This is a genomic window from Aminivibrio pyruvatiphilus (assembly GCF_004366815.1).
In the GTDB taxonomy this organism is placed as follows: Bacteria; Synergistota; Synergistia; order Synergistales; family Aminobacteriaceae; genus Aminivibrio; species Aminivibrio pyruvatiphilus.
This window is the reverse complement of sequence record NZ_SORI01000008.1, coordinates 1-57,127: the sequence shown is the minus strand read 5'-3', so window position 1 is coordinate 57,127 and position 57,127 is coordinate 1. Positions and strand designations below refer to the sequence as shown.

The 57,127-nt window shown below is 58.4% G+C and carries 51 protein-coding genes and 9 tRNA genes (1 of these 60 cut by a window edge); 57 read left to right on the top strand and 3 right to left on the bottom strand.

The window, feature by feature from the left end:
* The 25 genes from C8D99_RS07600 to C8D99_RS07480 form a co-directional block, all read left to right on the top strand.
* Positions 1-1,607 carry the 3' portion of a V-type ATP synthase subunit A gene (locus C8D99_RS07600; protein WP_133957537.1) on the top strand. It extends 154 nt beyond the left edge of the window, so only the last 1,607 of its 1,761 coding nucleotides appear in the window; its start codon lies off the left edge, out of view; it ends in the stop codon at positions 1,605-1,607.
* Positions 1,604-3,001 carry a V-type ATP synthase subunit B gene (locus C8D99_RS07595; RefSeq protein ID WP_133957536.1) on the top strand — a complete coding sequence of 466 codons (1,398 nt, stop codon included), beginning with the start codon at positions 1,604-1,606 and terminating at the stop codon, positions 2,999-3,001. The genes C8D99_RS07600 and C8D99_RS07595 overlap by 4 nt, the downstream gene beginning before the upstream one ends.
* Positions 2,998-3,690 carry a V-type ATP synthase subunit D gene (locus tag C8D99_RS07590; protein WP_133957535.1) on the top strand — a complete coding sequence of 231 codons (693 nt, stop codon included), beginning with the start codon at positions 2,998-3,000 and terminating at the stop codon, positions 3,688-3,690. The genes C8D99_RS07595 and C8D99_RS07590 overlap by 4 nt, the downstream gene beginning before the upstream one ends.
* Positions 3,671-4,132, top strand: a complete 462-nt coding sequence (locus C8D99_RS07585) for a 23S rRNA (pseudouridine(1915)-N(3))-methyltransferase RlmH (protein ID WP_133957534.1) — start codon at positions 3,671-3,673, stop codon at positions 4,130-4,132. Before C8D99_RS07590 ends, C8D99_RS07585 begins: the two co-directional genes overlap by 20 nt.
* A 30-nt stretch (positions 4,133-4,162) precedes the next feature.
* The gene (locus C8D99_RS07580; protein ID WP_133957533.1) at positions 4,163-4,471 is read left to right on the top strand and encodes a YbaB/EbfC family nucleoid-associated protein; all 309 of its coding nucleotides are present in this window, start codon (positions 4,163-4,165) and stop codon (positions 4,469-4,471) included.
* Between the two features lie 9 nt (positions 4,472-4,480).
* Positions 4,481-5,089: a recombination mediator RecR gene (gene recR, locus C8D99_RS07575; protein ID WP_133957532.1), complete on the top strand. Its 609-nt coding sequence runs from the start codon at positions 4,481-4,483 to the stop codon at positions 5,087-5,089.
* 91 nt (positions 5,090-5,180) lie between these two features.
* A complete protein-coding gene (locus C8D99_RS07570; RefSeq protein ID WP_133957531.1) occupies positions 5,181-6,368 on the top strand; it encodes a PIN/TRAM domain-containing protein in 1,188 nt (395 codons plus the stop codon).
* Positions 6,368-7,546 carry a 2-C-methyl-D-erythritol 2,4-cyclodiphosphate synthase gene (gene ispF / locus C8D99_RS07565; RefSeq protein WP_133957530.1) on the top strand — a complete coding sequence of 393 codons (1,179 nt, stop codon included), beginning with the start codon at positions 6,368-6,370 and terminating at the stop codon, positions 7,544-7,546. The genes C8D99_RS07570 and ispF overlap by 1 nt, the downstream gene beginning before the upstream one ends.
* Positions 7,547-7,714: 168 nt before the next feature.
* Positions 7,715-9,190 (top strand): IMP dehydrogenase, encoded by a 1,476-nt coding sequence (gene guaB / locus C8D99_RS07560; protein WP_133957529.1) that lies wholly within the window; start codon positions 7,715-7,717, stop codon positions 9,188-9,190.
* A 29-nt stretch (positions 9,191-9,219) separates the two neighbouring features.
* Positions 9,220-9,408, top strand: a complete 189-nt coding sequence (locus C8D99_RS07555) for a hypothetical protein (protein WP_133957528.1) — start codon at positions 9,220-9,222, stop codon at positions 9,406-9,408.
* A gap of 128 nt (positions 9,409-9,536) precedes the next feature.
* Positions 9,537-10,052 (top strand): ribosome maturation factor RimP, encoded by a 516-nt coding sequence (locus C8D99_RS07550; RefSeq protein ID WP_133957527.1) that lies wholly within the window; start codon positions 9,537-9,539, stop codon positions 10,050-10,052.
* Positions 10,053-11,156: a transcription termination factor NusA gene (gene nusA, locus C8D99_RS07545; RefSeq protein ID WP_133957526.1), complete on the top strand. Its 1,104-nt coding sequence runs from the start codon at positions 10,053-10,055 to the stop codon at positions 11,154-11,156.
* A gap of 10 nt (positions 11,157-11,166) precedes the next feature.
* Positions 11,167-11,451: an RNase P modulator RnpM gene (gene rnpM, locus C8D99_RS07540; protein WP_133957525.1), complete on the top strand. Its 285-nt coding sequence runs from the start codon at positions 11,167-11,169 to the stop codon at positions 11,449-11,451.
* Positions 11,448-11,786 (top strand): hypothetical protein, encoded by a 339-nt coding sequence (locus C8D99_RS07535; RefSeq protein WP_133957524.1) that lies wholly within the window; start codon positions 11,448-11,450, stop codon positions 11,784-11,786. The genes rnpM and C8D99_RS07535 overlap by 4 nt, the downstream gene beginning before the upstream one ends.
* Complete coding sequence (gene infB / locus C8D99_RS07530; protein WP_133957523.1) at positions 11,779-13,767, top strand: translation initiation factor IF-2; 1,989 nt, start codon at positions 11,779-11,781, stop codon at positions 13,765-13,767. Before C8D99_RS07535 ends, infB begins: the two co-directional genes overlap by 8 nt.
* Positions 13,768-13,795: 28 nt before the next feature.
* Positions 13,796-14,158, top strand: a complete 363-nt coding sequence (locus C8D99_RS15195; protein ID WP_208321125.1) for a DUF503 domain-containing protein — start codon at positions 13,796-13,798, stop codon at positions 14,156-14,158.
* Positions 14,076-14,477 carry a 30S ribosome-binding factor RbfA gene (gene rbfA, locus C8D99_RS07520; protein WP_133957521.1) on the top strand — a complete coding sequence of 134 codons (402 nt, stop codon included), beginning with the start codon at positions 14,076-14,078 and terminating at the stop codon, positions 14,475-14,477. The genes C8D99_RS15195 and rbfA overlap by 83 nt, the downstream gene beginning before the upstream one ends.
* Positions 14,474-15,499: a DHH family phosphoesterase gene (locus tag C8D99_RS07515; RefSeq protein WP_133957520.1), complete on the top strand. Its 1,026-nt coding sequence runs from the start codon at positions 14,474-14,476 to the stop codon at positions 15,497-15,499. Before rbfA ends, C8D99_RS07515 begins: the two co-directional genes overlap by 4 nt.
* A complete protein-coding gene (truB, locus tag C8D99_RS07510; RefSeq protein ID WP_133957519.1) occupies positions 15,468-16,385 on the top strand; it encodes a tRNA pseudouridine(55) synthase TruB in 918 nt (305 codons plus the stop codon). The genes C8D99_RS07515 and truB overlap by 32 nt, the downstream gene beginning before the upstream one ends.
* Positions 16,382-17,326, top strand: coding sequence for a riboflavin biosynthesis protein RibF (gene ribF, locus C8D99_RS07505; protein ID WP_133957518.1), 945 nt, complete (start codon positions 16,382-16,384; stop codon positions 17,324-17,326). The genes truB and ribF overlap by 4 nt, the downstream gene beginning before the upstream one ends.
* Positions 17,327-17,391: 65 nt before the next feature.
* Complete coding sequence (locus tag C8D99_RS07500) at positions 17,392-17,751, top strand: DUF488 domain-containing protein (RefSeq protein ID WP_133957517.1); 360 nt, start codon at positions 17,392-17,394, stop codon at positions 17,749-17,751.
* A 117-nt stretch (positions 17,752-17,868) separates the two neighbouring features.
* Positions 17,869-17,944 (top strand) — tRNA-Arg (locus tag C8D99_RS07495).
* Between the two features lie 43 nt (positions 17,945-17,987).
* On the top strand, positions 17,988-18,491 hold the full coding sequence (locus C8D99_RS07490; RefSeq protein ID WP_133957516.1) for a DUF1850 domain-containing protein: 504 nt from the start codon (positions 17,988-17,990) through the stop codon (positions 18,489-18,491).
* A gap of 170 nt (positions 18,492-18,661) precedes the next feature.
* Complete coding sequence (gene ileS / locus C8D99_RS07485) at positions 18,662-21,445, top strand: isoleucine--tRNA ligase (protein ID WP_133957515.1); 2,784 nt, start codon at positions 18,662-18,664, stop codon at positions 21,443-21,445.
* Between the two features lie 109 nt (positions 21,446-21,554).
* The gene (locus C8D99_RS07480) at positions 21,555-22,472 is read left to right on the top strand and encodes an RluA family pseudouridine synthase (protein ID WP_133957605.1); all 918 of its coding nucleotides are present in this window, start codon (positions 21,555-21,557) and stop codon (positions 22,470-22,472) included.
* On the opposite strand, the gene C8D99_RS07475 is transcribed toward C8D99_RS07480, so the two are convergent.
* Positions 22,405-24,093: an Rqc2 family fibronectin-binding protein gene (locus C8D99_RS07475; RefSeq protein ID WP_133957514.1), complete on the bottom strand. Its 1,689-nt coding sequence runs from the start codon at positions 24,091-24,093 to the stop codon at positions 22,405-22,407. The two genes, C8D99_RS07480 and C8D99_RS07475, sit on opposite strands and share 68 nt — an antisense overlap.
* Before the next feature lie 109 nt (positions 24,094-24,202).
* On the opposite strand from C8D99_RS07475, the gene C8D99_RS07470 reads away from it, so the two are divergent.
* From C8D99_RS07470 to C8D99_RS07440, 7 genes are all read left to right on the top strand, one after another.
* Positions 24,203-24,277: transfer RNA gene (locus C8D99_RS07470), tRNA-Ala, on the top strand.
* Between the two features lie 41 nt (positions 24,278-24,318).
* A tRNA-Pro gene (locus C8D99_RS07465) sits at positions 24,319-24,396 on the top strand.
* Between the two features lie 12 nt (positions 24,397-24,408).
* Positions 24,409-24,485, top strand: a tRNA-Gly gene (locus C8D99_RS07460).
* 8 nt (positions 24,486-24,493) lie between these two features.
* Positions 24,494-24,570, top strand: a tRNA-Arg gene (locus C8D99_RS07455).
* A gap of 11 nt (positions 24,571-24,581) precedes the next feature.
* Positions 24,582-24,658 (top strand) — tRNA-His (locus C8D99_RS07450).
* 11 nt (positions 24,659-24,669) lie between these two features.
* A tRNA-Arg gene (locus tag C8D99_RS07445) sits at positions 24,670-24,745 on the top strand.
* Positions 24,746-24,771: 26 nt separating this feature from the next.
* A tRNA-Lys gene (locus C8D99_RS07440) sits at positions 24,772-24,847 on the top strand.
* A gap of 74 nt (positions 24,848-24,921) precedes the next feature.
* Here the strand turns inward: C8D99_RS07440 and cls are convergent.
* Positions 24,922-26,568, bottom strand: coding sequence for a cardiolipin synthase (gene cls, locus C8D99_RS07435; RefSeq protein WP_133957513.1), 1,647 nt, complete (start codon positions 26,566-26,568; stop codon positions 24,922-24,924).
* A 73-nt stretch (positions 26,569-26,641) separates the two neighbouring features.
* Here cls and C8D99_RS07430 point away from each other — a divergent pair.
* Positions 26,642-26,725: transfer RNA gene (locus C8D99_RS07430), tRNA-Leu, on the top strand.
* Here C8D99_RS07430 and C8D99_RS07425 read toward each other — a convergent pair.
* Positions 26,726-27,289, bottom strand: coding sequence for a nitroreductase family protein (locus C8D99_RS07425; protein ID WP_243833860.1), 564 nt, complete (start codon positions 27,287-27,289; stop codon positions 26,726-26,728).
* 267 nt (positions 27,290-27,556) lie between these two features.
* On the opposite strand from C8D99_RS07425, the gene C8D99_RS07420 reads away from it, so the two are divergent.
* The 24 genes from C8D99_RS07420 to meaB all read left to right on the top strand — a co-directional run bounded on the left by C8D99_RS07420 (position 27,557) and on the right by meaB (position 57,052).
* The gene (locus C8D99_RS07420; protein ID WP_166670074.1) at positions 27,557-28,045 is read left to right on the top strand and encodes a transglycosylase SLT domain-containing protein; all 489 of its coding nucleotides are present in this window, start codon (positions 27,557-27,559) and stop codon (positions 28,043-28,045) included.
* A 9-nt stretch (positions 28,046-28,054) separates the two neighbouring features.
* The gene (locus tag C8D99_RS07415; protein ID WP_133957510.1) at positions 28,055-29,176 is read left to right on the top strand and encodes a DVU_1551 family NTP transferase; all 1,122 of its coding nucleotides are present in this window, start codon (positions 28,055-28,057) and stop codon (positions 29,174-29,176) included.
* Positions 29,177-29,268: 92 nt separating this feature from the next.
* Positions 29,269-30,096 carry an FAD binding domain-containing protein gene (locus C8D99_RS07410; protein WP_133957509.1) on the top strand — a complete coding sequence of 276 codons (828 nt, stop codon included), beginning with the start codon at positions 29,269-29,271 and terminating at the stop codon, positions 30,094-30,096.
* Positions 30,093-30,560: a (2Fe-2S)-binding protein gene (locus tag C8D99_RS07405; RefSeq protein ID WP_133957508.1), complete on the top strand. Its 468-nt coding sequence runs from the start codon at positions 30,093-30,095 to the stop codon at positions 30,558-30,560. The genes C8D99_RS07410 and C8D99_RS07405 overlap by 4 nt, the downstream gene beginning before the upstream one ends.
* The gene (locus tag C8D99_RS07400; protein WP_133957507.1) at positions 30,553-32,874 is read left to right on the top strand and encodes a xanthine dehydrogenase family protein molybdopterin-binding subunit; all 2,322 of its coding nucleotides are present in this window, start codon (positions 30,553-30,555) and stop codon (positions 32,872-32,874) included. The genes C8D99_RS07405 and C8D99_RS07400 overlap by 8 nt, the downstream gene beginning before the upstream one ends.
* Positions 32,871-34,184 carry an amidohydrolase family protein gene (locus C8D99_RS07395; RefSeq protein WP_133957506.1) on the top strand — a complete coding sequence of 438 codons (1,314 nt, stop codon included), beginning with the start codon at positions 32,871-32,873 and terminating at the stop codon, positions 34,182-34,184. The genes C8D99_RS07400 and C8D99_RS07395 overlap by 4 nt, the downstream gene beginning before the upstream one ends.
* Positions 34,185-34,209: 25 nt before the next feature.
* Positions 34,210-35,133 (top strand): dihydroorotate dehydrogenase, encoded by a 924-nt coding sequence (locus C8D99_RS07390; protein WP_133957505.1) that lies wholly within the window; start codon positions 34,210-34,212, stop codon positions 35,131-35,133.
* Between the two features lie 16 nt (positions 35,134-35,149).
* Positions 35,150-37,459, top strand: a complete 2,310-nt coding sequence (locus C8D99_RS07385) for a xanthine dehydrogenase family protein molybdopterin-binding subunit (RefSeq protein WP_133957504.1) — start codon at positions 35,150-35,152, stop codon at positions 37,457-37,459.
* Complete coding sequence (locus tag C8D99_RS07380; protein WP_133957503.1) at positions 37,456-38,832, top strand: FAD binding domain-containing protein; 1,377 nt, start codon at positions 37,456-37,458, stop codon at positions 38,830-38,832. Before C8D99_RS07385 ends, C8D99_RS07380 begins: the two co-directional genes overlap by 4 nt.
* A gap of 120 nt (positions 38,833-38,952) precedes the next feature.
* Entirely contained in the window at positions 38,953-39,156 is a 204-nt protein-coding gene (locus tag C8D99_RS07375; protein ID WP_133957502.1) for a cold-shock protein, read from the top strand.
* Positions 39,157-39,396: 240 nt separating this feature from the next.
* Positions 39,397-40,743 (top strand): trigger factor, encoded by a 1,347-nt coding sequence (tig, locus tag C8D99_RS07370; RefSeq protein WP_133957501.1) that lies wholly within the window; start codon positions 39,397-39,399, stop codon positions 40,741-40,743.
* A 22-nt stretch (positions 40,744-40,765) separates the two neighbouring features.
* Entirely contained in the window at positions 40,766-41,344 is a 579-nt protein-coding gene (gene clpP, locus C8D99_RS07365; RefSeq protein WP_133957500.1) for an ATP-dependent Clp endopeptidase proteolytic subunit ClpP, read from the top strand.
* Positions 41,345-41,448: 104 nt separating this feature from the next.
* On the top strand, positions 41,449-42,735 hold the full coding sequence (gene clpX, locus C8D99_RS07360; protein WP_133957499.1) for an ATP-dependent Clp protease ATP-binding subunit ClpX: 1,287 nt from the start codon (positions 41,449-41,451) through the stop codon (positions 42,733-42,735).
* A 3-nt stretch (positions 42,736-42,738) separates the two neighbouring features.
* Positions 42,739-45,069 carry an endopeptidase La gene (gene lon, locus C8D99_RS07355; protein ID WP_133957498.1) on the top strand — a complete coding sequence of 777 codons (2,331 nt, stop codon included), beginning with the start codon at positions 42,739-42,741 and terminating at the stop codon, positions 45,067-45,069.
* Positions 45,066-45,695: a ribosome biogenesis GTP-binding protein YihA/YsxC gene (gene yihA / locus C8D99_RS07350; protein ID WP_133957497.1), complete on the top strand. Its 630-nt coding sequence runs from the start codon at positions 45,066-45,068 to the stop codon at positions 45,693-45,695. The genes lon and yihA overlap by 4 nt, the downstream gene beginning before the upstream one ends.
* A gap of 26 nt (positions 45,696-45,721) precedes the next feature.
* A complete protein-coding gene (locus C8D99_RS07345) occupies positions 45,722-48,391 on the top strand; it encodes a valine--tRNA ligase (RefSeq protein WP_133957496.1) in 2,670 nt (889 codons plus the stop codon).
* A gap of 7 nt (positions 48,392-48,398) precedes the next feature.
* Entirely contained in the window at positions 48,399-49,727 is a 1,329-nt protein-coding gene (locus C8D99_RS07340; RefSeq protein WP_133957495.1) for a bifunctional folylpolyglutamate synthase/dihydrofolate synthase, read from the top strand.
* A 38-nt stretch (positions 49,728-49,765) separates the two neighbouring features.
* On the top strand, positions 49,766-50,485 hold the full coding sequence (locus C8D99_RS07335; RefSeq protein ID WP_208321124.1) for a purine nucleoside phosphorylase YfiH/LACC1 family protein: 720 nt from the start codon (positions 49,766-49,768) through the stop codon (positions 50,483-50,485).
* An 89-nt stretch (positions 50,486-50,574) separates the two neighbouring features.
* The gene (locus tag C8D99_RS07330; protein ID WP_133957493.1) at positions 50,575-51,552 is read left to right on the top strand and encodes a Gfo/Idh/MocA family protein; all 978 of its coding nucleotides are present in this window, start codon (positions 50,575-50,577) and stop codon (positions 51,550-51,552) included.
* Positions 51,553-51,765: 213 nt separating this feature from the next.
* The gene (locus tag C8D99_RS07325; protein WP_133957492.1) at positions 51,766-51,984 is read left to right on the top strand and encodes a flagellar biosynthesis protein FliR; all 219 of its coding nucleotides are present in this window, start codon (positions 51,766-51,768) and stop codon (positions 51,982-51,984) included.
* Positions 51,985-52,019: 35 nt separating this feature from the next.
* Positions 52,020-53,873 (top strand): tetratricopeptide repeat protein, encoded by a 1,854-nt coding sequence (locus tag C8D99_RS07320; RefSeq protein WP_133957491.1) that lies wholly within the window; start codon positions 52,020-52,022, stop codon positions 53,871-53,873.
* A 46-nt stretch (positions 53,874-53,919) separates the two neighbouring features.
* Positions 53,920-55,587, top strand: a complete 1,668-nt coding sequence (locus C8D99_RS07315; RefSeq protein WP_133957490.1) for an acyl-CoA mutase large subunit family protein — start codon at positions 53,920-53,922, stop codon at positions 55,585-55,587.
* Positions 55,588-55,634: 47 nt separating this feature from the next.
* Positions 55,635-56,051, top strand: coding sequence for a cobalamin B12-binding domain-containing protein (locus tag C8D99_RS07310; protein ID WP_133957489.1), 417 nt, complete (start codon positions 55,635-55,637; stop codon positions 56,049-56,051).
* Positions 56,052-56,056: 5 nt separating this feature from the next.
* Entirely contained in the window at positions 56,057-57,052 is a 996-nt protein-coding gene (gene meaB, locus C8D99_RS07305; RefSeq protein WP_133957488.1) for a methylmalonyl Co-A mutase-associated GTPase MeaB, read from the top strand.
* Positions 57,053-57,127 lie beyond the last annotated feature (75 nt).

The following is a 57,127-nucleotide window of genomic DNA, read 5'->3' as shown; positions in this document are numbered from 1 at the left end:
TATACGAGGATACGGACGGCATAGCCTCTGGGGCGCCCGTGGTGTTCGAGGACGACCTTCTTTCGGTGGATCTCGGGCCTGGGCTCCTGGGCGGCGTTTTCGACGGCATCGGCCGTCCCCTTGACGTCCTGGGAGAGGCAGGCATCTTTCTTCCCAGGGGCGCGAATCCCGGCCGGCGGAACACGGCCGGCAAATATGCCTTTGAACCTGCGGCTGCCCCGGGCGACACCCTCTCGGCAGGGGATCTTCTGGGCACAGCCCGGGAAAATCCGACCTTTCTCCATTCCGTGATGGTTCCCTCCGACCAGCCGCCGGGCAGGGCCGCCTGGATCGCCCCGGCGGGCGGGTACGCTCCGGACGAACCGCTTGCGCGGCTCGAGGACGGGCGGGAGTACACCATGATTCAGAAATGGCGGGTCAGGGTGCCCCGGCCGGTGAAGCGGCGCCTTCCCTTTGAAATTCCCCTGCTGACCGGGCAGAGGATTCTCGACACCCTCTTCCCCGTGCCCCTGGGCGGTGCGGCGGTTCTGCCCGGAGGGTTCGGCACGGGCAAGACGGTAACGCAGCAGTCCCTGGCGAAGTGGAGTTCCGCCGACATCATCATCTATATCGGGTGCGGCGAGCGGGGAAACGAGATGACCGAGGTCCTGGAGGAATTCCCGGGACTTGTGGATCCCGTGACCGGCGGCCCTCTCATGGACCGGACGATCCTCGTGGCCAACACTTCCAATATGCCCGTGGCTGCCAGGGAGGCGAGCATCTACCTCGGAATGACCATGGGAGAGTATTTCCGTGACATGGGCTATAACGTGGCCATCATGGCCGATTCCACGTCCCGCTGGGCGGAGGCCCTCAGGGAGATCGGCGGCCGCCTCGAGGAGATGCCCGGGGAAGAGGGATATCCCGCCTATCTCGGCTCGAGGCTCGCCCAGTATTACGAACGGGCGGGGAGGGCGGAAGCCCTGGGATCGCCGTCAAGAAAGGGTTCCATCACGGTGGTGAACGCCGTTTCCCCCGCCGGGGGAGATTTCTCGGAACCGGTGACCCAGGCGAGCCTCCGCATGTCCGGCGCATTCTGGGCACTGGACAAAGGGCTGGCCCAGCAGCGCCATTTTCCCGCCATCAACTGGCGCCAGAGCTATACCCTCTACGAGGGAATGCTCGCCCCGTGGTTCCGGGAGAACCTCGGGGAGGAATGGTTCACCCTCAGGGAGTACCTCAGGGACCTGCTGGAAAAAGAACAGTCCCTTCTCGACCTTGTCCAGCTGGTGGGCAGGGACGGTCTCTCCGAGGAGGACAAGTGGACCCTCTTCATGGCTGAACTTGCCAGGGTGCTGTTCTTGCAGCAGAACGCCTTTGCCCCTGAGGACGCCTCTTTCGCCCCTGAACTGCAGAAGGTCTACCTCCTCCAGTTGAGGGAATGCGACCGGACCGTCCGGTCAGCCCTCTCGCGGGGGATCATCTTTGACCAGGCGGCCGCGCTGCCTCTCCGGTCGGAACTCCTGGCGCTGAGGGTTCTCGGAAAGGAAGAAATGGCGGCACGCGGGGAGAAATGGAGGAGCCGCCTGGCGGCGGAGCTCGAAAAAATCGAGGTGATGCCCCAATGACGGCCCTGTACCGGGAAGGATTCAGGAGGGTTGAGGGCATAAGCGGTCCCCTTCTTTTCGTGAGGGGAATCGCCGGGCCCGCCTGCGGCGAACTTGTCGCAGTGGAGTCGGGTTCGGAAAGACGAACGGGACGGATCCTCCAGATCGACGGGGACCTTTCGGTCATCCAGGTGTTCGAGGGGACCATGGGGCTTGCCCCCGGGAGCGTCACCGTGTGGCTTGAGCGGGACGTCCTCAGGATTCCCGCCGGAGACGGACTGATAGGCCGTGTATTCGACGGGAGGGGAAACCCCCTGGACGGTCTGTCCGCCGGCTTCGCCGATGAATTTCTCGCTGTGGGAGGCTCTCCCATCAACCCGGTGCGGAGGAGCAGCCCGGATATTTTCGTGGAAACGGGGGTATCCGCCCTGGACCTCATGAACACCCTCGTCCGGGGGCAGAAACTGCCCGTGTTTTCCGGGGCGGGCCTGCCCGCCAACGAGCTGGCCGTCCAGATCGTGAGCGGGGCAAGGATTCCGGGCTCGGAAGAGCCCTTCCTCGTGGTCTTCGCCGCTCTGGGCATTACCCGGAGAGAAGCCCAGTTTTTTATGGATTCCTTCCGGAAGTCGGGCGCCCTGCGGAACGGCGTGTTCTTTCTGAACCTCGCCGGCGACTCGACGGTGGAGCGTCTGCTCACGCCCAGGGTCGCCCTTGCGGCGGCGGAATACTTCGCCTTTTCGAGGGGCTACAATGTCCTCGTGGTGATGACCGACATGCTGGCCTACTGCGACGCCCTGAGGGAAGTGGCGGCCGCCAGGGAGGAAGTGCCGGGGAGAAGGGGCTACCCCGGCTACATGTATTCCGATCTGGCCGAGCTGTACGAGCGGGCGGGCTGCATTGCTGGAGCGCCGGGAAGCGTCACCCAGATTCCCATCATCACCATGCCGGACGATGACATGACCCACCCGGTGGTGGACCTCTCGGGCTACATTACCGAGGGGCAGATCGTGCTCGACAGGAGAATCCAGGAACGGGGGGTCTACCCTCCCGTCGACGTTCTTCCCTGCCTGAGCAGGCTGATGAACAAGGGAATAGGAAGGGGAAAGACCTTCCCGGAGCACAGGGCCCTCGCGGATCAGCTCTACGCCTCGTATGCCAGGGCCAGGGAAGTGGAACGGATGCGGCTCATCGTGGGCGATGACGGGCTCACCGCCGTGGAAAAACAGTATCTCGGGTTCGCCGCGGCGTTCGAAAAAACATTCCTCGGTCAGGGAGGCGCACGAAGAACCCTGGCGGAATCTGAGCGATCCGCATGGAAATGCCTTGAAACCCTTCCCAGGAGCGAGCTCTTCAAGCTGCCTGAGAGCTACGTGGCGGAAAACCTGGGCTATTCGGCCCTTCCCCGGGAGCCATGAACGGCAGGTCGTCCGGTCCCCCCACGAGGGAGCACCTTCTGTCCACCCGGCGGCGCATAATTGCCGTGAGCCATGGAAAGAGGCTCCTCGAAAGGAAACGGGACGCCCTGGTCCGGGCAGTGGACGAGGAGCGGCGGCTCTTCCGGGAGACAGAAAAAGCCTTTTTTCTCGCCGCGGGGAGGATCACCTTCCTGTATTCCCTGGTGAGGCTCTTCGAGGGCGACGGCGCCGTCCGCTATCTTTCCGCCGGAAACGATCCCCTTCCGGTCCGGGTGGAAAAGAAATCCGTCATGGGATGCCGGTATTCCTCTTTTTCCCCTTCGCCGGAGGACAGGGATCGTCTTTCATGGAAGCTTCCCTTCGACCCCGCCGTGACCTCCCTCTCGGTGGAGGATCTCCTGAAAGCCCTGGGAGAAAGCGAAGACTGCGTCTGGAGGTACATCAACCTCAAGACGAAGATCAGTGCCATAGAACGGGAACTTTCCAGGACCACCCTGAAGATAAATACGCTTGAGCATGTGGTCCTTCCCTCCCTGGGGAAAGAGGTGAAACGGATAGAGGATCTTCTTGCCGAGAGGGAACGGCAGGAAAAGTTCGTGGCAAAGAGAGTGGGGAAGAAGAAACGGTCGGCCCCGGCGGGAAATAGGGAAAATATACTGGACACACACTATGAAAATCATTATTCTTAGTGTCGGAAAAGCAAAGGACGGCCATTGTGCCGCCCTGGCGGATCGTTATTTCCAGCGGACCGCTCCTTTCCTTAAAGTGGGCCTCGAATCCGCACCGGAGTCGAAGGACGGCAATGCCGCCCGGAAGGTGGAGCGGGAGGGAAAGGAAATACTGAAGAAGATCCGGGAACGGGATTACGTGGTGATCCTGGACGAGGGGGGCGGGGAAACGGACAGCCTCTCTTTTGCCCGGTGGCTTTCGGCAAGGCTCGATGATTCGGAGGGAAGGATCGTGTTCGTCATCGGAGGGGCATTCGGACTGGCCGGGGAAGTAAGGGACAGGGCGGATCATTCCCTCTCGCTCTCGAAGATGACCATGCCCCACGAGCTCTGCCTCGTATTTCTCGCGGAACAGATATACAGGGCATGTACAATCCTCAGAGGAGTGGACTACCACCACTGAGACTTTTATCCGGAAAAAGGAGTGGTTTGCTTGAACATGGACAAGATCATGAAACAGGCGCAGAAGATGCAGGCCCAGATGGCAAAGGTCCAGGAGGAGCTTGCGGGAGAAAAGGTGGAAGGAAGCGCCGGGGGCGGAATGGTCACCGTGACGGCGAACGGCCAGGGAGACGTGGTAGGAGTTCGTATCGATCCGGAGGTCATGAAGGGCGACGACGTGGAAATGCTCGAGGACCTGGTGCTTGCGGCGGTGAATGAAGCGCTTCGGCGCAGCAAGGAGCTTGCCGCCGAGAGAATGGGGCGGATTACCGGCGGCCTCGGTTCCATGGGGCTGTTCTAGGAGCGGTCCGTGTCGCTGCCTGATTCCTTCGAAAGGCTCACCGTTCTTTTTCGCAAGCTCCCGGGCGTCGGGGCGAAAACGGCCCGGCGTATGGCCTTTTTCGTCCTCCAGCAGCCTGTTTCCTACGCCGAGGAGCTTGCCGCATGTCTTTCAGGGCTGAAAGACCGCATCTTCACCTGTTCACGGTGCGGCAACATCACCGACAGGGAGCCCTGTGCCGTCTGCAGCGACCTTCTGCGGGACAGGTCGACCCTCTGCGTCGTTGAAACGGTGGAGGATCTTATCAGCATTGAACAGGCCGGAGTCTATTCCGGACTGTACCATGTTCTCGGGGGGAGGGTATCTCCCCTCGACGGTGAGGATCTCGACGAGGAATGCCTTGCCGGGCTTGTGCGCCGCATCGGCGAAGACCGCATAAGGGAGGTGATTATCGCCACGAATCCGAGGATCGAAGGAGACCTGACCTTCCATGCCATAGTGGACCGGCTTGGAGAGACCGACGTTTCCGTCTCGCGGCTGGCCTACGGCCTCCCCGTGGGAGGGAGCATAGAGTTTGCCGACAGGACGACCCTTCTCGCCTCCCTCGAGTCCAGGGTAACGGTAAAGCGGAAAGAATGAATCGTTTCTCCTGAGCAACAAGAGCGCTCCATTTCTTTACGTCCCTTCCCCGGCGGGAAGGAGAATGACCGACTGCAAGAGAGGTGAAACTATGACGGAGGGTTTTGGGAAGATTGTCAGGATGATCTTCTCCGGGCTGGTACTTCTGCTGGGTGGCATGATTGGTGCCCAGGTGGCCCAGCTTCTGTTTCCCCTTGTTCCTGAAGAATGGTTCATGGCGGGGAAATCATGGCTGCCCCTGTGGCTTCCGGGTAAAATTTTCCTTACGGTTCTTTCAGTGGTTTTATTCGCCTTTCTCGGCTTGATCCTTTCCCCCGTTTTTTTGCGGCTGCTTGGTCTTATGGGAACATTTTTTGAAACACACCTGAAGAACACCAGCTGGTCAGAGATTACCGCCGCCACCGTCGGCATGATTGTCGGCCTCATCATCGCGAATCTTGTGGCGCTGCCCTTTTCCGACCTCCTGTTCGGGAGCTATCTCGCCCTGATCCTGAACATTGTGCTGGGGTACCTCGGAGCGAGGATACTGCTGAAACGCCAGAGCGACCTGCTCCATGTCCTGGGTCCCATACAGGGGCTGAAGGAAAAAATCTCCATGATCAGGGGACAGCGGGAGCGGCACGATGAGGGCGGGATGCGTCTTTCCGCTGAAGAGCAGCAGTGGTGTGCGGGCCGGAAGATCCTCGACACGAGCGTCATCATTGACGGCAGGATCCTCGACGTCGCCAGGACTGGCTTTCTCGAGGGAGTGATCATCATCCCCCAGTTCGTTCTCCTGGAGCTTCAGGCGGTGGCCGACTCCACCGATCCGGCGAGAAGAACGAGGGGCCGGAGGGGCCTTGACGTGGTGAACGAACTCCAGAGACTGGGCGACCTCCAGGTCGAAATAGCCGACACGACCCTGAAGACCCTCAGGGCCGAGTCGGTGGACAGCGGCCTCGTGGCTCTCGCGGACAGGCTCGGAGGCCAGATTCTCACCACTGACTACAACCTGAACAAGCTCGCCCAGATTCAGGGCATCCGGGTGCTCAACGTGAACGATCTTGCAAACGCGCTGAAACCCATGCTCCTTCCGGGGGAAACCATCATCATCGATGTCATAAGGGAAGGAAAGGAACCCCACCAGGGCGTGGGATACCTTGACGACGGAACCATGTTCGTCGTCGAGGACGGAGAGAACTTCATCGGCAAACGTGTGGAGGTGGTGGTCACCTCCATGCTCCAGACCTCCGCCGGAAGAATGGTCTTCGGCCGGGTCAGGAAGGAAGTCCGGTCCTAATGGAAGGATTTTCCATGGTGGTGGTGGCCGCAGGCAGGGGAGAGCGGGCCGGGGGAGACTCTCCCAAGCAGTACCGCGGGCTTGGAGGGCGGATGATGTGGGAATGGAGCGCCCTTCTCGCCGAAAAACTCTTTGCGTCAGGCGCCGTCAGGGAGGCTGTTTTCGTCGTCCCGGCGGGGGATGAGTCTTTTTTTTCGGGAAGGCTTTTGGGGTACGCCTTCCCCTTTTCGGTGACTGCGGGGGGGGCGGAAAGAAACGACTCGGTGCTGAACGGCCTGCGGTGTGCGAAGGGAGACTATGTCCTCGTCCACGACGGGGCGCGCCCTTTCGCGGACGAGGCTCTCTGCCGGAGGGTTATGGCATCGGTGACGGAGAAGAAGGGAATTGTTCCCCTTCTTCCCGTGTCCGACGCCCTGAAGAAAGAAGAAGAGGGAATCCTTCGGCCCTTCCCCCGGGAAGGGCTTTTCCTCACCCAGACCCCCCAGGGGTTCCCCAGGGAGAAGCTGGAACAGGCTCTTCGCTCCCACGGAAAAGGGGCCAGGGATGAGGGAGAGGCCTGGATACTGGCAGGCTATGAACTTGGATCGGTAGAGGGGGACAGGCGGAACATGAAAATCACCTGGCCCGGGGATTTTGACCTCGGAGAAAGCCGGTTTCAGAAGTCCTTCAGAACGGGGATCGGATATGATATCCACCCCCTCGTTCCGGGAAGGCGGTTCATTCTTGGAGGAGTTTTTTTTCCGGACTTTCCCCTGGGTTTTCTGGGACATTCCGACGGCGACCCCCTGGTACATGCGCTCTGCGACGCCATCCTCGGCGGGGCAGGGCTTGGGGATATCGGAACCCTGTACCCCGCGTCGGATATGAAATACAAGGGCATTTCGAGCCTTGTGCTCCTTGAGGATTCAGCCCGGAGAGCTTCTTCGGAAGGCTGGTTCCTCGAGTGGGCCGACTGCGTGGTGATCGCCCAGGAGCCCCGGCTTTCCTCCCGCCTTCAGGAGATGGTGAAGACAATGGGTAACGTTCTGCCTTCAGGATGGAAGAACAGGGTTCACCTGAAGGCGAAATCGGGCGAAGGCGAGGGAGCGGCCGGAAACTGCTGCTCCGTCATATGCCATGCCGCTGCCACTCTTTCCATCCGGGAGTTGAAGCGGGATGAATTGCAGGACGAGGACTGACATTCCCTTCCCGGCAAAGAAAGAGGGCTCCGGCGGCTGAAATGTGCGCCGGAGCCCCTTTCTGCCTGAAATTCCCTTTGTATTTCCGGGGGGGTTGTTTCTTTTCCGGCTTCGGCCTACAATTTCCCAAAGTCTTTTCGCCCCCCCGAAGGGCAAGGAGGTTCCCCCATGAAATTTGAGGAAAAATTTGTTTCCTATGAAGGCTTTACCTTTGATGATGTCCTTCTTGAACCCGGCTACAGCGAAGTTCTTCCCTCCGAGGTCTCCATCAGGACCAGGCTCGCGAAAGGCATTGCCCTCAACATTCCCCTCTGCAGCTCCGCCATGGACACAGTGACCGAATCCCGCCTGGCCATAGCCGTCGCCAGGGAAGGGGGAATAGGAATCATTCACCGGAACATGACCATCGAGAAGCAGGCCAGGGAAGTGGACGTGGTGAAGCGGTCCGAGTCCGGAGTCATCGTCGATCCCTTCTTCCTTCACCCCGACGACAGGGTGAGTGAGGCCATCGGACTGATGGAGCATTTTCATATTTCCGGTGTCCCCATCGTGGACGGCAACAAAAAACTCGTGGGTATCATCACCAACAGGGACCTTCGTTTCGTCACCGACTTCGAACAGCCCATTTCCAGGGTGATGACCAAAGAAAACCTGATCATCGCCCCGGAAGGGACCACCCTGGCGGATGCCCAGTCCATCCTCATGAAATACAAGGTGGAAAAGCTCCCCATCGTGGACGGGAACGGCACGCTGAAAGGCCTTATCACCATCAAGGATATCCAGAAAGCGAAGGATTTCCCCAGCGCGGCAAAAGACGAAGGGGGAAGGCTCCGGGTCGGCGCGGCCGTCGGCGTGGGCTCCGACCTGGCTGAAAGAGCGGCCGCCCTTGTGAAGAGCGGGGTAGACGTCATCGTCGTCGATACGGCCCACGGTCATTCGAAAAAAGTCCTCGATTCCGTCAGGCTGCTCCGGACCTCCTATCCGGATCTTGTGCTCATCGGAGGAAACATTGCCACGGCAGAGGCCGCTGAAGCTCTCATCGATGCGGGAGCCGACGCCGTCAAGGTCGGCGTCGGCCCCGGAAGTATCTGCACCACCAGGATTATCGCCGGTATCGGCGTTCCCCAGCTTGCGGCCATTTACAACGTCGCCCAGGCAGCCCACAGGAAGGGAAAGACGGTGATCGCCGACGGCGGGATCCGTTTTTCCGGCGACATCGTCAAGGCGCTCGCGGCGGGAGCCGACTCGGTCATGATCGGTTCCCTGTTTGCGGGTACCGAGGAAAGCCCGGGAGAACTGATCATTTACAGGGGCCGATCCTACAAGAGCTACAGGGGAATGGGCTCCCTCGGGGCAATGAAGGACGGCTGCAGCAAGGACAGGTATTTCCAGGAAGGGGCGGGAAATGATAAACTTGTTCCTGAAGGGATCGAGGGTCTCGCCGCCCACAAGGGAGCCCTGTCCGGAGTAGTCTTCCAGCTTGCCGGCGGTCTCCGGTCGGGAATGGGCTACGTCGGGGCGAAGGATATCCCCGATCTTCAGGAAAAGGCGCAGTTCGTACGGATTACCGCAGCCTCGGTCAAGGAGAATCACCCCCATGACGTGGTGGTGACCAAGGAAGCGCCGAACTACTGGGTTGAGTAAACCTGCGGCCGGAAAGGAGGGGTCCTTCCGTGCAGGGAGCGAAGGTTTTTGAACGGAACACCTTCCAGGACGAGTTTGCGTGGATGGGAGTGCTTGATCTTCCGGGTCTCGTCGAAGAATCTATTGCGGAGGAAACTTTTACGGCGGACGACCCCATGGATTTCGAGGCGAACCTGGACGAGTGGTGGCCGGAGTTCATCTCGGATTTTTGCCTGTAATAAAGGGAAGTTGTATTTATTCCCAATAATGTGCTATACTCCAATGTGGTGTTTCTTCGGAGAGTTTTTTTCAAAGAGTGGGTTCCCCCACTCTTTGTTTTTTAATAGGCCTGCAGGGAGAGATCAGCATGGGCGAAGACAGGGGAAAAGATAATTTCAGCGCCCTCCGGAAAATTGTGGAGGGTCTCGGTTACGAATGTGTCGGCATTACCCTCGGAAACGAAGAGAAGCGGGCAATCCTGAGGGTCTATATCGATTCTCTCGGAGGCATTCTTGTCAAGGACTGCGAGACGGTCTCCAGGTCGCTCAACCGCTTTCTGGACGAAAACGGGGAGTATATCCGCGGCCAGTTCTACCTTGAGGTGAGTTCCCCGGGGATCGAGCGGCCTCTTTTTTCGCCGGAGGATTACCGGAAGTTCAGGGGGAAGAAGATCAAGCTCAAGACCCGGCAGGAAATAAGCGGACAGAAACGGTTTACGGGCCTTCTCCTGGACGTGGGGGAGGACGGGGCGGTTCTTCTGCAGCTTGAGACCGGCAGAGGTACGGAAGAGGATGAAACGGTCCATATCCCCTTTGAAATAATTACAAAAGGCAACCTTGTATATGAGGAACAGGAAAAGCAGGACAAAAGGAGGAGTTCATAAATGCAGCTTGGGCGTGATTTCGTCCGCGCTTTGGCCCAGATCACGAAAGAGAGGGGACTGTCCCAGGAAGTTATCGCTTCCAGCCTTGAGGCGGCCCTTATCTCGGCATATAAAAAATACCAGGGCGGGAACCAGGATGTGGAGGTCCATATCGATACGGAAAACGGCGATATCTCCATCTGCGAAGTGAAGCACATCGTGGCGGATGTCGTGTCGCCGGACACGGAAATCTCCCTTGCCGATGCCCAGGCCCAGGGGTTCGTGGACGTCACCGAGGGGGATTTTATCCGCATAGAGAAAAATCCCGAGAATTTCGGCAGGATTGCTGCCCAGACGGCCAGGCAGGTCATCATCCAGAGGCTGAAGGATGCCGAGCGGCAGATCATTTTCGAGGAGTTCTCCGACCGGGTGGGGGACCTCGTTACCGGCGTCGTCTTCAAATCGGAGAACGACCAGGTGCTCATCCGCCTCAACGACCGCACTGAAGCAATCCTCCCCAGGGAAGAGCGCATCGTGAACGAAAAGTACATTCCCGGCGAAAGGCTCAAGTTTTACCTCCTTGACGTCCGTCAGACAACACGGGGACCGAGAATCGTCGTTTCCCGGACCCATCCCGGCCTGCTGCGAAAGCTTCTTGAACTCGAGGTTCCCGAGATCCAGGAAGGGGTCATCGAGATCAAGAACATCGTCCGCGAGTCCGGGGCGAGAGCCAAGGTGGCGGTCCAGACCCTCGACATGAACGTGGATCCGGTGGGAGCCTGCGTGGGGAACAACGGGGCCCGGATCAAGTCCATAAGCAAGGAGCTCTGCGGCGAAAAGGTGGACGTGATCATCTGGAACAGCGATCCCCTCCAGTATATCCGGAACTCCCTTTCGCCTGCGAAGATAGTCAGGATCGAGCCCATTCTCGAGCAGGAAAAAGCCGTCACCGTCTTTTCGCGGCCTGACCAGCTTTCCCTCGCCATCGGCAAGGCGGGGCAGAACGTGCGCCTGGCTGCGAGGCTCACGGGATGGAAGATCGACATCAATGCCCTGGAACCGGAGAGAATGCCGACACTCCACGATATTTTCCAGGACATCATAGACGACAGCGGCGCTGAATAGAGGGACGGCCATGATGCGGCGGCGGCCCAGGACCTGCGTCGGATGCAGGGAGGAATCACCCAAGAGGGAGATGCTGAGAATAGCCCGCAATGCTGCGGGAGAGGTGTCCGTTGACCCTTCCGGCAGGCTTCCGGGAAGGGGCGCCTATGTGTGCCTCAAGGAAGAATGCATTCTCAGCGCCCGGAAAAGGGATGCCCTTTCAAAAGCCCTCAGGGTGAAAGTGGACGCCGGGGTGTACGACACCCTTCTCGGAATGGCTGCCGAAGCTGAAGGCGGGGAGGAAAAAGGACAGTGAAAACCCGCAAGGAAGCCCTGCTCTCGGTTTTCGGCATGGCACGAAGAGCAAACGTCCTGCAAATTGGTCAGGATATAGTAAAATCTTCCTTGGCCCGGGGAGAAACTCTCCTGGTGCTTTTTGCAGGAGAAGGGGAATCGTCTTTCTATCGATCCCTCCAGAATGGGAGGTTTGCAGAAAAAAGCACGATCACTGTTCTGCCGGATATTTCCGGAAGCGAACTCTCTGCGGCTATCGGTTCAGGAAATGTGAAGGTTGTTGCTTTACCGTTACGCAGCGGCTTTGCACGTTCTATTTCGCAACTGCTTGCGGAAGGGGGAGACGTTAATGAGTAAAATCCGGGTATATGAACTGGCCAAACTGCTCGGGAAAAGCAATAAGGAACTGCTTGATATCCTGATCGACCTCGGGGTCGACGTAAAGAGCCACATGAGTTCCATTGACAACGATATCGCCCAGCTGGTGGAGGAGTCCCTCCGGGGAGCTTCCGGCACGGAAGGGCCTGGAAAAAAGGAAGAGGAGCGCAGCGTGATAAAAACAGATTCTTACGAGGTTTCAAAGGGATCTACCGTCAAGGCGGTTGCCCAGCTGATCGGCATCTCCCCTGCGGAAGCGGTGAAGTGCCTTATCTCCGCCGGCCTGATGGTCCCGGCGGACAGCCCGGTGGACGAAAAGAGCCTGAAGGTTCTTCAGGACGCCTATAACGTGGTTCTCACCATGGCATGCGAAGACGACGCTGAAAACGAAGGTGCCGACGGAACCTGCACCGTCATCAAGAGACCCCGGTTCCACGGGGATCACATGGAACCCAGGCCCCCCATCGTCACCGTCATGGGGCACGTCGACCACGGCAAGACAACTCTGCTCGACTTCATACGGAAGACAAACATCACCGCCCGGGAAGCCGGCGGCATCACCCAGCACATCGGAGCTTCCACCGTCATGCACGAGGGAAAGGAGATCGTCTTCCTCGACACTCCGGGGCACGAAGCCTTCACCTCCATGCGGGCCAGGGGAGCCCAGGCGACGGACATCGCCATCCTCGTGGTGGCGGCGGACGACGGTGTGATGCCCCAGACCAGGGAGGCCATCAACCACGCGAAGGCGGCGGGAGTTCCCATCATCGTCGCCATCAACAAGGTCGACAAGCCTGCCGCCAAGCCGGACAGGGTCCGCCAGCAGCTCTCCGACGTCGGTCTCGCTCCCGAGGAGTGGGGCGGAAATACCATCATGGTGGAAGTTTCGGCAAAGAGCGGCCAGGGAATGCCCCAACTCCTCGAGATGATTCTCCTCGTGGCGGAGATAGAAGAGCTGAAGGCCGACCCCACGGTGAAACCCCGGGGAGTGGTCGTCGAGGCCAAACTCGACAAGGGCAAGGGCCCCGTGGCGACCGTTCTTGTTCAGGAAGGAACCCTCTGCAAGGGCGATATCCTTCTTTTTGACTCTGCCTGCGGCAAAATCCGGGCCATGATCGACTCGGAAGGAAAAATGATCGACTGCGCCGGACCGAGCACCCCCGTGGAGATTCTCGGCCTGGCGACCGTACCTCAGCCCGGCGAGGTGTTCACTTCCGTGGAGAACGAGAGGATAGCCCGGGATGCCCTGAGCTCCAGGGAGCAGGATCTGAGAAACGCCCAGCAGGGCGGTCCCAGGAAACTCAGCCTCGAGGATCTGTATTCCCAGCTCAAGGAAGGGGACATCCCCCAGCTCAACCTCCTCCTCAAGTGCGACGTCCAGGGGTCAAGCGAAGCCCTCGCGGCATCCCTGGAGAAGATGGCCACCAACGAAGTGGGCATCAATATCGTGCACCGGGGCGTCGGCCGCATCGCCGAATCGGACGTGATGCTTGCCTCGGCTTCCAACGCTGTCATCATCGGCTTCAACGTCCGCCCCGACGCCAACGCGAAAAAAGTTGCAGAATCCGAGGGTGTCCAGGTGCGGCTTTACACTATCATCTACGACGCCATCGACGACGTGAAGGCGGCCCTCGAGGGCATGCTCAAGCCCACCATCAAGGAGAACACCATCGGCCAGGCCGAAATCCGGCAGGTCATCAAGGTTCCCAAGGCGGGAAAGATCGCGGGAAGCTACGTTCTGGAAGGCGTTATCCGCAGGAATGCAAAGGCCCGGCTCATTCGGGGCGGCATCGTCCTCTGGGACGGCTCACTGTCAAACCTCAGGCGGTTCAAGGACGACGCAAAAGAAGTGGCGGCCGGCTACGAGTGCGGGATCAGCCTGTCCAACTACCAGGATTTCGAGGAAGGAGACATTCTCGAAGCCTACGAAATCGTGGAGGAGAAGCGCCATCTCTCGTAGCGGAAGAAAAACGGCCCTGTTCTCGGGGGTGCTCTTCGTCTCTCTCGTGGTTCTTGGCAGCAGAAGCGTCAAGGACAGGCGGAGGGTGACGAAGTCACTTCTGGACAGGATTCGGGGCCGTTGGAACGTTTCCGCCATGGACCTGGGGCCCGACGGCAGCAGGTCCGACGTCTTTCTCGGTGTTTCTGCCGTTGCATCGGGCGCTTCCATGGCGCAGGAACGGCTGGAAGCGGTCTTCTCTTTTCTCTGCGGCGAGGAGGAATCCGGCGAGTTTTCCATAATTCATCACTGGCGCGAGGTAACCGGCTATGACGAGCTTTCGGATGCAAAGAATCAACAAGCAGATGCAGAGGGAGATTTCGCTCCTTCTGGAACTGCGGGTGAAGAATGAAACGGCGAAACTTGCCGTTATTACTGAAGTGGACTGTTCCCGTGACCTGGAGAATGCCAGGGTGTATTTCACCACGGTAGACCCGTCCATCCGGGACGATGTGAAAAAATCCCTGGACTCCGCGGCAGGGGCACTGCGGACCATGCTGGGCAGGCAGCTCGGCCTGAGGCTGACCCCGGCCCTTTCATTTCACGTGGACACGAGTGAGGAGTACGGCAGGGTGATGGATCGGCTGCTGGACTCCCTGAAGACCGATGAAGACGATGAACCGGAAGAAACGGGCGACGAAGAAGAGGAATATCAGGAAAGCGGGGAATGACTATGGAAGGGACAGTTCCCCTTTTCCGGAGCGAACAGACCGCAAGGATTATTTCTCTTCTTTCGGGTGCCTCCCGCTGGATTCTGCTTTCCCACACCAAGCCCGACGGCGATACACTCGGCTGCGGGAGCGCCCTGTGGTCCATGGGCCGCTCCCTGGGCAAGGATGTTGTCTGGGGAGGTCCGGATCCCGTGCCGGACAGCTACCTGTTTCTTGCGGGGACTGACGGCTTTCTGCCCGGGCTGACGCTCGGTTCCCTGTCCCTCTGCCGGGACACCGTGGTTGTGGCCCTGGACACGTCCACCGCCGCCCGTTCGGTGGCGGATCTTTCCGAAATTCCGGAGGGCGTGCCCCTGGTCAATATGGATCACCATCATGATAACGAGGGGTTTGGAACTGCCGTATGGGTGGACCCGACGTCTTCCTCCGTGGGGGAAATGTGCTGGATGCTCCTCCGGAGCTGGGGGATACCCATTCCTTTAGAGGCCGCGGAAGCCCTTTACACCGCCATTGTCACCGACTGCGGCAACTTTGCGTTCTCCTGCACCACGCCAAGGACGCACCAGGCTGCGGCAGATCTTCTGTCTCTCGGCGTCGCCCCTGAAAAGATCGACCAGCTTATTCGATGCAGCCGGACCATGGGCGGACTCCGTCTTCGCGGCAGGGCCCTCGAAAGGGTACGGTCCGTCGGATCTTTCGCTGCCGTAACCTGGATCGGGAAGACCGATTTTCTGGATACCGGCAGCAATCCTGCCGAGACGGAATTCCTGGTAAACGAGCTTCTCACCGTCAGGTCCGTCTCCTTTGCCGTTTTTTTTATCGAGGATGACGACTGCGTCAGGGCGAGCCTCCGTTCAAGGGGCGCCCTTTCCGCCTCGGAAATCGCCCACGCCTTCGGCGGCGGCGGACATCCCCAGGCGGCGGGGTGCAGACTTCCCCTGCCCGTGTCGGAAGCCGTCGCATCACTCACAGCTCTTCTGGAGGAGAAAAATGACACTCTGCGGAGTGCTTCTGCTCGATAAACCGGAGGGAATCCGCAGCACCGCCTGCGTGGCAGCACTGCGCAGGCGCCTCGGAAAAGGGGTTAAGGTCGGGCACGGAGGAACCCTGGATTCCACAGCCGAAGGACTCCTTGTCCTCCTTGTGGGAGGGGCGACCCGGACAAGCGACCTTGTCATGGGGCTTCCTAAAGTTTATGACGTCCGTTTCCGGCTGGGAGAAGAGCGGTCCACCGACGACTTTTCAGGGGACACGGTGTTCTCGGGCCCCGTCCCGCCGGATGCGGCCGGAAGGACAGCCTCCCTTCTTCCCTCCTTTCTCGGAACCCGCCTCCAGACGCCTCCGGACATTTCCGCAGTCCGGGTGAACGGGGAGAGGGCTCACAGAATCGCCCGGTCAGGTGAAAACCCGGCCATTTCGCCCAGACCGGTGCACATATCATCCATCCGCCTCACGGAGGAAGACGGGGTGGACCGCTCCTTCGCCCTCCGCCTACGCTGCAGGAAGGGAACCTACGTTCGGAGCATAGTCAGGGACATAGGCAGGGCGCTGGGATGCGGGGCGTACGTCCTCTCCCTTGTGCGGCGATCCATCGGGCGCTTCCGGCAGGACGAAGCCCTTGCCTTTGACAGGCTCGAGTCGGGAGAAGCGGATTTTTCAAGGGAGATCAGGCCCCTTTCCGAACTGGCAGTCCAGTATTACTCCTACTCCTGCCCTCCCGGGACGGACGCCGACCTTCTCGCTGGAAAGACCGTGTCCCTTTCGGACCTGGTCACGCTCTCTCCCGGAGACGGGGATCCGGGGGGCAAGGCCGCCGTCCTCGGAGAAAGGGTGTTCAGCTTCGGGAACCTGCTCCCCGGCGGCCTCTACGAACCCAGGATGAACATCCCTCTGGAGGGGAATCCATGATCCTGATCCTCGGTGCCTTCGACGGCTTTCATCTCGGCCACCGCCGTCTTCTCGAGACCGCGGCCTCCATGGCCGGGCGGCACTCCCCGGAAAATGCCGGCGGCTGGGGAGTGGTCACCTTTTCCCCCCACCCCGGAAACGTGATAAAGGGCAGGGAAATTCCGGTCCTCTTCACCGAACCGGAGCGAGATATTCTTGCCCGCTTCCTCCATATCCCAGGGACGGTGAAAATACCCTTCACCCCGAAAACAGCCCTGATGTCCCCGCCGGAATTCCTGGTCTATCTTGAAGAGCTTCTTCCTGTCACGGGCATCGTGGTGGGGAAGGATTTCCGTTTCGGCAGAAACAGGGAAGGCGATACGGCCTTCCTCCGGAAGTGGTCCCAGACGAAGGGATGGCTCTTCGAGGAAGCCGAACCTCTCTCCATTGACGGGGAGAAGGTGGGAAGCAGCTCAATACGGAGCCATGTGGCCCATGGTTCCGTCGCCCTGGCGAGGCGCCTTCTTGGATATCCCTTTTTCTTTGAAGGAACGGTGGTGCCCGGAGACGGGAGAGGGGCGAAGCTCGGCTTTCCCACGGCAAACGTTCATTATCCTCCGGAAAAGGTGATGCCGAGGAGAGGAGTATACTGCGTTTCGGTGTTTGTGGACTCCAGGTGGATGCCCGGGGCCCTCAACGTGGGCGTGAACCCCACCTTCCGGCAGGAAGACAGGGGAATACGGGCGGAGACGCATATTATCGGCTACAACGGATCTCTGTACGGCAACAAAATCGCTGTTTTCTTCGAGGAATTTCTGCGGGACGAGGAAAAGTTTGATTCGCCGGAGCAGCTTGTTTTCCGGATGAAAGAGGATGTCCGTCTGTCCGGAAGGCTTTTCAGTGAAGTTGCACAGGGACGGGCCGAGCTTTACGAACAGCTTGGAACGGCTCTTCGGGGCTGAGGCGGCCCTGGGGAACGAACACGGCCGGGTGGGGGATCCGCGGGCCGGAGAGGGAGGAAAAGACTGTGAATTTTGTCCTGAAGCGGGTGTATGAGCCCAGCGCTCCGGAAGACGGCACCAGGATCCTTGTGGACAGGCTCTGGCCACGGGGTATTTCGAAAGATGCCGCCCGGATCGACCTCTGGCTGAAGGAGATTGCCCCGAGCCCGGAACTCAGAAAGGACTTCTGCCACGACCCGGCGAAGTGGGAAACCTTCAGGAGCATGTACCTGGAAGAACTTGCGGGGAATGCAAATCCTGTGAAAATTCTCCTGGAACACGCACTGCAGGGAACGGTCACCCTCGTGTACGGGGCGAAGGATCCTGTCTACAACCATGCGAACGTGCTGATGGAGTTCCTCGGCGGGCTGGAACATCTGCGCTGACCCGGTCGGGCTGTTTTTTCCCCGCGGCTTGAATTTTTGCCGGAGGGATGGTACTATGTCCCCTGTTCACGGAAAAGGGGTATGCGGCAGGTTCTTTTTCGTGAACAGCATGAAAGCGGGCCTGTAGCTCAGAGGATAGAGCGACAGCCTCCTAAGCTGTAGGTCGGCCGTTCGAATCGGCCCAGGCTCGCCATACATTTTCCGTTCATCATGAACAGGAAACGGAGTGAAAGTCCATGAAGAAGCCCTTTTTCAAAAGGATTCTCGTGGTCTTTTTTTTATTGTTCCTTCTCTGCATCCTGACGGCTCCCTCCTATTTTCTGGAAGTTTCACGGGACAGCGGCGAAGAAGTCTTCGCCAGGGCTGTCCCCCCGGGATTTCCCTTCGTCCTCCGGTTCATACATTCGGTGGAGCAGACCCCCGTGGAAGGGGAGTACCGGGTGGTGGGCGGGCTCATCCGTCAATGGGAAGAGCGCATCCGGTCCCATAACGCCGGGCTGCCCGCCGAAGCTCCCCGGAACGGACGCTTCCTTCCGGGAAAAGAATGGATGACGCTGCAGGGCGGCAGAGCGGTATTCCCTTCAATCAGGTATAGGGTGGGAAGCAGTTTTCTCGGCAGAAATTCCCTGTTTCTGGACGGCAGGGAATTTGAGCTCTACAGGCTGTTTCCGGACAGCGTGCTGCTCTTCCGGGCGGAGACGGCGAGTATCGCCGGACGGCTTCTGTCCCGCCTTTTCTGAGTCTTTCCGCTCCCGGACCGGGATTTCCCGAAACCAGCGGGGAAAAGGATTATCCCCGGGAAGGCTTCGTGTGGGGATTTTTTCCCCGCTATGCTAAAATAGCCTCGACTTTTATGCCGTCCCCTTGGCACAAGGGGACGGTTTCGCCTATTACACAAGGGGGTAGCTGCATGAATACGGATTACAAAAACACGCTGAACCTTCCGGAAACTGATTTTCCCATGAGGGCGAATCTTGCGAAAAGAGAACCCGGTTTCCTCGAATTCTGGAAAGAACGGGACATCTTCGGAAAAATGCTGAAAAACAGGGAAGGCGCTCCTTCCTTTGTCCTTCATGACGGCCCCCCGTATGCCAACGGCCATATTCACATAGGCACCGCCTTCAACAAAATACTGAAGGATTTCATCCCCAAGTTCAAGGCCATGAAGGGGTATTATGCCCCCTACGTTCCCGGCTGGGATACCCACGGCCTTCCCATCGAGCTTCACGTTCTCAAGACGCTGAAGGTCAACAAAGATACGGTGGACCCCGTTTTCCTCAGGGAGAAGTGCACGGAATACGCTCTCCAGTTCCGGGATGTGCAGAGGGAGGAGTTCATTCGCCTGGGTGTCCTCGGTGACTGGGAGAACCCCTACATGACCCTCCATCCGCAGTACGAGGCGGCCCAGCTCGGCGCCTTCGCGGAGCTGGTGAAAAAGGGGCTCGTCTACAAGGGACAGAAACCCGTCTACTGGTGCATCGACTGCCAGACGGCCCTCGCTGCGGCGGAAATCGAGTACTGGGACGAGACGTCTCCGTCCATATTCGTCGCCTATTCCTTCCCAGGGGCCGGGGAGATTCACCCCGCCCTCTCGGGCCTGGACGTGAACGTCATCGTGTGGACCACCACGCCATGGACGCTGCCCGCGAGCATGGCGGTGGCCGTCGGCGGGGATCATGAATACTCCTTTTTCCGCTCCGGAGAAAAGGTATACCTTTTCGCAAAGGCCCTCAGGGAGAGCGTGGAAAAAGAAACCGGACTCAGCTTCGGTGAAGAAATCCTGACGGTCAGGGGCAGGGAGCTCGAAGGAAAGAAAGCGGTCCATCCCTTCTACCCCGACCGGGAAATCCTCATTCTTCTCGCTGATTACGTTCTTCTCGATACGGGAACGGGATGTGTCCACACTGCTCCCGGCCACGGCGTGGAAGACTACGAATCCGGAGTGAAATACGGCATCGAGATCTACAATCCCGTGGACGACAAGGGATATTTCAAGCAGGGAACCGGACTGGTGGACGGCCTCCAGATCAAGGACGGATCGAAAAGGATTCTGGAAATCCTGACGGAAAGCGGCAGACTTCTCGGCCACGGTTCCATTTCCCACTCCTACCCTCATTGCTGGCGGTGCAAGAAACCCGTCATCTTCCGTTCCACGGACCAGTGGTTCGTCTCAGTGTCGGATTTTCGCGCTGAAGCCCTCCGGTGCATCGAGGAGAACGTGCGCTGGATTCCGGAATGGGGCAAGGAAAGAATCTACAACATGGTCCGAGACCGGTCCGACTGGTGCATCAGCAGACAGCGTATCTGGGGCGTTCCCATCCCTGCCTTCTACTGTGACGACTGCGGAAAGCCCGTCCTCACCGAAGACCGGATTCTTGCGGTACAGAAACATGTAGAGGTAGAAGGCTGCTCCGCCTGGTGGAGCAAGACTCCCGAAGATCTCCTCGGCGATCTGTGTTTCTGCCCCCACTGCGGCGGAAAGCACCTGACCAAGGAGAAGGACATCATGGACGTGTGGTTCGATTCAGGATCGAGCCACGCCGCCGTGCTGAAGGTCAGGCCGGAGCTGAAATGGCCCGCCGACATGTACCTTGAGGGAAGCGACCAGCACCGCGGCTGGTTCCAGACGTCCCTCCTCACTTCCGTGGGAATGTACGGCAGACCTCCCTACGAACAGGTGCTTACCCACGGATTCATCGTCGACGGCGACGGCAAGAAGATGTCGAAATCCCTGGGAAACGTGGTTGCACCCCAGGAGGTCATCAACGAATACGGGGCGGATATCCTGAGGCTGTGGGTGGCTTCCACGGACTACCGGAATGACATCCGTATCTCCCAGGGGATCATAAAAAATCTGAGCGAATCCTACCGGAGAATCCGGAATACGGCCCGGTACCTCCTCGCCAACCTGAAGGGATTCGACCCGGAGCGTCACTCCGTTTCCGTGGAAAAAATGACGGAGATGGACCGGTGGATCCTGCAGAAGCTCAACGGCGTCATCGAAAGGGCGAACGAAGCATACGACGATTACGAGTTCCACGTGCCGACCTTCGCCATCCACCAGTTCTGCGTGAACGAACTCAGCTCCTTCTATCTGGATTCCAGCAAGGACAGGATGTACGCCGACGGGGCCGAATCACTGTCAAGGAGAAGCGGCCAGACAGCCATGTGGCTTGTCCTTTCGGCGATCATCAGGATGCTGGCCCCGGTCCTCAGCTTTACCGCCGAGGAAGTCTGGCAGGAGATGCGGAAGATTGATCCGAAGCTCCCCGAAAGCATTTTCCTCTCCGACTGGCCGGAAACCTTTGCGGTGACCGAAGGAAAGCAGCTTGAGGAAAAATGGGGAAAAGTTCTCTCCGTGCGAGCGGCGGTGAGCCGGGTCCTCGAGCAGGCGCGAAGCGCCGGCATCATCGGCCATTCGCTGGACGCCAGGGTAGAAGTGGAGAGGAACGGGGCCCCCGAGGCTGCCGCTCTTTTCACCGACGAAGATCTTCGGGTCTTTTCCATCGTCTCGGGCTTCCGCTGGGTCGATACGATCAGCGATATGGCCGTGGTCCGGGAAGACGAGGAGACAGGTCTCAGGATCGGAGTGGACAAGGCCGGGGGTGAAAAATGCCCCAGGTGCTGGCAGTATACCGAGGAAGGCGATGAAAACGGGCTCTGCCCGAGGTGTTCGGCGGTTCTCTCCGCCTGAGCCTGCCGGTCGTTCTTTCTTTATGATGCAGGACCGTTCTTCCCCCGCCGGCTTCTCTTCCCTCGATGATGAGGACGACGGGGGAGGACCCGAAAATTCCGGAACCGAAATGGAATTCCTTGCCGCCGGGGAGGAAGACCGGGGGGTTCGCCTTGATGTCTTTCTATCCTCCAGACTCGGGATTACAAGGACTTTCGCGAGAAAGCTCGTGGAAGAAGGAAATGTCCGCCTTCTTCCCGAAAAAAAGGCCAAGCCCGGAATGAAAATGGTTCCCGGGATACGGGCGGAAGTAACGGTGCCTCCTCCGGAAGCTCTCGATCTCGAGCCGGAGGAGGTCCCTTTCGGCGTCGTCTACGAAGACGACTGGCTTATCGTGATCGACAAGCCGAGCGGTGTGGTGGTCCATCCCGCACCGGGAAACCGGCACGGAACTCTTGTGCACGGGCTGCTTCACCGTTTCCGCAGCTTTGGTTCCTTCAACAACGTTCTCCGTCCCGGAATAGTGCACCGGCTCGACGCATCCACGTCAGGATTGCTGGTGGTCGCCAGGGAGCAGGAAATACTGGAGAACCTCCAGAACCAGTTCCGGCTGAGGGAAGTCCGGAAACTGTATCTTGCCCTTGTGCACGGCAGGGTGAAGAACGCCTCGGGGCGTATCGAGGCCCCCATCGGACGAAGCCCCTCAAACAGGCTCCGCATGGCCGTGGTTGAAGACGGAAAGCACGCGATCACCGATTTCAGAAGACTGTGGGTCCGCGACGGCTATTCCTTTCTGGAGTGCTCCATCGCAACGGGCAGAACGCACCAGATCCGGGTCCACCTGAGTTCCATGGGGCACCCCATCGTGGGGGACGTGCTCTACGGGGCCGACAAAAAAAAGGCAGCTTCCGCGGGCAGGGTTTTCCTGCACTCATGGAAGCTGTCTTTTCTTCATCCGAAGACAGGGAACCGGCTTTTCTTCAGATCCTGTCTTCCAGCTGCCTTGACCGGGCAGCTTCGGGAAATTCTTTCCACCTGTCCGGACTGACCAGGATCGTCCTCGGATGAACATAGGTCACGTGGGCGATAGCGCTTCCGGGAATGGACCGGACGTTTTTCTTTTCCGTGTAGTCCACCTGGATTTTTCCCGAATTTTTCGCCCTGCTGAACCACGCCGCCAGGGAAGCGGCTATTTCCAGTGAGGAATCCGCCGGCACCTGGTCTTTTCCCGCCGTCCTGAGGATGACGTGGGCTCCCGGTATCTCGTGGACGTGGAACCAGAGGTCGGTCGGAGCGGCGACCTTGAAGGTGACGTGCCGGTTTCCCCGGGCGTTCAGTCCGATATAAATGAGATCGCCCCCGTTTTCCAGCCGTATGTGGGGCGGGGGAGCCGACTTTTGCTTCCTGCCGCCCGCCGTTCTTTTCGGGGCGAGCCACTCCATCACGTCCCGGGCTGATACGGAGAGAAGGTCCGGATCATCGATGGATTCCAGCGCCTCCAGCTGTTCCAGGAGTTCGGTGATGCCCTCGTCGATGCCCCCGATGGCTTTTTTCACGGCTTCCCTGTCGACCTTCCCCTTCTTGTATTTTCTGAAATACCGCTCGGCGTTCCGGGAGGCAGAAAGATTTTCATCCAGGGGGACCAGTACGGGCTCTCCTGTTTCCCAGTCCTGGAGTTCAACTTCCCGGGCCCTTGGGGGAACCTGTTCTGCTGCAGCAAGAAGCAGGTTGCCCATCTTCAGGAACTCGCTTCCCCGTTCGGAGAGGCGGATCTGGTTTTCCAGACCGTCCCTGTGCCGCTTCCGGCTCCTGATTTCTTTTTCCAGGGCCTTTTTCACTCCCGAGAGGATCCGTTCCCGCTGTCCGAGAAAATAGGACGAGAGCACTTCCTCCCCGCATCGCTCAAGAATGGGACCGGCGAGCACTTCGCAGAAAGGGAGCGGTTCGGGAAAAACGGTGAGGAGAGGACCGTGCCGCTGAAGAATGAGCCCCTGCTCTTTTCCGCTCAGAAGGCGTGCCAGCATGTCGTTCCAGTACCCTACCGGGCGGCCGTCCCAGGAGCGGGTCAGGAGTCCGGAGAGCCCTTTGCCGATGCCCCTGAGTTCCCTCAGATCCTCCGGTCCCTCAAGTCCTCCCGTTTCCCCGAGGTGTTTCCCCTTCATGGGCGGCGGGGGGGTGTAGGCGACCCCGGGAATGATCATCCTGTACCTGTTCATGTCCCCGTGGATATGTTTTGCCGGTTCGAGAATGGAGCCGGTTTCGTCCAGGATGACCAGGTTGCTGTTTCGCTCCGTTCCTTCAAACACAAGACTCAGCCGTACAGGGAAGCCTGCCCCCACCAGCCGTTCCGCGCCGAAAACGAGGACACGGTCGCTGTTCAGCTGGCGCACCGACAGAATCGAGGCGTTCTGGAAGTTTCTTTTCAGCCCCTCGCCGAAGGATGACCGGGAGACCCTCGTTTTTTTCAGGGAGGAGATTCCGTCTTCTCCCACAATTCCGCAGCCGTAGCTCCCGGGATTCCACGAGAAGAGAAGCCATCGGTCCTTTCCGGAGGATAGCCGGAATGCGGCCCAGGTATCCCCTGTTTCAATTTTCCCGATCCGGCACGGGAGGACCATTTCTTCAAAGGAGCGCATCATGGCTGTAAAGAGTTCCGGTCCGAAGGACACGGTGCATCACCTATCCCGACTGTTTCGATTTGAAAGTCTTAGATTATCTCACCTTAATGCGCTTGACAAGTCGGCTTCCGCTCATTACAATAATCGCCGTTGGTCTGCCGGGGCTGTAGCGCAGAGGGAGCGCGCTTCCTTCGCACGGAAGAGGCCGGGGGTTCGAATCCCCCCAGCTCCACCAGATTTCGCTGTTGCGGTTTCGGTAAAAGTTGGTTACAATATCGGGGCGTAGCGCAGTCTGGTTAGCGCACCTGCTTTGGGAGCAGGGGGTCGAAGGTTCGAATCCTTTCGCCCCGACCAAAACGCAAAGGTGCGGGAATAGCTCAGTTGGCTAGAGCGATGGCCTTCCAAGCCGTAGGTCGCGGGTTCGAATCCCGTTTCCCGCTCCACTACTCAGGCGCCTGTAGCTCAGCCGGACAGAGCAACGGCCTTCTAAGCCGTGGGTCGCGGGTTCGAATCCTGCCGGGCGCGCCAGTGTTAGCATGGTGAGCGTAGTTCAATCGGTTAGAGCACTGGACTGTGGCTCCAGATGTTGGGGGTTCGAGTCCCCTCGCTCACCCCATTTACGAATGAGCGCCCGTAGCTCAGTGGATAGAGTCACAGACTTCGGATCTGTTGGTCGCGGGTTCGAATCCTGCCGGGCGCGCCACTATAGAAAGCACCACAATACAATATGGACTGTTAGCTCAGTTGGTAGAGCAGCTGACTCTTAATCAGCGGGTCGTGGGTTCGAGTCCCTCACAGTCCACCATTAAAGATTAACGACACGTTTTTCATAGAGAGAAGGGCCCGGATTGTATGCCGGGCCCTTCTTAAATTTTCTTCTCAGAGCTGGGACGACCAGAGACGCCCGGCGGATTCAAGCACCTTCTGTCTGAGGGGCCGCCGGAGCCATTCGTGAAGCCGGTACTGGGAGCTTTCCACCATGTCGTTTTCGTAGGCGCGGATGAAATCAGCGGCCACCGAGGCGTCATAGATGAATGCCTGGACCTCGAAATTTATCTCGAGGCTCCTGGCGTCCAGATTCGCTGTCCCCACCGACACGGCGGAACCGTCCGCAATGAGGATTTTCGAGTGGATGAACCCTTTTTCGTAGCGGTAGACCTTCACTCCCGCTTTGAGGAGTTCCTCCACGTGCGAGAGGGAGGCCCAGTAGACGAGGGCGTGGTCGGTTTTGTGGGGTATCATGACCCGAACATCGACCCCGCTCATTGCCGCGACAATGAGTGCAGTCATCAGGGGCTCTCCCGGCACGAAATAGGGAGTGCACAGCCAGATGGATTTTCTGGAGTTGGTGATGAGGGAGAAGTAGCCCTGAAGGATTGATTTCCAGTTGTTGTCAGGGCCGCTCGCGGCAATCTGAACCGGAGTTCCCCCGGGTGCGCGCGAGGGGGCGGGGGGGTGCTCCGCCAGGGGTTTTTTGTCGCAGAATGCCCAGTCAGCCCGGAAAATATCGTCAAGGCAGGAAACGGCAGGCCCGGTCAGTTCGATATGGGTATCTCTCCAGAAGCCCATCCCGGGATCGCCGGAAATGTACATGTCCCCTATGTTCAGCCCTCCCATGAAGCCGACGGCGCCGTCCACCACCACGATTTTCCTGTGATTTCTGAAGTTGAGCTCTCTCCGGAGCCGCGGGAATGACACGGGGAGAAAGGAGTGGACCCGGACTCCCGCATTTTTCAGGGCGACAACGTACCTCGTCCCGAGGTCCCAGCTTCCCACGCTGTCGAAGATGACGTTGACCCGTACGCCTTCCCGGGCTTTACTGATGAGAATGTCCTTTATGGTGTTTCCGATGGTGTCGTTGGCGATGGCGTAATACTCCATGTGGATGTACTCTCCAGCCTGTGAGAGGGCGCCTGTTATGGCGGAAAAGGTTTCCTCACCGTTGAGGAGCATTTTTACGGAATTCCCCGTGGTGAGAAGGGCCCTGGCGCTTTTTGAAAGCAGGAGGGACGTTTTTTGTTCCGGGGCTCCTGACATGACATCCCCTTTGCTTCCGGCGGACGGGGGCGTTCCTTCCTGCCGGATGCGCCGCTTCTTTCTTTTCAGCCTGCGGAAATAGCCCCGTCCCCGGATGTCGGGGCCGAAGAAGAGGTAGAGGATGAAACCGACTACCGGAAGAAGGATGAGGACAAGAAGCCAGGCAATGGTCCTGTCGGGGTTTTTCTCTTCAAGGAAAATGATTCCCGCGATAAACAGCCCGTAGGCCCACAGAAAGGCGGAGGAATACTCACGGATCAAGTCGGGAAGGCTGCCCGGGAAATGACGGAAGGCACCGCCCAGGGATCCGCCTTCGCCGAAGAGGACCCTTCCGGCCGCCGTCAGCTCATCCCACCTGGAAAAGAGGAAAAATGCAGTAGCGAAGCCGAAGAGAAACAGCAGCAGAAATCCCGTTCCTTTTGATCTTTTCAGAGCGGAGCACCTGTCTTTCGTTCGGCGGCACCGGGAAAAGGCGCCGGGCCTTTCCATTTCCGGGAGAGGGAGGAAACGCCTTCCCAAAAACGGTCAATAATGTTATCATGCCACGGCATGGAACACCGGCGCGAGAGTGGTGGAACGGCAGACACGTCAGACTTAGGATCTGATGCCTCAGGGCGTGGGGGTTCGAGTCCCCCCTCTCGCACCATTATGGCTTCCGGGCCTGGTAGAAGGAGATCTTTCCTTCTTTCCTGGGGGGAGCCGGCGGAACGAAGGCGTCGTCCTTGTAGCCGAAACAGACGGAATAGAGAGGCTGGCAGTCTTCCGGAATCCCGAGGGCTTCGGTTTCTTCGGGGATCGCGAAGAGAAATCCGGTGAGCCCTATCCAGCAGCTCCCGATATTCAGGGATTCCGCGGCGAGGAGCATGTTTTGTATGGCCGCGGAACAGTCGGCCTGGGGAAAAAGAAGGTCGTTTCCCGGTTTTTTCCCCGAGACGACGATCACCGTGGGGGCCCTGTGGAAAAGATGGTATCCCTCTCTGCCTGCCAGCTTGCTGACCCAATCGATGGGGGAGCGGGACATGAGGCTGATGGTCTTTTCGCTCATCTCGTCGATTTTTTGCTTGTCCTGGATGACGAGGAAATGCCAGGGCTGGGCGTTGTGGCCGCTGGGAGCCCAGATCGCAGCCTCGAGAATGAGGTCGAGGTCTTCCCGGCGAAGCTGGTCCGGCCGGAACCTCCTGACGCTTCTTCTGTTTCTGATGGTTTCCATTACCGGGTTCATTGGGCGGTTCGCCTCCCTTTGTGGTGTGAGCCCCATGGGGGCACCGATAACAATAGCCCAAAAATCGAAGAATTGCTATAATGAGCTAAATTTTTCTACCCTCTTCGGCAGGAGCAACTGTCTGCAGAAAGGAGCACCATTATGAGGATACGTTTTGCACCTTGTATTTTTGTGCTGTCCGCTCTTCTTTTTTTCTCGGTCGATGTGAGGCACGCTTTCTCCGCCCCCTTTTCAACAAGCCAGGAATTTAATACAATGCAGCGCTTTCGCTCGAAAAAGGACCAGCGCAACAGACTGAAAGCCATCGAGACCTACTTCATGAGGAAAAACCCCAAGGTTTCCCCGAAGAACATCTCCCATTATGCACGGCTCATAGAGGATTATTCCGCCCAGTATAATCTTGATCCCTTCCTCGTGGCCTCCGTCATGGTCAAGGAATCCACCATAAAGGAAAAGGCGGTCAGCAAGGGGAATTACGGTCTCATGCAGATCAACTGGAACGCCAACAGGCCATGGATCATCAAGACCTTTCCGATCCGTTCAAAAGCCGATCTCATCATCCCCTCCAACAATGTCCGCATAGGAGCCCACATACTCGCCGCAAACATCAGGAAATGCAAGGGAGACGTGGACAAGGGGCTGGACAGGTACAGGGGGAGATCCCTCGCTTCCTACAGAAACTCCATCCACAGTCATTATCTTGCCATCTCACAGATATTCAGGCGGCTCCAGCCGACAACGTAAGCAGTTCCCATGAAGCCCTCCGAACTTTCCGCCGTCATCCTTGCCGCAGGCTATTCCAGCAGGATGGGCTTCTTCAAACCTCTTGCCGCACTGGACGGACGGGCTGCCCTGGAGTGGGCGGTCCGCTCCGCAGCGGAGGCAGGTATCGGCGACATTGTGGTGGTGACGGGATTCCGCCGGGAGGAAACGGCTATCTGTGCAGCCCGGGCGGGAGCCCGTCCCGTTTTCAATCCGAGGTTTTCCGAGGGGATGCTTTCTTCCGTGCAGACGGGAGCTGCATCCCTTTCGTCTTCCTCCAGGGCCTTCTTTCTTCTCCCCGCCGACATCCCCACCGTCCGTCCGGCCACGGTGCGGCTCCTTGCAAGGTATGCGTCCTTCAGGGGAATTACCTACCCTCTTTTTCGGGGGGAGCGGGGCCATCCCCCCCTTATCGGGGCTTCGTTCATTCCCCACATCCTGAATTATTCAGGCGAGGGAGGGCTGAAACGTTTCCTTGAAATGAGGGAAAAAAGCGCCGTTGACCTTGCCGTTGCCGACGAGGGAGTGCTGCTCGACATGGACGAGCCGGAGGATTTCGAAAGGATGTGCCGGAGGGCGGAGAGCATCCATATTCCTTCTCCCGCTGAACGGCAGGCCCTTTTCTCCATAGCCGGTACTCCGGAAGAGGTTCTGGCTCACTCGGTGAAGGTTGCTTCGGTTGCTCTGCGTCTGGCCCGGGCGCTGCGCAGGGGAGCGGACAGGGAACTGCTCGAGAGCGCCTGCCTTCTGCACGACATCTGCAGGGCACTGCCCGAGCATGACGCCGCGGGAAAGGTTTTCCTCGATGTCTGCGGTTTTTCTGCCGTGGCGGCCATTGCCTCGTGCCATATGAATATTCCTCCCCGGGCAGCCCCTGAGGCGAAACTTCTTTACCTGGCTGACAAGCTGGTCCGGGGAACTTCCCTTGTGCCGCTTGCCGAAAGAAAAAGGCATGCTCTTGAGAAATTCGGGAACGACCCGAATGCACGGTCAAACATAGCGAAACGGTTCGCCCGGGCGAGACGGATTGCCCGCTGGGTCGAAAAAGAGGCAGGGGAAAGCATCGGGAGCATTCTGGGAGAAGGGAATCACACTCTGGACGGCTCACATTGAATAAGGTAAAGTTAAGGACGGCAAAGGGCCTGCCTGCAGGCCGCCGGCATGAATGAATAGACCTTGGAGCGTTTCGATAAAGGGGGAGAACTATGAATATGGTGCAATGGTATTTCCCGGAGACGATCGACGAAGCGGCATCGCTTCTCGGAAGGGAAAGGACCGTTCCCCACGGAGGCGGAACGAGCCTCGTGAAAAGCGGGATAGGTTCTTTTGCCGGAGTGGTGGATCTTACAAAGGTTCCGCTGAACTATCTGAAAACGGACAGAGGCGTTCTGGAAATCGGAGCGAACCAGACATTTGCGTCTGCGGCCGAGAATCTCTCCAACCTTTATCCCGGCTGCATTCTTGCCGAAGCCCTTGGTTCGGCTGCCTCCACGCCCCTGCGGAACAGGATCACCATGGGGGGCAGCGCGTCCCTTTTTCCGCTGTGGTCTGACCTCATAGGGCCCATGGCCGTCCTGGAGGGAAAAATCCGCACGGAGGGAAAAAACGCCGGCACCTATGATCTCTCCCCGTGGCTTGCGGACAGGTCGCTCCAGAAAGGAACCCTGATCACATCCCTCATTTTCCCCGACCCGTCCGACTGGATATCGGTATATTACCGTGAGGTAAGGGTTGGCTTCGATTACCCGGCCTTTACCGTATCCGTCCTTGCCCGCACCAGCGGTCCCAGGATAGAAAGAATTCGGGTCGCCCTTTCCGGAGGGACCGACAGGGCACTCAGGCTGACGGAGCTTGAGAAGGCGCTGAACGGCGCGGATATCTCGAAAGTACAGTCCCTTGACATCCGGAAGATGGGCTCTGTCCCCTTCGGAAGAAAACCTGCAGGATCCCCCGAGTACCTTTCGGAAATAGCCGCGGTCCAGGTGGAGCGCTGTGTGAAATCAGCCCTTTTCAGGGAGGAGGAAACCCGATGAAGGGAACATTTTTCATCAACGGGCGGAAAGAGGAGTGGTCCTTCGCTCCGGACGCCGTCCTTCTGGACGTGCTGCGGGAGAACGGATGCACCGAAGTCCACAGGGGCTGCGGGGAAGGAATCTGCGGTACCTGTGCCGTGGTCGTGGAGGGTTCCCTGGTGAATTCCTGCCAGGTCTTCGCCGCTTCGGCCCAGGAGAAGGAGATTCTCACCGTGGCCGGCATCGGTTCCATTCACGCCCCTCATCCTCTGCAGACCGCCTTTGTCGAAACAGGGGCGGTACAGTGCGGTTTCTGCACTCCGGCCATGATCCTGGCAGCCTACTGCCTTCTGAAAAAGACGCCGAACCCCACCGATGACGAGATCCGCAGGGCCCTTGACGGCAATTCCTGCCGCTGCACCGGGTATGTCAAGATCATCGAGGCGGTCCGTCTCGCCGCAAGGAGGATGAGCAGCCATGAGTGATTTTTCCGTGGTCGGAAAACCGGTCCTGAAGGTGGACTCCCTTTCCCTGGCCTGCGGGACGGCACGGTATACCGCAGACTTCGAGGTGAAGAATCCTCTCCATCTCGTCTTCTTTTATTCCCCCCACGCCCATGCGGAGATACTGTCCATCGACGATGGTCCCGCACGGGGCATGGAGGGGGTGGTGGATGTCTTTCATTCGGGCAACACCCGGTCGGAGCTGTACACCACGGCCGGGCAGGGATATCCCGAACCCTCTCCCTACGATACCGCTCTCTTCAACAAGAGGGTGAGATATGTTGGCGATATCGTCGGTGCGGTGCTGGCGGAATCGGCCGCGGCTGCCCGGGAGGCGGCAGGGGCTGTTCGGGTGGAGTACCGTCAGCTCGAACCCCTCTTCGATCCGGAAAAATCCATGGATCCGGGGTCCCCCTGCCTCCACGGTGACGGCGCTTTTGCGCCCCTTCCCGTGCCGTATCGGCCGGAAGAGAATGTGGCGGGGGAAGTGCTCTTTTCCTTCGGCGACGTGGAAAAGGGTTTCGCCGAGGCGGACTTCATCGAGGAGGAAACCTACAGGACCCACTACGCGAACCACTGTGCCATGGAACCCCACGCGGCAACGGCCACCTTCGACGAAAAGGGCAGGCTGGTCATCTACACCACGACCCAGGTTCCCTTCCACGCCCGGCGGACGGTCAGCAGGGTGACGGGCATTCCCGCCCACAGGATCAGGGTCGTGAAGCCGCGGATCGGCGGAGGATTCGGCAGCAAGCAGGAGATCATCCTCGAGCCCTATGTTGCCCTGGCGGCGTGGAAATACAAGAGGAGCGTAAAGGCTGAGCTAACACGGCCCGAGGTCTTCACCACCGCGAGGACGAGGCACCCCATGAGAGTCCGTATAAAGACCGGCGTAAAGAAGGACGGCACCATAACCGCCCTGGAAATGAACGACATCATGAATACCGGCGCCTACGGCGCCCATGCGCTGACGGTGCTCTCCAACGCGGGATCGAAAGTCCTGCCCATGTTCAACAAGATCCCGAACGTCTCCTTCACCGGACGAGCGGTCTACACCACCCTACCGGTGGGCGGAGCCTACCGTGGATACGGTGCCACCCAGGGGTACTTCGCCTTCAACCAGCATGTGGACGGCATCTGCAGAAAACTCGGAACGGATTTCGTCGACTTCGTGAAGAAGTGGCATATCCGCGAAGGGGAAACCTCGGAAGTTTTCAAAGCTATAGGGGAAGGTACGGAGGGAGTCAGCCAGATCATCAAGTCCTGCAAGCTGTCCGAGTGCCTGGACCGCGGAGCGGAGGAAATCGGGTGGAACAGGCTCCGGGCAAAGAGGATCACCTCCGGCTCGTGGGTCAAGGGTGTGGGTGCCGCCGTTTCCATGCAGGGGTCGGGCATCCCGAAGGTGGACATGGGAAGCGCCTCCATGAAAATGAACGACGACGGTTCCTTCAACCTGTACGTGGGGGCCACCGATATCGGCACGGGGTCGGACACCATCCTCAGCCAGATTGCCGCGGAAACCCTGAAGGTGCCCGTGGAAATGATTCTCATCCTTTCCTCCGACACGGACCTTACCCCCTTTGACACCGGGGCCTATGCTTCCTCCACCACCTATGTCTCGGGCCAGGCGGTGCTTCGCTGCGCAGGGAAGATCAGGGACCAGATCCTGTCCGCGGCCTCAGTCCTCATGGGCGCTCCCGCTGAATCGCTCATTCTCGGCGACGGCGGGGTCGTGGTGAACAGGCAGACCGGGGAGGAATCGTCCTTTTCGAAAATCGCCTGTTTCACCCTGTACAGCCACGACCAGTTCCAGATCCAGGCCGGCGCCTCCTATACGGGAGGTGAATCGCCGGCGCCCTTTATGGCTCACTTCGCCGAGGTTGACGTGGATCTGGAAACAGGAAAAGTCCGCCTTGTGAAGTTTGTCTCCGCCGGAGACTGCGGGAGGCCCATCAATCCCGTCCTCACCGAGGGACAGATCGAAGGGGCCACCATGAACGGCATAAGCTACGCCCTCACGGAGCAGTATCTCTTTGATCCGCGGGGGAAGATGACGAACAGCTCCTTCTGGGACTACAAGATCTTCGGCACCCTGGATCTGCCGGTGATGAAGACCATTCTGGCGGAGTCTGACGAGCCCACGGGTCCCTACGGCGCGAAATCCATTTCCGAGATAGGCATCAACGGACCGGCGCCGGCCATCGCCAACGCCATTTTTGACGCTACGGGCAGGCGGATCTATGACCTTCCGCTGACTCCCGAGAAGGTGCTTGCGTCGCTGAAGGGTGTCAAATGACCGGAAACTGCATGGACTGCGGAGAATATGTCCTTGGAAGGGGTGTAGTGGCCGACGGGGCGGGGCTGTTTCTCGAGGACGGTGCACTCCTCGTTTCCGGGGGCCGGATCGTGGAGATCGGCCCCTGGGAAACCGTCCGGAGGGACGACATTCCCTTCTTCGACGTGGAAGGCCGCCTGATTCTTCCGGGACTCGTAAATTTCCACCACCATCTGTATTCCTTCTTCGCCCCGGGGATCTCCCCGGCCGGTCCGACGGAGACTTTTCCCGAGATTCTCGAAAATCTCTGGTGGCGGCTTGACAGGATGATCGACGAGGAGTCGCTCTATTATTCAGTGCTCATGGGAGCCCTTGATTCCCTTTCCTTCGGGGTGACCTCGATTTTTGACCATCATGCCTCCATGAACCTTGACAGGGGAAGCCTCGATGTGGCCGCGGAAGCCGTTTCCCATGCCGGGATCCGGGCGGTGCTCTGCCTCGAGACCTCAGACCGGCAGGGGAAAGAGGCCATGAAGCGCCAGGTGGCGGAGAATATAGCCTTCTGGGAGAAGCACCGCAGCGACCCCTTCCTGGGAGGGATGTTCGGTCTTCATGCCAACCTGACCCTTTCGGAGGAGACTCTCGGTTTCATTGCGGCGGAAAAGGCTGCAGAAATGCCCGTTCACGTTCATTGTGGGGAGGCCCCGGAGGACCTCGCCTTCTGCCGGGAGCAGGGGTACGCCGGGCCGGTGGACCGCCTGAACGCCTTTGGTCTCCTGGACGGGGACAGCTTCATGATCCACTGTGTCCATCTCTCGGAGAAGGATTATTCCCTCCTCGGGGAGATCAATCCTGTGGTCGTGCTGAATCCTGAATCGAACGCCAACAACCGGGTCGGAACGCCGGACAGGGACAGGCTTCCCGGCCATCTCCTGGGGACGGACGGAATGTCGGGAGACATGGTGGCCGCCCTCCGATCATACCTGCTTCTCGGAGCCGGGGGCGGGGAGCCCTATTCCAGAATGGCGGACATGATGTTCCGTTTGCCTGAAAAGGTTCTTCAGAGACATCTCCCTGTCCGGACGGGATTCCGGCCGGGAGCTGCGGCGGATATCGCGGTCCTGGATTATATTCCTCTTTCTCCTGTCTCGGAGGTAAACCTTCTCGGGCATCTCCTGTTCGGGGCAAAGGGCGGTAAAGCCCATCTCACGGCGGTCAACGGAAAAATTCTCTGGCGGAAGGGAGCGTTTCCCGGTCATGACATGGACTCTCTCCGGTTCCGGGCCAAAAGGGCCGCTTCGGCGCTGTCGCTCCGTTTTCGAAATTTGTGATGTGTGAGTTCAGGGAGGCGAAATCATGGCGGATCTTTCTTCACGGGTGCATAATGTCTATTTTTCCAATCCGGTACTGACAGCCGCAGGGCCGAATGTGGGAACGGCGGCAAGGCTGCGGGAGGCTGTGGCAGGCGGAGCCGGGGGGATCGTGACGAAAACGGTTTCAGTGGTTCCCGCGAAGGACCCGAGGCCCACCATACGGAAAGCCTCGTGCGGCGGCCTTCTCAACTGCGAAACCTGGGCCGAGACTCCGGTGGAGGAATACCTGGAAGCCTACCGGGAAGTCAAGCGGGCAGGGGTTCCCCTCATTGCCTCCATCGGCTACACCCCTGACGATGTGAGGACCCTGGGGAGGCTGCTGGAAAAAGAAGTGGGGCCCGATATCATCGAGTTTTCCACCCACTATACGGGTAAATCCCTCGACCCCCTCCTCGACGTGGCCAAAGCCCTCCGGGAGGCCGTATCCGTTCCCGTCTGGATGAAAGTTTCTCCCAACACGCCGGATATCGAGGAGCTGGCGGTGAGAGCGTCGGAAATTGTGGACGGTTTTGTGGCTATCAACTCCTTCGGACCGGCCCTGGATTTCGACGTTGACACGGCGAAGCCTCCACTGGGCTCGACCTACGGCCAGGGGTGGCTTTCGGGACCCCCGATCCGCCCCATCGCCCTCCGCATTGTCTACCAGATAGCATCGGTCCAGCCGAAGCCCGTAATCGGCGTGGGAGGGATTTACACAGGCAGGGACGCCCTTCAGTTTCTCATGGCCGGAGCCTCCCTGGTGCAGATCTGTTCCGCAGCCATTCAGCACGGGCCGGACATATACGGAAAGGTGGCCGGGGAAATTGGGGAGTGGATGGATTCCTCGGGGTATGCCTCCCTTGATGACGTCCGCGGCCAGTACATGAGAAACGTGATGGCCAGGAACGCCCGATCGGGCCTGAAGTAGAAAGGGGGAGCGCCGGTTGGACCAGAAAACGGTCGTAGTGGGTTCTCGGCTTCCGAGAACCGATGGCCTGGCAAAAGCGTGCGGGACCACACAATACCTGGATGACCTGACCATAGAGGGATGCTGGGTGGGCGGGACGGTGCGCGCCCGGGTGCCCCGGGGAAGAATACGGGAAATCCGGCAGGATCTCTCTTTTGACTGGAGCCGGGCCGTGCTGGTCACGGCCCGGGACATCCCCGGACTCAATGTGGTTTCCATGATCCGGGACGATTACCCCGCCCTGGCCGATCCTCTTGTTTCTTTCCCGACCCAGGCGGTTGCCCTGATTGCGGCACCGGATCCGGAAACGCTCAGGGAGGCCCTCGCGGCAGTTTCGATGGACGTGGAGGAACTGCCCCCCGTCCTCACCGTGGAGGACTCCATCGCCTGCACCCAGGTCATCTGGGGGGACAGCAACGTCATGGACGAATATTCGGTTGTCTCGGGAAATGCCGAAGGGGCATTTGCCTCCGCAGACCTTATAGTTGAAGGAATTTACAGGACAAAGCACCAGGAGCACGTCTATCTCGAACCCCAGGGCATGGCGGCCATTCCCCGGGAGGACGGATCCCTGGAGGTCATCGGTTCCATGCAGTGCCCCTATTACGTTCACTCCGCCCTGGTCAAGGGGCTGGGGTTCTCTCCCGAAAAGGTCATGGTTCGTCAGACTGAGACTGGAGGCGGTTTCGGAGGGAAAGAGGACTATCCGTCCATCCTCGGACTCCACGCAGCCCTTCTTGCCCTGAAGAGCGGACGGCCGGTGAAAATGGTCTACGACAGGAAGGAAGACCTTCTGTGCACCACGAAGCGTCACCCATCGGTCATCAGGCACCGGACAGGGGTCAAAAAGGACGGAACGCTGGTGGCGGCGGAAATCGACATCATCCTTGACGGTGGCGCATTTACTACCATGAGCAAGGTGGTGCTCTCCCGCTCCATCCTTCACGCCACCGGGTGCTATTTTATTCCCCATGTCTCCGTCAGGGCACGGGCGGTGGCCACAAACACGCCTCCCAACGGCGCCTTCAGGGGATTCGGGGTTCCCCAGAGCAATTTTGCCATCGAACGGCACATGGACAGGATCGCGGAGATTCTCGGAATGGATCCCCTGGACCTCAGAAAGAAGAACATTCTGAAAAACGGTTCCTCCTTTCCCTATGGACAGGTTCTCGGGGAAGGGATGTCGGCGGAGCTTGTTCTGGACAGGGTGCTCGAAATGTCCGGCTACCGGGAAAAACGGCGCCTGTTCGCAGAAGAAAACAGAAAGAATCCCTTTCTCAGGAAGGGAATAGGCCTCTCCCTCGGACTTCACGGCGGCGGCTTTACCGGGAGCGGGGAGGAATATATCAGCGGCTCCTCATCCGTCAGGGTTTCTGGGGGCGAGAGGGTGGAGGTGCTGGTGAGCAGCGTTGAAATGGGCCAGGGTGCATCCACGGTCCTGGCAATGATCGCGGCGGAGACCCTCGGGCTGGACCTCATGAGCGTGGTCCACCATGTTCCCGATACGTCGGTGGTTCCGAACAGCGGCCCCACGGTGGCATCCAGGACGACCATGTACGTGGGCAAAACGGTCCAGGATGCCTGCATATCCCTTGTGGAGCAAATGGCGGAAAAAGCCGCCGAACTTGAAGAGTTTGCCGGGAAGCGTTTTTCCTATGAAAAGGGAGTTTTTGCGGCAGGAGAAAAGGACCGGATTCCTTTCTTCGAGATGGCGAAGCGGCTCGCCTCCTTCCCCGGAATTCTTTCGGCCACTGCGCGATACCGGCCGATCCCCGGCTTCTCGTGGGATGAATCAACCTACACCGGGGATGCGTACAAGGCCTACGCCTGGATCGCCAACGTGGTGGAGGTCGAGGTGGACATGGACACCTTCGAAATTTCGCCCCGGAAGGCCTATGTTTCAGCCGAGATCGGAAAGGCCGTTTCTCCCGTCCTTGCCTCCGGTCAGATCGAAGGAGGATCCCTCCAGGCTTTCGGCTACGCCTACCTCGAGGACGTGGGGATGAAAAACGGGAGCTATACCACGGCGCACCTCAACCAGTACCTGATCCCCACGACCCTCGACACGCCGGATTTCTCCGTGGACCTCCAGGAAGTTCCCTTTTCGGGGGGCCCCTACGGAGCGAAGGGGCTGGGCGAGCTGCCCATGGACTCAGGCGCTCCTGCCCTTGTCGCCGCCGTCGGACACGCCGCGGGAGTCTTTCCCGAAGGGATACCGGTGACAGGAGAATATCTGCATTCCCTTCTCCGGAAAAATAAGAAGGAACGGAAGGCAGGAGAACAATGAAAATAACCTGTGTCATCAACGGGACGTTCCGGGTGCTGGATGCCCGTCCGCTGGACCGTCTCCTCGATATTTTGCGGAGCATGGGGCTTTCAGGGGCGAAGGAAGGGTGCGGGGAGGGGGAGTGCGGCGCATGTGCCGTCCTTCTTGACGGAGAGCTTGTCAATTCATGCATGATCCCCGCCATGCAGGTCCACGGACGGACTGTGCTCACGGCTGAAGGGCTGGGTTCGCCGGAGAACCCGGACCTGCTGCAGAGAGCGTATGCCGAAGAGGGAGCCGTTCAGTGCGGTTTCTGCATTCCCGGAATGGTGATGGCCTCCAGGGCTCTTCTCGCCCGGGATCCTCACCCGGACCGAACTGTGATCAGAACGGGCCTTGCCGGAAACCTGTGCCGCTGCACCGGCTACGAGAAAATCATCAGGGCCGTAGAAAAGGCAGCCGGCATGGGGTACGGGGAAGGAATACCGCCTTTCGCCGGACCGGTGTGCGATTATCCGCCGGAGTTTTCCGAAGAGGAAAGGAAATCCTTCTTCCAGCCTTCCTCTATCGCTGAAGCCATTGAAATACGGGCCGAATACGGTGATGAAATAACTTTCCTCGCCGGAACGACAGATTTCTATCCCGACCTGAAAAACGATAAGGTTGAGGTGAAGAAGGTGCTCGACCTCTCCCGGGTGGAGGAGCTCAGGGCGATCACCCGGAAGGACGGAGAGCTGTTCGTCGGGGCCTGCGCCAGTGACAGCATGATCATGGAACATCCCGAAGTTCTCTCTCTTTTTCCCGCCCTTGCCCGGGCGGCGGAGCTGAGCGGGGCCCGGGCGGTGCAGAACAGGGCTACCCTGGGCGGCAACCTGGCCTCCGCTTCGGGAGCCGCGGACCTTCCCGTCCCCCTGCTGGTTCTCGGGGCGTCGGTCATCCTGAGGAGTGTCCGGGGAGAACGGCGGGTCCCCATGGAGGAATTCTTTGCCGGCTACAGGAAGACGGTTATGAAACAGGATGAAATTCTGAGGGGAGTGTCTCTCCCCCTTCCCAGGGGGTCGCTGCGCCAGGCGTTTTTCAAGCGGGGTTCCAGGGCCGCCCTGACTCTTTCCAGGATATCGGTCGCCTGTTCCGCCGTTCTTGAGGAAGGCACTCTGAAGGATGTCCGCATAGCAGCGGGAAGCATGTCCGCCTTTCCGGTCCGCCTTCCGGAGACCGAGGGGTATCTCTCGGGAAAAAAGCTGTCCTGCGTCCTGGCAAATGAAGCTGCGGACAGGGCCTCCCGGGAGATCAATCCCCGGACGTCGGGAGAATTCAGGAAAACGGTAACGGGAAATCTTGTGAGGAAATTTCTCCTTTCCCTCTCTCCCAAGGAGGAGCTGAACGGCAGATAATTATCCTTTCTTCGGATTTGGGTGGAAAAATCCGACTTGACAGAAGGAGGAATTCCATTTATTATCATCGGGTTGACAGGCGCCGTCAGCAAAAAGTGAACACATCTAGGAGGAACAAATTTGACAACCCAGGGAACAGTTAAGTGGTTCAACGCGACAAAGGGCTACGGATTTCTCACCAGCGACGATGGAAGGGACGTTTTCGTCCACTTCAGCGCCATTCAGGGTGACGGATTCAAGACTCTTGACGAAGGTCAGCGGGTGTCTTTTCAGATCACCCAGGGATCCAAGGGAGATCAGGCTGCTGACGTTGTAAAGCTCTAGCCCTTTCCAAAAAGAGCAGACCCTTGAGGCAGCGGTTAATTCCGCTGCCTTTTTCTTGTTTTTTTGTTCATTGACGTTTTTTTGCCGGAAAATCTCCTTTTTTTTGCATTCGGTCCCTTTTCCGTGTAAAATACCTTCCGCATATTTTTTTTCTCTTTCTTCGGAAAGAGATGGACCATAAATGCAGTTCGAGCTGATATCACAACAGTACGAATCAGTACTGAAAGGGGTTGCGACAGTATGAGATCCGAGATGCTTTCCCAGGAAAAAAATGTTCTCTCCATCAAGGTGGAGTTTGAACCGGGGGAATTTGCCAGGAACGTAGACAAGGCAGTCAAAGAGCTTGCGTCCAAGGTGAACATTCCTGGATTCAGGAAAGGGCATGCCCCCAGAAAAATTCTTGAGATGCGGTTCGGTAAGCAGGCCATATTCGCCGAGGCGCTGGAGACAATGCTCCCCGACGCTATAGAGGAAATCGTGAAAGAGTATGAACTGGACCTTATCGACGAGCCGTCCGTAAAGATCGAGAAGATGGAGGAGGGCAGCCCCGTGGAGGTGGTGCTTACCTTCGAGGTGTCCCCGGAGATAACCCTTCCCCAGCTTGAGGATATTTCGGTGGAAAGAGCGGTTGCCGATGTTTCCGACGAGACGCTGGAAGGGACCGTCCAGGAGATTCTGAAACAGAACTCCACCCTGGTCCCGGTGGAGGGACGTCCCATTTCCGGGACCGACACGGTCGCCATTGAATACTTCACCATCCTCTCCGGAGAAAACGGGGAAGAGGAACGGCACGGACCGGACACGACCACCCTCGATCTCTCCCAGTCCTCCGTGAGGACCGAGATCAGGGATGCCCTTCTCGGCAAGGAGCCGGGCGGGCAGGCAGAAGCGGAAGTGATGGTCGAGGAGGACTATCCCGAGAAAAATCTCGTGGGCAAAACCCTCCGCTATGACATGACCGTCACGGAAGTGAAGGAGAGGGTGCTCCCCGAGCTCACCCCGGAGTTATTCCAAAAGATTCTCCATCAGGAATGCGCTTCGGAAGAGGAGTTCCGCGAAGAAGTCAAAAAGAGGATTCACGAGAGAATGCAGGCTGAAAACCAGTCCAGGGCAGAATACGACGCGGTGGAGCTGATTTCCGGAAAAGCTGACCTCGACGTTCCCGAAACCCTGATCACCAGGCAGGTCGAAGCGATGAAGAAGGAAGACGAGGAGAAAATCCAGCGCAGCCGGAATATCTCCATGGACGAATACCTTCAGGAGACCGGCACCACGAAAGAGCAGTACGAGGAAGGCATCAGAAAGCAGGCGGAGACCATCGTCCGCCGATCCCTCGTTCTCGACAGGATTGCCGAAGACCTGAAGGTTTCTGTGGAAAAGGAAGATTTCGAGGCTGAGATGGCCACCCTGGCCTCAACCTATAAAATAGACGCCGACCGTCTGGTCAACAGCCTCTTCAAGGACGAGAAACGTCTCATGGAAGTGGCGAACAGGATCAAATACAGAAAGACCGTGAAAGCCATCATGGAGGCGGTCCGGGTTTCCGATGCGGCAGCTCCGGTGACTGAAGAGCAGCAGAACGGCTGATTCCGGAAGGAGGGCACCCAGCATGCTGATTCCGTACGTGGTCGAGCAGACCGGCCGTGGAGAACGAACCTATGACATTTACAGCCGGCTCCTCAAGGACAGAATTATCTTTCTCGGTGAAGGAATAGACGAACACACGGGCAACATCGTGGTTGCCCAGCTCCTGTTTCTCGAAAGCGAAGATCCGGAGAAGGACATCCACCTCTACATCAACAGCCCCGGGGGATACGTCACCGCGGGACTGGCGATTTACGATACCATGCAGTACATCAAGTGCCCCGTATCCACGATCTGCATCGGCCAGGCTTCCAGCATGGGCGCCGTGCTCCTTGCAGGAGGCGCCCCCGGGAAGCGTCTCGCTCTCCCCAATGCGAGGGTCATGATCCACCAGCCCCTTGGAGGCGCCCAGGGACAGGCTACGGAAGTGGAGATCCACGCACGGGAAATACTGAAGCTGCGCGACCGCCTGAATGATATACTTGTCCAGCATACAGGGCAGACAAAGAAAAAAATCGCGGCCGACACGGAGAGAGACTTCTTCATGTCTCCCGATGAGGCCCAGAAATACGGGATCATAGATAAAGTCATCCATTCGAGGTAGCCATTGCTCCTCGCAACGAAGCCTTTCCGATAAGACTTCAAGGGAGCCCGCGAGGTGCTCCCTTGTTGCTGTATCTTCGGAAGGCTCCAGGGAGGGAGAGTTTCGTGTTCAAATTTGATGATAAAGGAAGCGGAAGAGGAAAGGGCGGAAATTCCAGGTGCTCTTTCTGCGGGAAGGGGCAGGACGAAGTCCAGAAGCTTATAGCCGGACCCGGGGTCTATATTTGCGATGAATGCGTCCACCTCTGCAATCTCATTCTCAATGAGGAAGCGGAAGAGGCGGGCGGAGGGGCGGATCACTTCATCCCCATGTCCGAAGCCCCGAAGCCGCGGGAGATAAAGGCCTTCCTCGATCAGTATGTCATCGGCCAGGAGTGGGCAAAAAAGAGCGTCTCCGTGGCGGTCTACAACCATTTCAAGCGCATCAGCAACAATCTTGGAAAGGATGCCGACGTGGAGCTCCAGAAAAGCAACGTGCTTCTTCTCGGGCCCACGGGGTGCGGCAAAACCCTTATCGCCCAGACGCTGGCGAAAAAACTCAACGTTCCCTTTGCCATCGCCGACGCCACCACCCTCACCGAGGCGGGATATGTGGGCGAGGACGTGGAAAACATCCTCGTGAAGCTCCTCCAGGCTGCAGACTACGATGTGAAGGCAGCCCAGCGGGGAATCATCTATATTGACGAGATCGACAAGCTGTCGAGAAAATCCGAGTCTGCATCCATCACCCGGGATGTTTCCGGGGAAGGTGTCCAGCAGGCGCTGCTGAAGATTCTCGAGGGAACCGTGTCCAACGTTCCGCCCAAGGGAGGACGGAAGCACCCGTACCAGGATTTCATACAGATCGACACGTCCAACATCCTCTTTATCTGCGGGGGAGCCTTCGACGGCGTGGAGGAGATCATCGGGCGCAGGGTGAACAAAAAACTCATCGGTTTCGGCGGCGACATCATGGGAAAGCATGACGCCCGGAGATACGAGATCATGAAGCAGATACAGCCGGAGGATCTCATGACCTACGGGTTCATTCCCGAGCTCGTCGGCCGTCTTCCGGTGCTCGTTCCCCTTGAAGAGCTGGACGCCGACGCGCTGGTCCGGATTCTTTCAGAGCCGAAGAATGCCCTTATCCGGCAGTACCAGAAGACCTTCTCCATGGAGGGGGTCTCACTGGAGTTCACCGACGAGGCGGTCCGGAGCATAGCCATGAAGGCGAACGAAAAAAATACGGGGGCCAGGGGACTTCGCTCTATTCTCGAGAACATCATGATGGAGCTGATGTACGATATTCCCTCCAGGAGCAGGGAAGTCCGGAAAGTCATCATCACGAAAGATGCCGTGGAAGGGCTGCAGGACCCCGTTCTTGAGGGAAAGAGCTCCAAGGAGGTCGCCTGACCAATGGAGAGTCCGCGCCGCTGCTACGTCCTCCCCATACGGGACATCGTGGTCTTTCCGGGGATCATAGCCCCACTTTTTGTGGGACGCCCGAGATCCCTGAAAGCCATAGAAATGGCCATGCTCCAGGACAGAAACATCCTCGTGGTCGCCCAGAAGGATATGCAGATCGACGACCCCAGGGTGGAAGATCTCTACGCCGTGGGCACCCTCTGCACCATTCTGCAGATGGTGCGAATTCCCGACGGAACGACGAAGGTGCTCATCGAGGGGGTCGAGAGGGTCAGGGTCGAATCCTTCAGCAGGGGGAAAGAGGCTCTCGAGGCCGACGTGGTGCCCCTTCCATGGGACGAGAGCGTTTCTCCGAACCTCGAGGCCCTGAAGCGGAGCGTCCTCGAGCAGTTTGACAAGTATGTGACCCTCCATCCGAGAATTCCGGCGGAGGTCCTCGTCACGGTGATGAATGTCGACGACCCCAGGCAGATTTCGGACCTGGTGAGCTCGCACCTGTCCATCAAGGTGGAACGGAAACAGCGCCTGCTGGAAATGGTTGACCCCGAGAAAAGCCTCAAGTTCATCCTGAAGCTCCTTCTCGAGGAAATCGACATCCTCCAGCTGGAGCATGACATCCAGGACAAGGTCCGCCAGGAAGTGGAGCGGGGACACAAGGAATACTACCTCAGGGAGCAGCTGAAGATTATCCAGGACGAGCTCGGCCAGAACGAGACGCCGTCGGAGATCGAGGAGCTCCGGGGGAAGATCGAAGAGGCGGACATGCCGGAGCTGCCCAGAAACAAGGCGCTCCACGAGCTCGACCGGCTCTCGAAAATGCCGGTCATGTCAGCGGAAGCCACGGTGGTCAGAACCTACATTGACTGGCTGGTGGCTCTTCCGTGGAACAGGTTTTCCCCTGACAACCTCGACATCGTCAGGGCTGAAAAAGTGCTGGAAGAAGACCATTACGGCCTGGAAAAGGTCAAGGAGCGGATTCTCGAATTTCTGGCGGTGCGCAAGCTCGCCTCCGGCAGGATGAAAGGGCAGGTGCTCTGTTTCGTCGGCCCTCCGGGGGTGGGAAAAACCTCCCTCGGGAAATCCATCGCCCGGGCTCTTGAACGAAAGTTCGTCAGCATGTCCCTCGGCGGCATGCGGGACGAGGCCGAGATACGGGGGCACCGCAGAACCTACGTCGGCGCCATGCCGGGGCGGATCATTCAGAAAATACGGCAGGCCGGGGTAAGAAATCCGGTCCTGCTCATGGACGAGATCGACAAGATGGGGCAGGACTTCAGGGGAGACCCCTCCGCCGCCCTGCTCGAGGTGCTGGACCCGGAACAGAACGGTGCCTTCACCGATCATTTCATGGAGGTGCCGGTGGACCTCAGCGACGTGATCTTCATCACCACCGCCAACGTGACCCATTCCATTCCCCGTCCCCTGCTGGACAGGATGGAAGTGATAAAAATACCGGGATACGTGTGGCAGGAGAAGATCAGGATCGCGAAGAGACATCTGTTCCCCCGCATTCTCACGGAGCACGGCCTGTCGCCGAAGCAGGTGAAAGTGACCCCGAAGGGTCTGGAACAGCTGATAAGCGAATACACCAGGGAAGCGGGAGTCAGGGGGCTGGAAAGAGAACTCTCCACCATCTGCAGGAAAATCGCAAGGAAACTGGTTGAAAAAGGGGAGGACTTCGAAGGTGCCGTGACTGTGGGTCCCAGGGAGCTGAAAGAGTACCTGGGTCCGCCCAGGCTGTATGATCTCCGGCTGCCGAAGAAAAAGGAGACCGGCACGGCTGTGGGCCTTGCATGGACCGAGACGGGGGGAGACGTGCTCGTCATCGAGGCGGTCACCATGAAAGGAAAGGGGGACGTCACCCTCACGGGCAACCTGGGCTCGGTGATGCAGGAATCTGCCCAGACGGCCCTCGGTTTCCTCCGGGCGAACGCGGATGGGTTCGGCATCGGCGACGTGGACTGGAAAACTATCGACGTTCACCTTCATGTCCCCGAGGGAGCCATACCCAAGGACGGGCCTTCGGCAGGCATCACCATGGCCCTTGCCATGCTCTCCGCCGTCCGGAAGAGCCCCGTTTTGCCGGAAATCGCCATGACGGGGGAAATTTCCCTTCAGGGAAAGGTCCTTCCTGTGGGCGGGATTCGGGACAAGATCCTGGCGGCGAAACGCCAGGGGATAAAGAACATCATCCTTCCGGCTGCCAACAGGCCCGACGTGGAGGAGATCCCGGAATGGTCCAGGGACGGACTTTCCTTCAGGTACGTGGAACGGGCGGCGGAAGTGTTCGACTTCGCCCTCGAGAGAGCGAAATTGAAATGACGGGACTCTGGAAGGTCCGCCTCGAAGCCACGGCATTTCGGGCGGACCAGTTCCCTCTTCAGGACGTTCCCGAAATAGCCGTGGCGGGAAGGTCGAACGTGGGCAAGTCAAGCCTCGTGAACAAGCTTCTCGGAAGCCGCCTTGCCCATGTGGGCGCAACGCCCGGAAAGACCAGGAGCATCAACTTTTTCGCCGTGGAAAGTCCCGCCTGCCCCTTCAGGCTGGTGGACCTTCCCGGATACGGATACGCTTCCAGGAGCAAGGGAGAGCGGAATCAGTGGTCTGCTCTCATTGACAGCTACGTTTCGAACAGGGCGTCGCTGGAGCTCGTGCTTCATCTCGCCGATTTCAGGCACGGTCTGCTCGCCAACGATACAGCTCTCCAGGACTGGCTTTCCCACCTGGACCTTCCCCTGCTTGTAGTTTTCACCAAAGGGGATAAAATTTCAAAGGGCGCCAGAAGAGGCACGCTCCAGAAATATATCCGGAACGGCCTGAAATCGGTGGATGTGCCGATCATCACGTCGGCGGAAAAGGGAGACGGCATTCAGGACCTGAGGCTCTTTCTCGAGAAGTATCTCGCTTCCGGGGACCATACGTCTCCCGGGGGATCACCGGAAGAGTAAATTTACGCAACGGAGGGAGTTTCGTCATGTCTGATATCCTGGAAAAAATGGCCAAAGCGTACGACCCCAAACCCATTGAGGACAAATGGTATGCCTCGTGGACGGAAAAAGGACTTTTCAAGGCCCGCCCCGGCGGCGACAAATCCAGTGCCTTTTCCATCGTCATTCCGCCTCCCAACGTGACGGGTTCCCTTCACATGGGACACGCCTTCAACCACACTTTCCAGGATATTCTCTGCAGGTACAAGAGAATGAGGGGGTACAACGTTCTCTGGCTTCCCGGCACCGACCACGCCGGAATCGCCACCCAGAACGTGGTGGAGCGGAGGATAGCGGGGGAGGGGAAATCCCGGCACGACCTCGGACGGGACGAATTCGTCCGGAGGGTCTGGGAGTGGAAGGAAGAGTTCGGCAGCCGCATCATCAACCAGATGAAGAAGCTCGGCAACTCCTGCGACTGGGACCGGGAACGGTTTACCCTTGACGAGGGGCTCTCCCGGGCTGTCAGGACAGTCTTTGTCCGCCTGTACGAAAAAGGGCTCATCTACAAGGGGAAATATATCATCAACTGGTGCTCCCGGTGCCATACCGCCCTCTCCGACATCGAGGTGGAGCACGAGGAGCACGGAGGGAAGTTTTACCATGTCCGGTATCCCTTCGTCGACGGCGAAGGCTGGCTCATCGTCGCCACCACCCGTCCGGAGACCATCTGGGGGGACGTGGCTATAGCCGTTCACCCGAGGTCTGAAAAGGCGGCCCTTGCCGGAAGAAAAGTCCGGGTGCCCCTCGGCGGGCGGGAAATCCCCGTGATTGAAGATATCATGGTGGATCCGGAGTTCGGCACCGGCTGCGTCAAGATAACGCCTGCCCACGACCCCAACGACTTCCTCGTCGGTCAGCGCCACAGCCTCGAGCAGGTGCAGGTGATCGACGAACACGGCTTCATGAATGAGCTGGCGCCGGGGTACGAAGGCCTTTCCATCGAAGAGGCGAGAAAGAAGGCCGAAGAAGACCTCCGGAACTCGGGACTTCTGGAAAAGACGGAAGAGATGGTCCATTCCGTGGGGCACTGCTACAGGTGCCGCACCGTGGTGGAGCCCTATCTCTCCGAGCAGTGGTTCGTAAAAGCCAAGCCCCTGGCCGAGGCCGGGGTCAGGGCCGTGGAGGAAGGCAGGATACGCTGGGCCCCGCAGCAGTGGGAAAAAGTGTATTTCCAGTGGATGGAGAATATCCGCGATTGGTGCATTTCCAGGCAGCTCTGGTGGGGGCACCGCATTCCCGCGTGGACCTGCGAAGACTGCGGCCATATCACGGTGTCTGAGAACGACCCGGCTGCCTGTGAAAAGTGCGGTTCCACGAAGATAGTCCAGGACGAGGATGTCCTCGATACCTGGTTCAGCAGCGCCCTCTGGCCTTTTTCCACCCTCGGGTGGCCCGACGAGACGGAAGACCTTGGGTTCTATTACCCCACGTCCCTCATGGTCACGGGGTTTGACATCATCTTCTTCTGGGTGGCCCGGATGATCATGATGGGCCTCGAGTTCATGGACGAGGTTCCCTTCAGGGATGTGTACATCCACGCCCTTATCCGTGACGAAAAAGGCCAGAAGATGAGCAAGTCGAGCGGCAACGTCATCGATCCTCTCGACATGATCGACAAATACGGCGCCGACGCCCTCCGGATGACCCTGGCGGCCCTCACGGTGCAGGGGCGGGACATCCTTCTGAGCACCGGCAAGATCGAGACGTACCGGCTGTTCATGAACAAGATCTGGAACGCGTCCCGGTTCGCCCTCATGAACCTGGAAGACGGCGTGCCTCTTTCGGAGCTTTCGGCCGATTCTCCCCTGGCCCTACATGACCGGTGGATACTCGCCAGGACGAAGACTGTCTGCGGCGAAGTGTCCCGGCTGCTTGACAGCTTCGGGACGGGGGAAGCGGCGCGCCTCCTGTACGATTTCGTGTGGGGGGACCTGTGCGACTGGTATCTCGAGCTTTCCAAGCCGGCCCTCAGGGGAGACGAAGGTCCCGAAAGAAAACTGGCCGCCCGGACCGTGATTTTCGGAGTTTTCCGGGATGTCCTTCTGCTTCTTCACCCCTTCATTCCCTTCGTGACCGAAGAACTCTGGGAGACCTTCGGTTTCGGCGGCGGATTCATCGAAGAGAATGCCTGGCCCCGATGGGAAGACAGGCCCGACTATCCGGGAGCCGCTGAAAAAATGGGGCTTTTCCAGGAAACGGTCCGCATCCTGAGAAACCTCAGGGCGGAATCCAGAATCGCACCCCAGGCATTTGCGAACCAGGCATTTGTGCAGACGGAAGAAAATTCCCTCCTTGCCGAAGTGCTCAGGGAGAATGGAATGATCATGGAAACCCTCACAAAAATACGGAAGATCACCCTTCTTTCACCGGAGGAAGAAAAACCGGCCGGTTCTCTCTCATCCCAGATGGAGAGCGGAGAGGTCAGCCTCGTGGTGGGGGATATCCTGGACATCGCTGCGGAAATAGAACGACTGAGCCAGGAAATGGCCGGAATGAGGAAAAACATCGAGGCCGGGAGGAGAAAACTGGCCAACGAAGATTTTGTCAGCAGGGCGCCGGCGGAGGTCGTGGAGAAGGAAAAGGACAGGCTCGCGGAAAATGAAGCCCGTCTCTCCAGGATTGAAGAAAACCTCTCAAGCCTGAAACGTTCCTGATACGGCCATGAACACGAAGCCCCGGTCCTTCGAAGAACTGGAGAATGTTTTTGCTTCCCTCGCCAGTGCGGGAATCCGCCCGGGGCTCGACCGTATTTCCCGCCTGATGGAGAAGCTTGGAAATCCCCAGATGGACTTCCCGGCAGTCCACATCGTGGGCACCAACGGCAAGGGATCCACAGCCTCCTTCTCCGATTCCATCCTCAGGGAGGCGGGGTACAGGACTGCTCTCTACACCAGCCCCCATCTCGAATCACCTGATGAACGACTTCTCATCGACGGTTTTCCCCTTTCCCTCGGGGAATGGACCGGGGCGGCGGAGGCCATTCAGAAGGCCCTGGAGGAGGATGATTTCCTCCGGTCCGACCCTCCCACCTTTTTCGAGCTCATCACGGCGGCGGCGTTTCTTCTCTGCTCACGGAACCGGGTGGAGCTTGCCGTGGTAGAGGCCGGACTCGGCGGAAGGCTCGACGCGACGAATCTCCTGGGAAACGTGGTCCTCACCCTCGTGACGTCCATTTCCATGGACCACATGGACTTTCTCGGCGACACCCTTGAAAAGATCGCGGGGGAAAAATTCGCGGTCATGCGGGAAGGGATTCCCGCTTTTTTCTCGGGCAGTCCCGCCGGTCTTGTTCCTCTTTTCCGGGAAAGAGCCCGTGCCGCAGGCGCCCTTCCCCATGTTCTCCCCGAAGAAGTCCGGACAGAGAACATATCCGTTACGGCTGAGGGAACGGCTTTTTCATTCTTCTGCGGAGGCGGACGCTTTCCCATACGGACACCGCTGCACGGTTCTTTCCAGGTTGAAAACTGCTCCCTTGCCGCCGCCGGGATGTTGTGCCTCTCCGGCCGGTTTCCCCGCATCACGGGGGAAGCCCTTCTTCAGGGAGCGGAGAATGCCCGCTGGCCCGGGCGGTTTGAAATACTCAGAGCCGATCCGCCCCTGGTCCTTGACGGAGGGCATAACCCTGACGGTATAAGAAGGCTTGTGGAGAGTATCCGGGGAATCTACGGCGGGAAAAAACCGACAGTCGTTTTCGCCTGCATGAAGGACAAGGATTTTCCCGCAGGGCTCTCCCTGCTGCTGAAAGGAGCCGGGAGACTTATCTGCACGTCCGTTCCCGGCAACCCGAGATCGGCCGATCCGTTTGTGCTCGCGGAGGCGGCTAGGCGCAGCGGGTGGAAAGAGGACGCGGTGGAGGTCTTCCCGGACCCCCTGGATGCCCTGAAGGCTTCAGAGCGAAAGGGGCAGGGCACCGTATGCTGCGGCAGCCTCTACTTCATCGGCTGGATGCGCACCCTGATCCTTTCACGAAGAGAGGAGCTGCTTTTTTGAAAGGGAACGGCCCGGCATACGAAATCGAAGATTCCCCAGTGAACGATTCCATAGTTTTTCTGCCGCCGGAGGGGGAAAAACGGTTTTTCATGCGGCTGTTCCTGAAGGGAGCTGCCATGGACCGGTCGTCGGGCGTTCCCGGCCGTTCCAGGAATCTTCTGCTGGACCCGTTCCCCAGGAGAGGTTCCCTTGTAGCCCCTCAACAGGTTCACGGAACTGATGTCATTGCGGCTTCCGGCGGCGCGGCCCTTCCGGCCCGGCCCATGGCCGACGGAGTTCTTATCGACCGGTGCGGCATAGAGGCCTCACTCCGGTTTGCCGACTGTTTCCCCGTGGTGATAGCTTCCCTTTCTCCTTCTCCCCGGATCGTCCTCCTTCATTCAGGCTATAAAGGCACCGTGCTCAATATCACGGGCAGGGCCGTCCGTTCCCTTCTGGATGAGAAGGGAGCCGACCCGTCGAAAACCTGGGCCTGGATCGGTCCGGGAATCGGAAGAGAGCACTACTTTCGGAAAAAGGACGAGCCCTGGACGCAGAGGGGTATAGAGACTTTTTCCCGGCACAACATAGCGGAAGACGGGGATGACGTTTTTTTCGACCTTGGCGGCGAGATCAGGAAACAGCTCAGGGATGCGGGCATCGGGGAAGAAATGATCTGTTCCGTCCCCCTGTGCACTTTCAGGGATAATGATGTATGCTATTCATACAGAAGGGGCGACAGGGAAAACAGGCTTTTTCTTCTTGCCTGGATGGAATAATTTACTCTCATGCCACTTTTGATGCTCCCTCCGTGAGAATACTGTACGGGGAAAGCACTTTTCAAGCATCTAAAGGAGTTGATCCGTTCATGGACCTGAAACGGCTGGGTGTCATCGGGGTCGGACATCTCGGACAGCACCATGCTAGGGTATACACAGAACTCCTCGGGACGCAGCTCGTAGGCGTCGTCGACCAGAACGAAAGCAGGGCCGCCGCCATAGGAGACAACCTGGGCGTTCCCTGGTTTACGGATATGGATGAGTTTATCGCCAGGGCAAGGCCTGATGCCGTCAGTGTTGTGGTCCCCACGAGCCTGCACTTCGAAATAGCGAAGAAGGCGCTGAGCAACGGGATTCATGTCCTCATCGAAAAACCGGTGACAACCACGGTGAGCGAAGCGGAGAGTTTGCTTCGAATAGCGGCCGACTCTGATCTCGTCCTTCAGGTGGGGCATATCGAGAGGTTCAACAGCGCTGTCCAGTACATTTCGAAGATTGTTCACGAACCTCTCTTCCTCCAGTCCCGGAGACTCGGCCCCTTCTCTCCCCGTATCAGCGACGTCGGGGTCGTACTTGACCTGATGATCCACGATATCGACATCATACTCTCCCTTGTCCGTTCCGAAATTACGGCCATTTCCGCCACCGGAAGATGCATCCGGTCAGATCACGAGGACATCGCCTCCGCCCAGATCTCGTTTGAAAACGGATCCATGGCCCACATCCTCGTAAGCCGGGTTTCGGAGAGACGGCTGAGACAGCTCGAGATCATGGAGCCTGAGCGATACGTAACCATCGACTATGAAACTCAGGACGTATCCATCAACCGGTGCGTACGGCAAAACAACAGCAGTCTCGTGGAGGTTATCGAACACCCGGTCTTCCCCAAGAGCGAACCACTGAAGCTGGAGCTGCAGCATTTCGTAACCTGCGTCCGGGAAGGAAAACAACCCCTTGTCGGGATCACTGACGGCAAGCGGGCTCTGGAGGTCGCCGTATCGGTGCTGAAACAGATTCATCTCAACGATGAAAGTGCCGCCGGCAGGGAAGAGGCAGGAGTGTGCTGATTTTCTTTCTCCCGTTCCAATGACCGAAACATCCCGAAAAAATGGTATAGTAGATGCCCTGGGTGCGAAATCCAGGGTATCTTTTTGTGGAAGGAACATTTTTTTCTTTTTTCTCTCCGGGCATTGCCGAAAAAAAGGATTTTTTAAGTGGCGTTCCCTTTTTTTATGAGTTATCCTAATTGCCATTATCAGAAGCTGAAAGTTGAGTGAAGAATGCCTATAGTCAATGTTCAAGCGCTTATAGCCCTCGGAATGTTTCTTGCCTCATTGTTCATCGCCCGTATCGTGGTGCGTATACGGAGCGGCTCCCTGCCCGGCGGGGAGATGTGGGTGCTGTACCTGAGAATGCTGCTGGGCTTTCTTCTGGCAGGGGCGGTTACGCTCGCTTTTTATTCCTTTGCGGGCATCGATGTCATTTCGAAACATTTCTGAGGATATTCCGGGAGTTGAGAGGGGGAGTGCCGCCGATGGATCGTGATTGCAAATGGCTTCGGACCGTGCTGTTGCTTCCTCTGTGCCTCTTTTTTTTCTTTCAGGCGGTGCCCCTTGAGCCTGCGGTCCTCCCCCCGGCGAACAGGGAAGAGGCTGAGAAGTTTTTCGGCAGCGCCTACGGCAAGTATTGCACCCGGGATTACTACGGGGCTCTTGAAGACCTTGACAGGGCGCTGAAGCTGAACACTTTTCTCGTTGACTTCTATCTCATGCGCGGCCTTGCGCTTCACAGAACCGGAAGAGCTGACGACGCATTGAAGTCGCTGAAGTATTTTCTGGAAGTCCGGCCGAGAGATACGGCGGTTCCCCGTATACTTTCACGGTTTGAAGAAGAGGGAAGGTTCCTCGGCGATGTTCTTGCGGGCAGGCCTGTCTTTTCCCGGACTGCTTCTTCCATGAGGGACCTGAGGACTGCCCTCGGCCTTCCCGTTCTACAGAACCTGGGGATTAAAGGGCTCGGCAAGGCTGAATCCTCTCCCTCGGGAGGACTGGCTGTCGCAGATACGCTCGGCGGCCGGCTGTGGATGCGCAACCGGGGAGAACGGTCCTTTTCCGGTATCGATTTGGAATCCCCTGTGACAGCTCTTTTTTCAGGGCAGACCAGCGGGATTGTCCTTCTTGAAAGCGGGAAGGTCCTCTCCTTCGGCGACGGCGGGAAAGAACTGACGGAACTCGGGGAACTTCCCTTTCCTCCCTCTGACGGCGCCCTGATCTCGGAAGGCGCCTTCGCAGCAGTGAGTGCTTCCTACAGAAGAGCGGGGATATTTTCCCTTCCTGACCTGTCTCTTGTTTCCGAACTGACCTTTCCTGAAACGGAGCACCCCTTTGAGCCCGCGGCAGCGGCGACATTCGGAGAATGGCTTGCAGTGGCCGACCGCAACAACAGCCTGGTTTTCATTGTGTCCCTCCGGGAAAGGCGCACGGAGTTCTCCTTCGGGGCGGATTCGCCCCGGGACTTGGCCTGGTCGCCTTTCGGCGATCTCTTTGTTGTCCATGAAAAGGGAGAGGTGAGCAAAACAACCATTTCCTTTGAGACCATGGAGGCAGTAAGGTCGGAGACCGTGATTCGTGAAGCACCCGGAGCCTGGAGCCTTTTTTCCCTCGAGGACAGGGTATACTGCCTCGATGTGGCGGGGTTTTCACTCTGGGAGATGTATTTGTTTCCTGAAGAATCCTCCCCAGCGTTTCTCTCCCTTGATACTCCCTCAGTCCTCAGGGAGGAAGACAGGGAGAGCTTTCTGCTCGGGGCGTCGATTTCAGGGCCGTACCGCACGTATATGTCGAGGAACAGGCCGGTTGTCACGTCGGTCTGGAATGAAAGGATGCTGACGGCGGACTTCCGGTTCCTGCCGGAAAAGGCGGCGGATCCCGCCGTGTTCTTCGTGCCCCCGGGCAGCCGGGCGGGAGGCCGTTTTCATGAAGCGGCCACGGGAAAAGAGGTTCTGCAGATTCTTGGGCAGCTCTGGACAGATAAAAGGAACAGGCTCACCGATGTTGCTGCTGCATCCTCCATTCCCTTTTCTCCCGGAGAACTGAAGCAGCTTGCAGGCTTTTGCCTTCAAAACGGAATTCGCCTTTTCGCATTCTGCGACACCGTTTCGCCGATGCCCCTCGTCCGGGCATCGGGACTCACGGGAGGAACAACCCTCTTTTCCCCGCAAGGGGATCTGCCGGGGTATTCCTCGTCTTACCGCGGAGAAGTCAGGATTTCCCTGCCTTCCGACGAAACGTCGTCCGGCTTTCCCAGCCGGTCCGTCCTTTCCGTCTACATGGACGTAGGTTCGGCATCCTCAAGGGACTGGATGCCCCTATGGCCCGATCTTCTGTAAATTACAGGCTATTGACAGAACAAATTTTCGAGGAGGGGATGCACGCATGAATACGGAATACAAAGACGCCAGGGCGAAATTCGAGGCAGGCGTGGCGAAGTCGCTTCAAAAGAACAAAGAGAGAAAGGAAAACTTTACTACCGGAGGAGGGCTCCCCCTAGGGAGACTCTACGGTCCGGACGACACCGAGTCCGTGGACTATATGAAGGATATCGGGTTTCCCGGAGAGTACCCCTTTACGAGAGGCGTCCAGCCCACCATGTACCGGGGCAGATTCTGGACCATGCGGCAGTATGCGGGATTTGCCTCTGCGGAAGAGTCCAACGAGCGCTACCGCTACCTGCTCTCCCAGGGGACGACCGGCCTTTCCGTAGCCTTTGACCTTCCCACCCAGATAGGCTACGATTCCGACGACCCCATGGCCCAGGGGGAGTGCGGAAAAGTGGGAGTTGCCATTGACAGTCTCCAGGACATGGAAATCCTTTTCGACCAGATCCCCCTGGACAAGGTCTCCACCTCCATGACGATCAACGCTCCCGCGAGCGTCCTCCTTGCCATGTATATCTGCGTGGGCGAGAAACAGGGTGTGCCCATGGACGTCCTTTCGGGAACCATCCAGAACGACATTCTCAAGGAATACATCGCCCGGGGGACGTACATCTTCCCCCCGAAGCCTTCCATGCGGCTTATTACCGATATTTTCGCGTTCTGCAGCGAGAACGTGCCGAAGTGGAACACCATTTCCATCTCCGGATACCACATCCGCGAAGCCGGAAGCACCGCTGCACAGGAAGTAGCGTTCACCCTAGCCGACGGTATCGCCTACGTGGAAGCCGCCGCCAGGAAAGGTCTTGATCCCAACGTTTTCGGAGAGCGTCTTTCCTTCTTCTTCAACGCCCATAACGATTTCCTCGAGGAAGTGGCGAAATTCCGCGCAGCCCGGCGCATGTGGGCGCGAATCATGAAGGACCGCTTCAGCGTCACCAACCCGAAGGCCCAGATGCTTCGGTTCCACACCCAGACGGGGGGAAGCACCCTCACGGCCCAGCAGCCGGAAAACAACATCGTCCGCGTTACCATGCAGGCCCTTGCCGCCGTCCTGGGAGGAACCCAGTCGCTCCATACGAACAGCATGGACGAGGCGCTGGCCCTTCCGAGCGAAAAGAGTGTCGGTATAGCCCTTAAAACCCAGCAGATCATCGCCTACGAATCGGGCGTGACCAATACGGTCGATCCCCTGGCAGGATCCTACGTGGTTGAAAGCCTCACGAACGAGATCGAAAAGAAAGCCTTCGAGTACATCGGCCAAATAGACGACATGGGCGGCATGCTGACCGCCATCGAAAAGGGATACGTGCAGAAGCATATCCAGGATGCGGCCTACGACTACCAGAGATCGGTTGAGGCGAAGGAAGCCATCGTTGTCGGTGTGAACAAGTTCCAGGTCAGGGAAGACAACGGGGAGATGAACCTCCTTACCGTGGATGCTTCCGTGGGAGAGCGGCAGATCGCCAAGCTTCACAAGCTGAAGGAATCCAGGGACAACCTTGCCGTAAAGAACGCCCTCGATGACATCCGCAGGGCGGCGGCCGACGACTCCACGAATCTCATGCCCCTCATCATCAATGCCGTCCGCTCCTATGCAACCGAGGGAGAAATTTGCGGCGTACTCCGGAACGTATTCGGAGAGTATACCGAAAATATCGTTCTGTAGCGGCACGTCCGTTTAGAAAGTCTTATAACACACTGGAGGGATATTCCGTGGACGAAAGAAAAATCAGGGTGGTTGTGGCAAAACCGGGACTCGACGGACACGACAGGGGAGCGAAAGTCGTGGCGAGAGCTCTGCGGGACGCCGGAATGGAAGTGGTGTACACCGGCCTGAGGCAGACACCGGAACAGATCGTTGAAACCGTTCTTCAGGAGGACGCAGATGCGGTAGGCATCAGTATTCTTTCCGGAGCCCACACGTTTTATTTCACGAAGATCATCGACATGCTGAAAGAAAAGGAGGCCGGGGACGTCATCGTTTTCGGCGGAGGAGTCATTCCCGACAAGGATATTCCGGGGCTTCTCGAGGCCGGCGCAGGAGCGGTCTTCGGACCGGGAACCCCGACGTCCGTCTGTGTTGAATGGCTTGAAAAGGCTGTGGCGGAAAAAAGGGCCAAAGAACAGTAGCCGCTGTGGATATTCTCATTAACAAGGCGCTGGCAGGGGATACCCGGGCCATCGCCCGGATAATCAGCCTGATTGAAAATGATGATCCGGTAGCCGATGGGATTTTGCGCCGGATTTACCCCCTCACCGGCAAAGCCATGGTCATCGGCATCACGGGCAGTCCCGGGGCAGGGAAAAGCACGCTGACCGACAAGCTGATCGAATCTTTCCGGAAAAAGGGGAAGAGTGTGGGGATTATCGCCGTTGATCCCTCGAGCCCCTTCTCCGGTGGAGCCATCCTTGCCGACCGTATCAGGATGCAGCGCCATACAGGAGATCAGGGCGTGTACATCCGGAGCATGGGAACCAGGGGATCCCTCGGCGGCCTGAGCAGGGGAACCCGGGAGGCGGTGCTGCTTCTTGACGCCTGCGGCAAGGATGTCATTATCATCGAAACCGTCGGTGTCGGCCAGTCGGAAGTGGACATCATCAAGATTGCCGATACGGTGTGCGTCGTCCTGGTTCCCGGCATGGGCGACGATATCCAGATAATGAAGGCGGGCATCATGGAAATCGCCAATGTCTTTGCCATCAACAAGGCCGACAAGCCGGGAGTCGACAGGGTAGCCGCCGAAGTGAGGCTCATGCTCGAGCTTGTCAGGGACAAGGCCTGGACACCTCCCGTACACCTTACCGTCGCGGAAAACGGCACCGGTGTGGAGGAGTTCGCCGAGAGCATCATGAAGCATCATGAATTCGTCAAAAACAGTCCTGAGGGCACGCGGTTCGAGTTCAGGCGCCTTTCATCCGAGGTGGAAGATATCCTTCTGAAGAATCTGACGAGGAAAGCTGAAAAAGTCTGGCAGGCTCACAAAAGCCGGGAACTTATGGAGGACCTGGCTGCACGAAAAATAAACCCCTACACGGTCTCAGCGGACATACTCAGGAAACTGTTCCCGCGGACGGAAGACAACCAGGGGACAAAGGAGGCAAACACATCAGATGTCACACCGAACAATTGACGAGCTGTGCGAAGAGCTGGTAAGGAAGCACGAGGAAGCGCAGGGAGGCGGAGGACCGAAGGCGATAGCGAAGCA

Excerpts from the sequence above, each read along its gene's own strand:
- lon (WP_133957498.1), top strand. The coding sequence starts at position 42,739 with ATGGAGAGTCCGCGCCGCTGCTACGTCCTCCCCATACGGGACATCGTG.
- C8D99_RS07330 (WP_133957493.1), top strand. The coding sequence starts at position 50,575 with ATGGACCTGAAACGGCTGGGTGTCATCGGGGTCGGACATCTCGGACAG.
- C8D99_RS07590 (WP_133957535.1), top strand. The coding sequence starts at position 2,998 with ATGAACGGCAGGTCGTCCGGTCCCCCCACGAGGGAGCACCTTCTGTCC.
- C8D99_RS07415 (WP_133957510.1), top strand. The coding sequence starts at position 28,055 with ATGAAGCCCTCCGAACTTTCCGCCGTCATCCTTGCCGCAGGCTATTCC.
- ispF (WP_133957530.1), top strand. The coding sequence starts at position 6,368 with ATGGAAGGATTTTCCATGGTGGTGGTGGCCGCAGGCAGGGGAGAGCGG.
- C8D99_RS07340 (WP_133957495.1), top strand. The coding sequence starts at position 48,399 with ATGAACACGAAGCCCCGGTCCTTCGAAGAACTGGAGAATGTTTTTGCT.
- C8D99_RS07595 (WP_133957536.1), top strand. The coding sequence starts at position 1,604 with ATGACGGCCCTGTACCGGGAAGGATTCAGGAGGGTTGAGGGCATAAGC.
- C8D99_RS07425 (WP_243833860.1), bottom strand. The coding sequence starts at position 27,289 with ATGGAAACCATCAGAAACAGAAGAAGCGTCAGGAGGTTCCGGCCGGAC.
- C8D99_RS07515 (WP_133957520.1), top strand. The coding sequence starts at position 14,474 with ATGACTATGGAAGGGACAGTTCCCCTTTTCCGGAGCGAACAGACCGCA.
- C8D99_RS07315 (WP_133957490.1), top strand. The coding sequence starts at position 53,920 with ATGAATACGGAATACAAAGACGCCAGGGCGAAATTCGAGGCAGGCGTG.
- C8D99_RS07320 (WP_133957491.1), top strand. The coding sequence starts at position 52,020 with ATGGATCGTGATTGCAAATGGCTTCGGACCGTGCTGTTGCTTCCTCTG.
- C8D99_RS07585 (WP_133957534.1), top strand. The coding sequence starts at position 3,671 with ATGAAAATCATTATTCTTAGTGTCGGAAAAGCAAAGGACGGCCATTGT.
- C8D99_RS07410 (WP_133957509.1), top strand. The coding sequence starts at position 29,269 with ATGAATATGGTGCAATGGTATTTCCCGGAGACGATCGACGAAGCGGCA.
- yihA (WP_133957497.1), top strand. The coding sequence starts at position 45,066 with ATGACGGGACTCTGGAAGGTCCGCCTCGAAGCCACGGCATTTCGGGCG.
- C8D99_RS07405 (WP_133957508.1), top strand. The coding sequence starts at position 30,093 with ATGAAGGGAACATTTTTCATCAACGGGCGGAAAGAGGAGTGGTCCTTC.
- rbfA (WP_133957521.1), top strand. The coding sequence starts at position 14,076 with ATGACGAGCTTTCGGATGCAAAGAATCAACAAGCAGATGCAGAGGGAG.
- nusA (WP_133957526.1), top strand. The coding sequence starts at position 10,053 with ATGCAGCTTGGGCGTGATTTCGTCCGCGCTTTGGCCCAGATCACGAAA.
- tig (WP_133957501.1), top strand. The coding sequence starts at position 39,397 with ATGAGATCCGAGATGCTTTCCCAGGAAAAAAATGTTCTCTCCATCAAG.
- C8D99_RS07390 (WP_133957505.1), top strand. The coding sequence starts at position 34,210 with ATGGCGGATCTTTCTTCACGGGTGCATAATGTCTATTTTTCCAATCCG.
- C8D99_RS07400 (WP_133957507.1), top strand. The coding sequence starts at position 30,553 with ATGAGTGATTTTTCCGTGGTCGGAAAACCGGTCCTGAAGGTGGACTCC.
- C8D99_RS07345 (WP_133957496.1), top strand. The coding sequence starts at position 45,722 with ATGTCTGATATCCTGGAAAAAATGGCCAAAGCGTACGACCCCAAACCC.
- C8D99_RS07420 (WP_166670074.1), top strand. The coding sequence starts at position 27,557 with ATGCAGCGCTTTCGCTCGAAAAAGGACCAGCGCAACAGACTGAAAGCC.
- infB (WP_133957523.1), top strand. The coding sequence starts at position 11,779 with ATGAGTAAAATCCGGGTATATGAACTGGCCAAACTGCTCGGGAAAAGC.
- truB (WP_133957519.1), top strand. The coding sequence starts at position 15,468 with ATGACACTCTGCGGAGTGCTTCTGCTCGATAAACCGGAGGGAATCCGC.
- rnpM (WP_133957525.1), top strand. The coding sequence starts at position 11,167 with ATGATGCGGCGGCGGCCCAGGACCTGCGTCGGATGCAGGGAGGAATCA.
- cls (WP_133957513.1), bottom strand. The coding sequence starts at position 26,568 with ATGGAAAGGCCCGGCGCCTTTTCCCGGTGCCGCCGAACGAAAGACAGG.
- clpP (WP_133957500.1), top strand. The coding sequence starts at position 40,766 with ATGCTGATTCCGTACGTGGTCGAGCAGACCGGCCGTGGAGAACGAACC.
- ileS (WP_133957515.1), top strand. The coding sequence starts at position 18,662 with ATGAATACGGATTACAAAAACACGCTGAACCTTCCGGAAACTGATTTT.
- C8D99_RS07490 (WP_133957516.1), top strand. The coding sequence starts at position 17,988 with ATGAAGAAGCCCTTTTTCAAAAGGATTCTCGTGGTCTTTTTTTTATTG.
- guaB (WP_133957529.1), top strand. The coding sequence starts at position 7,715 with ATGAAATTTGAGGAAAAATTTGTTTCCTATGAAGGCTTTACCTTTGAT.
- C8D99_RS07395 (WP_133957506.1), top strand. The coding sequence starts at position 32,871 with ATGACCGGAAACTGCATGGACTGCGGAGAATATGTCCTTGGAAGGGGT.
- C8D99_RS07325 (WP_133957492.1), top strand. The coding sequence starts at position 51,766 with ATGCCTATAGTCAATGTTCAAGCGCTTATAGCCCTCGGAATGTTTCTT.
- ribF (WP_133957518.1), top strand. The coding sequence starts at position 16,382 with ATGATCCTGATCCTCGGTGCCTTCGACGGCTTTCATCTCGGCCACCGC.
- C8D99_RS07550 (WP_133957527.1), top strand. The coding sequence starts at position 9,537 with ATGGGCGAAGACAGGGGAAAAGATAATTTCAGCGCCCTCCGGAAAATT.
- C8D99_RS07480 (WP_133957605.1), top strand. The coding sequence starts at position 21,555 with ATGGAATTCCTTGCCGCCGGGGAGGAAGACCGGGGGGTTCGCCTTGAT.
- C8D99_RS07380 (WP_133957503.1), top strand. The coding sequence starts at position 37,456 with ATGAAAATAACCTGTGTCATCAACGGGACGTTCCGGGTGCTGGATGCC.
- C8D99_RS07570 (WP_133957531.1), top strand. The coding sequence starts at position 5,181 with ATGACGGAGGGTTTTGGGAAGATTGTCAGGATGATCTTCTCCGGGCTG.